At 71.1% G+C, this 57,671-nt stretch carries 40 protein-coding genes (2 of these 40 cut by a window edge); 21 read left to right on the forward strand and 19 right to left on the reverse strand.

Annotation, left to right across the window (positions count from 1 at the left end; all coding sequences use genetic code 11):
* Positions 1-407: the beginning of a zinc-dependent alcohol dehydrogenase gene (locus tag ACN20J_RS03315; protein WP_361918816.1), read on the reverse strand. It extends 622 nt beyond the left edge of the window; only the first 407 of its 1,029 coding nucleotides appear in the window; its start codon is at positions 405-407; its stop codon lies off the left edge, out of view.
* Entirely contained in the window at positions 400-840 is a 441-nt protein-coding gene (locus ACN20J_RS03320; RefSeq protein ID WP_190231183.1) for a tautomerase family protein, read from the reverse strand. Before ACN20J_RS03320 ends, ACN20J_RS03315 begins: the two co-directional genes overlap by 8 nt.
* Positions 841-955: 115 nt before the next feature.
* Between ACN20J_RS03320 and ACN20J_RS03325 the strand changes: the two genes are divergently transcribed.
* On the forward strand, positions 956-1,540 hold the full coding sequence (locus ACN20J_RS03325; RefSeq protein WP_190231184.1) for a TetR/AcrR family transcriptional regulator: 585 nt from the start codon (positions 956-958) through the stop codon (positions 1,538-1,540).
* 277 nt (positions 1,541-1,817) lie between these two features.
* Complete coding sequence (locus ACN20J_RS03330) at positions 1,818-4,931, forward strand: discoidin domain-containing protein (protein ID WP_419665155.1); 3,114 nt, start codon at positions 1,818-1,820, stop codon at positions 4,929-4,931.
* A gap of 31 nt (positions 4,932-4,962) precedes the next feature.
* Here ACN20J_RS03330 and ACN20J_RS03335 read toward each other — a convergent pair whose 3' ends face one another.
* The 3 genes from ACN20J_RS03335 to ACN20J_RS03345 form a co-directional block, all read right to left on the reverse strand.
* Positions 4,963-6,636 carry a hypothetical protein gene (locus ACN20J_RS03335; protein ID WP_419665156.1) on the reverse strand — a complete coding sequence of 558 codons (1,674 nt, stop codon included), beginning with the start codon at positions 6,634-6,636 and terminating at the stop codon, positions 4,963-4,965.
* 178 nt (positions 6,637-6,814) lie between these two features.
* Positions 6,815-9,016: a M4 family metallopeptidase gene (locus ACN20J_RS03340; protein ID WP_419668824.1), complete on the reverse strand. Its 2,202-nt coding sequence runs from the start codon at positions 9,014-9,016 to the stop codon at positions 6,815-6,817.
* A gap of 525 nt (positions 9,017-9,541) precedes the next feature.
* Positions 9,542-9,859, reverse strand: coding sequence for a hypothetical protein (locus tag ACN20J_RS03345; protein WP_190231187.1), 318 nt, complete (start codon positions 9,857-9,859; stop codon positions 9,542-9,544).
* Between the two features lie 331 nt (positions 9,860-10,190).
* Here ACN20J_RS03345 and ACN20J_RS03350 point away from each other — a divergent pair, with 331 nt between their 5' ends.
* The gene (locus ACN20J_RS03350; RefSeq protein WP_419665157.1) at positions 10,191-22,430 is read left to right on the forward strand and encodes an amino acid adenylation domain-containing protein; all 12,240 of its coding nucleotides are present in this window, start codon (positions 10,191-10,193) and stop codon (positions 22,428-22,430) included.
* Between the two features lie 159 nt (positions 22,431-22,589).
* On the opposite strand, the gene ACN20J_RS03355 is transcribed toward ACN20J_RS03350, so the two are convergent.
* Positions 22,590-23,030 (reverse strand): hypothetical protein, encoded by a 441-nt coding sequence (locus ACN20J_RS03355; protein ID WP_189841899.1) that lies wholly within the window; start codon positions 23,028-23,030, stop codon positions 22,590-22,592.
* Between the two features lie 182 nt (positions 23,031-23,212).
* Between ACN20J_RS03355 and ACN20J_RS03360 the strand changes: the two genes are divergently transcribed.
* Positions 23,213-24,823, forward strand: a complete 1,611-nt coding sequence (locus ACN20J_RS03360) for a CHAD domain-containing protein (RefSeq protein ID WP_419668825.1) — start codon at positions 23,213-23,215, stop codon at positions 24,821-24,823.
* Positions 24,824-24,843: 20 nt separating this feature from the next.
* Here ACN20J_RS03360 and ACN20J_RS03365 read toward each other — a convergent pair whose 3' ends face one another.
* Both ACN20J_RS03365 and ACN20J_RS03370 read right to left on the reverse strand, forming a co-directional pair.
* Complete coding sequence (locus tag ACN20J_RS03365; RefSeq protein WP_419665158.1) at positions 24,844-25,944, reverse strand: cytochrome P450; 1,101 nt, start codon at positions 25,942-25,944, stop codon at positions 24,844-24,846.
* 286 nt (positions 25,945-26,230) lie between these two features.
* Entirely contained in the window at positions 26,231-28,144 is a 1,914-nt protein-coding gene (locus tag ACN20J_RS03370; protein ID WP_190231190.1) for a CocE/NonD family hydrolase, read from the reverse strand.
* A 235-nt stretch (positions 28,145-28,379) separates the two neighbouring features.
* Between ACN20J_RS03370 and ACN20J_RS03375 the strand changes: the two genes are divergently transcribed.
* Positions 28,380-29,954 carry an AbgT family transporter gene (locus tag ACN20J_RS03375; RefSeq protein WP_419665159.1) on the forward strand — a complete coding sequence of 525 codons (1,575 nt, stop codon included), beginning with the start codon at positions 28,380-28,382 and terminating at the stop codon, positions 29,952-29,954.
* 21 nt (positions 29,955-29,975) lie between these two features.
* A complete protein-coding gene (locus ACN20J_RS03380; protein ID WP_419665160.1) occupies positions 29,976-31,067 on the forward strand; it encodes a DUF5937 family protein in 1,092 nt (363 codons plus the stop codon).
* A gap of 136 nt (positions 31,068-31,203) precedes the next feature.
* Here the strand turns inward: ACN20J_RS03380 and ACN20J_RS03385 are convergent, their stop codons facing one another.
* Together ACN20J_RS03385 and ACN20J_RS03390 are read right to left on the reverse strand one after the other, a co-directional pair.
* The gene (locus tag ACN20J_RS03385; RefSeq protein WP_419665161.1) at positions 31,204-31,956 is read right to left on the reverse strand and encodes a phosphotransferase family protein; all 753 of its coding nucleotides are present in this window, start codon (positions 31,954-31,956) and stop codon (positions 31,204-31,206) included.
* A gap of 156 nt (positions 31,957-32,112) precedes the next feature.
* Entirely contained in the window at positions 32,113-32,697 is a 585-nt protein-coding gene (locus ACN20J_RS03390; RefSeq protein WP_419665162.1) for a TetR/AcrR family transcriptional regulator, read from the reverse strand.
* Positions 32,698-32,773: 76 nt separating this feature from the next.
* Here ACN20J_RS03390 and ACN20J_RS03395 point away from each other — a divergent pair, with 76 nt between their 5' ends.
* The 3 genes from ACN20J_RS03395 (at position 32,774) to ACN20J_RS03405 (ending at position 35,724) form a co-directional block, all read left to right on the forward strand.
* Positions 32,774-33,736 carry an alpha/beta hydrolase gene (locus ACN20J_RS03395; RefSeq protein WP_419665163.1) on the forward strand — a complete coding sequence of 321 codons (963 nt, stop codon included), beginning with the start codon at positions 32,774-32,776 and terminating at the stop codon, positions 33,734-33,736.
* A gap of 453 nt (positions 33,737-34,189) precedes the next feature.
* Positions 34,190-34,723 carry a PadR family transcriptional regulator gene (locus ACN20J_RS03400; protein ID WP_419665164.1) on the forward strand — a complete coding sequence of 178 codons (534 nt, stop codon included), beginning with the start codon at positions 34,190-34,192 and terminating at the stop codon, positions 34,721-34,723.
* Between the two features lie 20 nt (positions 34,724-34,743).
* Complete coding sequence (locus tag ACN20J_RS03405) at positions 34,744-35,724, forward strand: NADPH:quinone reductase (RefSeq protein WP_419665165.1); 981 nt, start codon at positions 34,744-34,746, stop codon at positions 35,722-35,724.
* Positions 35,725-35,759: 35 nt separating this feature from the next.
* On the opposite strand, the gene ACN20J_RS03410 is transcribed toward ACN20J_RS03405, so the two are convergent.
* The 3 genes from ACN20J_RS03410 to ACN20J_RS03420 form a co-directional block, all read right to left on the reverse strand.
* The gene (locus ACN20J_RS03410; RefSeq protein WP_419665166.1) at positions 35,760-36,389 is read right to left on the reverse strand and encodes a TetR/AcrR family transcriptional regulator; all 630 of its coding nucleotides are present in this window, start codon (positions 36,387-36,389) and stop codon (positions 35,760-35,762) included.
* A complete protein-coding gene (locus tag ACN20J_RS03415; protein WP_189841890.1) occupies positions 36,386-36,718 on the reverse strand; it encodes a non-heme iron oxygenase ferredoxin subunit in 333 nt (110 codons plus the stop codon). The genes ACN20J_RS03410 and ACN20J_RS03415 overlap by 4 nt, the downstream gene beginning before the upstream one ends.
* A gap of 283 nt (positions 36,719-37,001) precedes the next feature.
* Complete coding sequence (locus tag ACN20J_RS03420; RefSeq protein WP_419665167.1) at positions 37,002-37,745, reverse strand: SDR family oxidoreductase; 744 nt, start codon at positions 37,743-37,745, stop codon at positions 37,002-37,004.
* A gap of 152 nt (positions 37,746-37,897) precedes the next feature.
* Here ACN20J_RS03420 and ACN20J_RS03425 point away from each other — a divergent pair, with 152 nt between their 5' ends.
* The gene (locus ACN20J_RS03425; protein WP_419665168.1) at positions 37,898-38,737 is read left to right on the forward strand and encodes a helix-turn-helix transcriptional regulator; all 840 of its coding nucleotides are present in this window, start codon (positions 37,898-37,900) and stop codon (positions 38,735-38,737) included.
* Between the two features lie 5 nt (positions 38,738-38,742).
* On the opposite strand, the gene ACN20J_RS03430 is transcribed toward ACN20J_RS03425, so the two are convergent.
* Together ACN20J_RS03430 and ACN20J_RS03435 are read right to left on the reverse strand one after the other, a co-directional pair.
* Complete coding sequence (locus ACN20J_RS03430; protein WP_189841887.1) at positions 38,743-39,417, reverse strand: response regulator transcription factor; 675 nt, start codon at positions 39,415-39,417, stop codon at positions 38,743-38,745.
* The gene (locus tag ACN20J_RS03435; protein WP_419665169.1) at positions 39,414-40,622 is read right to left on the reverse strand and encodes a sensor histidine kinase; all 1,209 of its coding nucleotides are present in this window, start codon (positions 40,620-40,622) and stop codon (positions 39,414-39,416) included. The genes ACN20J_RS03430 and ACN20J_RS03435 overlap by 4 nt, the downstream gene beginning before the upstream one ends.
* Positions 40,623-41,021: 399 nt before the next feature.
* Between ACN20J_RS03435 and ACN20J_RS03440 the strand changes: the two genes are divergently transcribed.
* From ACN20J_RS03440 to ACN20J_RS03450, 3 genes are all read left to right on the forward strand, one after another.
* The gene (locus ACN20J_RS03440) at positions 41,022-43,298 is read left to right on the forward strand and encodes an MMPL family transporter (RefSeq protein WP_419665170.1); all 2,277 of its coding nucleotides are present in this window, start codon (positions 41,022-41,024) and stop codon (positions 43,296-43,298) included.
* A 118-nt stretch (positions 43,299-43,416) separates the two neighbouring features.
* A complete protein-coding gene (locus ACN20J_RS03445) occupies positions 43,417-44,628 on the forward strand; it encodes an NAD(P)/FAD-dependent oxidoreductase (protein WP_419665171.1) in 1,212 nt (403 codons plus the stop codon).
* Positions 44,629-44,681: 53 nt separating this feature from the next.
* Positions 44,682-45,683: an NAD-dependent epimerase/dehydratase family protein gene (locus ACN20J_RS03450; protein WP_419665172.1), complete on the forward strand. Its 1,002-nt coding sequence runs from the start codon at positions 44,682-44,684 to the stop codon at positions 45,681-45,683.
* A 30-nt stretch (positions 45,684-45,713) separates the two neighbouring features.
* Here the strand turns inward: ACN20J_RS03450 and ACN20J_RS03455 are convergent, their stop codons facing one another.
* Positions 45,714-46,826: a sensor histidine kinase gene (locus ACN20J_RS03455; RefSeq protein WP_419665173.1), complete on the reverse strand. Its 1,113-nt coding sequence runs from the start codon at positions 46,824-46,826 to the stop codon at positions 45,714-45,716.
* 2 nt (positions 46,827-46,828) lie between these two features.
* Positions 46,829-47,620: a response regulator transcription factor gene (locus ACN20J_RS03460; protein ID WP_419665174.1), complete on the reverse strand. Its 792-nt coding sequence runs from the start codon at positions 47,618-47,620 to the stop codon at positions 46,829-46,831.
* Between the two features lie 126 nt (positions 47,621-47,746).
* Between ACN20J_RS03460 and ACN20J_RS03465 the strand changes: the two genes are divergently transcribed.
* Genes ACN20J_RS03465 through ACN20J_RS03475 form a run of 3 tightly spaced genes read left to right on the forward strand, consistent with a single transcriptional unit; the run spans position 47,747 to position 49,865 of the window.
* A complete protein-coding gene (locus ACN20J_RS03465) occupies positions 47,747-48,475 on the forward strand; it encodes a glycosyltransferase family 2 protein (protein WP_419665175.1) in 729 nt (242 codons plus the stop codon).
* Positions 48,472-49,089 (forward strand): TIGR04282 family arsenosugar biosynthesis glycosyltransferase, encoded by a 618-nt coding sequence (locus tag ACN20J_RS03470; RefSeq protein ID WP_419665176.1) that lies wholly within the window; start codon positions 48,472-48,474, stop codon positions 49,087-49,089. The genes ACN20J_RS03465 and ACN20J_RS03470 overlap by 4 nt, the downstream gene beginning before the upstream one ends.
* Positions 49,086-49,865, forward strand: a complete 780-nt coding sequence (locus ACN20J_RS03475) for a class I SAM-dependent methyltransferase (protein ID WP_266751626.1) — start codon at positions 49,086-49,088, stop codon at positions 49,863-49,865. Before ACN20J_RS03470 ends, ACN20J_RS03475 begins: the two co-directional genes overlap by 4 nt.
* 316 nt (positions 49,866-50,181) lie before the next feature.
* On the opposite strand, the gene ACN20J_RS03480 is transcribed toward ACN20J_RS03475, so the two are convergent.
* Positions 50,182-51,459 carry a molybdopterin-dependent oxidoreductase gene (locus ACN20J_RS03480; RefSeq protein WP_419665177.1) on the reverse strand — a complete coding sequence of 426 codons (1,278 nt, stop codon included), beginning with the start codon at positions 51,457-51,459 and terminating at the stop codon, positions 50,182-50,184.
* Between the two features lie 113 nt (positions 51,460-51,572).
* Here ACN20J_RS03480 and ACN20J_RS03485 point away from each other — a divergent pair, with 113 nt between their 5' ends.
* Positions 51,573-53,018 (forward strand): hypothetical protein, encoded by a 1,446-nt coding sequence (locus ACN20J_RS03485; protein ID WP_419665178.1) that lies wholly within the window; start codon positions 51,573-51,575, stop codon positions 53,016-53,018.
* A gap of 27 nt (positions 53,019-53,045) precedes the next feature.
* On the opposite strand, the gene ACN20J_RS03490 is transcribed toward ACN20J_RS03485, so the two are convergent.
* Entirely contained in the window at positions 53,046-53,696 is a 651-nt protein-coding gene (locus tag ACN20J_RS03490) for a hypothetical protein (protein ID WP_419665179.1), read from the reverse strand.
* 201 nt (positions 53,697-53,897) lie between these two features.
* On the opposite strand from ACN20J_RS03490, the gene ACN20J_RS03495 reads away from it, so the two are divergent.
* The 4 genes from ACN20J_RS03495 to ACN20J_RS03510 all read left to right on the forward strand — a co-directional run.
* Positions 53,898-55,148 carry a lactonase family protein gene (locus ACN20J_RS03495; protein WP_419668826.1) on the forward strand — a complete coding sequence of 417 codons (1,251 nt, stop codon included), beginning with the start codon at positions 53,898-53,900 and terminating at the stop codon, positions 55,146-55,148.
* 88 nt (positions 55,149-55,236) lie between these two features.
* Positions 55,237-55,539, forward strand: coding sequence for a hypothetical protein (locus tag ACN20J_RS03500; protein WP_419668827.1), 303 nt, complete (start codon positions 55,237-55,239; stop codon positions 55,537-55,539).
* Between the two features lie 281 nt (positions 55,540-55,820).
* Positions 55,821-57,293: a glycoside hydrolase family 76 protein gene (locus ACN20J_RS03505; protein ID WP_419665180.1), complete on the forward strand. Its 1,473-nt coding sequence runs from the start codon at positions 55,821-55,823 to the stop codon at positions 57,291-57,293.
* A gap of 166 nt (positions 57,294-57,459) precedes the next feature.
* Positions 57,460-57,671, forward strand: partial view of an AbfB domain-containing protein gene (locus ACN20J_RS03510; RefSeq protein ID WP_419665181.1) — the 5' end (the start) only. 2,131 nt of this gene lie beyond the right edge of the window; the window shows 212 of its 2,343 coding nt (coding positions 1-212); its start codon is at positions 57,460-57,462; the stop codon falls past the right edge of the window.

A 57,671-nucleotide genomic window follows, 5' to 3' on the forward strand; every position in this document is an offset into this window, starting at 1 on the left:
ATGGCGTCCGCGTAGGGCACGCGGACCAGGTCGGAGAAGAGCCCGCCCCAATTGCCCCCGAGCGGGGCGCCGTACATGGCCATGTGCGGTACGTCGGTGCAGTGGGCGGTGAGTCCGGCGCGGCAGTTGTCGCAGGCTCCGCAGTTGATGGACCAGGGCACGACGACCAGTTCGCCGGGGACCACTGACGTCACCGCGTCGCCGATGTCGACGACCCGGGCCACGCACTCGTGGCCGAGGGCGAAGGGCGGGTCGATGAAGCCGTGTCCGGCCAGGATCGCGGAGTCGACGTCGCAGGAGGTGGCGGCCACCGGCGCCACGATCGCTTCCCGGTCGGACCGGAGCTTGGGGTCGGGTGCCTCGCGCCACTCGACGGTGTGCCGCGCGATGTAGGTCAGTTCACGCATCGGTCTTCTCCCCCTTGACCGGCTGGGCGAGGGCGACCAGGTCGGCGTACCGGACGACGGAACCGCCCGCGCCCCACGTGCCGTCCGGCTGCTCGTGCACCAGCACCCAGACGCGCAACGCCTCGTCCGGGGACAGTCCGGCGGCCTTCAGGACGGTCTTGGTCGCGTCCTCGACCAGGCCTGCCTTTCGGCGCTCGGACACAGCGCCCGCGGGCACGGTGACGTCCACGAGGAAGCGCGGTGCGTCGTCCTCCGCGGTGGCCTGCGCCCCTTCGGGCAGCTCGATCAGATAGCTCCACGCCTGGGCACGGAAGAAGGCGGTGTCGGGTGCGCCTTCCCAGCGCAGCAGCACGGCGGCCAGGTCACGCTGGACCGTGGCACGGCCTTCCTCGGTGAGTGAGCCGGTGGGCACGGTCAGCCGGATCATCGGCATGGCAACTCCTGTGCGAGGTCGACGACGTCTCTTTATAACAGTCGTTATAGACGGAGGTAACGCTAGACTATGACGGTCGTTATAGCCAGGTGTTCGAGTCGGAGAGGAGCGCCACGTGCCCAAGAGCAGCCCGCAGGCGCGCGAGCGGATCGTGGCCGGTGCGGCCGACATGATCAGTCGGCGCGGCCTGAGCGCCACGAGCATTCGAGAGATGGCCAAGCACGCGAAGGCACCGCTCGGCTCGACGTACCACTACTTCCCCGAGGGCAAGCAGCAGTTGGCAACGGAGGCCGTCCAGTACGCAGGCGACACGGTCGCCCGGCTTCTGAGCAAGGAACTGGAGGCGGGCCCGGCCGCGGGACTCGGGGCGCTCCTGGCCCTGTGGCGCAAGATCGTCGTCGGGACCGGCTTCCGCGCCGGCTGCCCGGTGCTGGCCGTCTCCATCGAAGAGCCGCCGACCGACGAGATCCCGCCCGCCGTACTGGCCGCGGCCGAAGCCTTCGACTCGTGGGAGAAACTGCTGGCCACCTCACTGCGGGAGCACGGCGTGGAGGCCGAGCAGGCCGCTCAGCTCGCGACCCTCGTCGTCGCGGCCGTGGAGGGCACCGTGGCCATGTGCCGCGCCAAGCGCAGTACTCAGCCCCTCGACCGCACAGCCGAGCAGCTCCAGGCGCTCATCGCCGCCGCGGTCAAGGGGTGAGCGGGTCGCCGGGCAACGCCTCGGGCCCCATGGCCGTCGAGGCGACGACGGCACCACGTCCGCCGAAGCGCCCGGCCCACACGATGTGAGCGTGCCGGGGCCGACCTTCCCTCAAGCGTCGAGCGCCGAAATGCCCGATCGGGCCAAGGGTGCGTGTGCGTCGATCGTCACGCATGACCCGCCGGGCACCACAAGGGGCGCCGAGAGCCTTGACGTGCAGAGGGGGCGACCACAGAATGACCGCACACTCTGACAACGTTGTCGAAAGGTTGCGTCCATGTCGCAGCGCGCCGTGGGGTTCACACGCCGTCAAACCATGCAACTCCTCGGCGCTTCCGGCATCGTGACCGGCCTCCCGCTCGCCCTGGGTTCGGGCCGGGCCTCCGCCGCGACCACCGCGGCCGCCCCAGGAGGGGACCCCGTCTCCGACACGTACTACCGCGTCCTGCTCTCCCACACCCGATGGTCGGAACAGCAATGGGACGCGGCCCAGGGCCACTACACCGACAAGGACTTCGGCTTCGCCGTCGTGCTCGGCAACGCCGTCCTGCTGACCCGGGGCCCGTACGACGCCGAGCGTGCCGGAGTCGACAAGGACACCCTGCGCGCCAGGACCGTCGCCACCGTGAAGCACTTCGCGGCGTCCAACCGGCTGACGGGCGGCACCAAGTGGGGGCGGCGGCTGTTCTGGGACACCACGTTCCAGTCGTACTTCGTGCTCGCGGCCCGTCTGTTGTGGGACGACCTCGATGAGGCGACGCGCCGGAATGTCGACACCATCGCCCGCGAACAGGCGCAGTTCACCACGCAGTTGGGCACGGGCGACGATCCCGACTCCGGTGGCTGGACCCCGCACGGCCTGAGCGGAGGGTTCGTAGGCGACACCAAGTTGGAGGAGATGGGGGTCTACACCCAGTCCCTGGCCCCCGGGCTGGCCTGGGCGAGCGACGATCCGCGGTACGAGGCATGGCGCGCCGCGTTCGGCCGGTGGAGCCGCAACGAGGCGGGGCTGCCGGCCGCCGACCTCGCCAACCCGGCCCGCGTGGACGGGGTCGCCGTCAGCGCGAACACCGCTCAGAACCTCTATGACACGTTCATCGTCGAGAACCACGGTTCGTTCGGCCCGCACTATCAGGAAGAACTCTGGCGTACTTCGGGACGCAACAGCGCCCACTTCCTCGCCGCGGGCCGCGCCCTGCCCGAGGTGTTCACGGCACAGCCGAACGCCGGGCCGTTGTGGCGCACCCTGCTCGGGGTGATGAGCGACGCCGGCGAGCCCCTGATGCCGATGGTCGCCGATCGCGAACACCTCTACGGACGGGACGTCATTCCGCTCGCCTTCCTGGCCCAGGTCGTCGGCGACCGTGCGGCGGCCCGCTGCGAAGTGGCCCTGGCCGAGCGCCTGGAGGCGTATCAGGAGTACCCGCCGCAGTACCGCCTCGCGAAGTTCTCGGGCGAGTCCAAGTACGAGCCGGAGGCCCGGGCCGAACTGGCCATCAGCTATCTGCTGCACGAATGGCGGACCCGGTCGGGGCAGGCGCCCGTGCGTCCCCTGTCGCAGCGCGAGCTCTTCGAGCAGGCGAGCGGCGTCACCGACTACGGCCCGGGGCCCGGTCTCGTCTCCCATCAGTCACCGGGCGCGTGGTCCGGAGCGGTCAGCAAGTCCGGCTTCGTGAAGTTCGCCTGGCAACCGGCCCATGACGACTGGCTGTTCGCACTCAGCGGTCCGACACCGATGTTCCTGCCGAGCACCGGCGCCAAGGTCACCGGGCGTTCGGTCGTCACGTACTCGCGTACGCGGGACGGGTTCCACGGCAGCGCGAGCCTGCTCACGCTGGACCGCGGGTACGCGGGGTTCACCACGCTGCCCTCCGGCGCCGTCGTGTACGCGACCTCCGGAACGGCGTACGGCGAGGGCCACTTGGAGGTGCGCAACCTGACCATGCCCGGGATGCCGGGGCTGGACGGGAAGCGCACCTATCGGGCGGCCGAGGGAAGCACGACGGTCGTGGCCGGGAGCGGTGGCACGTCCGCCGGCCCACGCGTCGACGAACTCACCTTTCCGCGTGCCCGGTTCCGTCATCTGCGCATGCTCGGGGTGCGCCCCGACCCGTCGTACGGCTATTCGCTGTACGCCTTCGAGATACGTGACGGAGCCTCGGGCGGCGACCTGGCGCGCGAGGCCGGGGCGACAGCCTCCTCCTTCGACCCGGGCAAGGAACCAAGGCTCGCCGTCGACGGCAACGCCACCAGCCGCTGGGCGGTGTCGCGCGCGGACCGTCCACGGGCGGACAGCTGGATCGCGGTCGACCTGGGCGCGGCTCGGGACGTGGACCGGGTGACGCTTCGATGGGAGGCCGCGGCGGGCCGTGCGTACCGGATACAGGGATCGGCCGACGGGCAGCAGTGGACCGACCTTGGCGCCTGGCCGCGACCGGACCTCACCAGCCGCGGCGGATGGCTGGACATCGACGGCCGCGCGGGTCTCCTCGTGCGAGGCGGCACCAACCCGATCTCGGTGTACGGAGACACGGTCGTCCTCTCCGACGGACCGGCCGAGAGCGTGCTCATCGAGGCACTCCCCGGGGCAACGCCCGAGGAACTGCGTACGGCGGCCGCCCGTAAGACCCCCTCGACGCAGACCGCTCAGATGAAGGCAGCCGTCACCGACCACTACCTGAGCCTGTTCAACCTTTCGTCGGACGCCGTGACCACCACCGTGACGATCCCGGGTTCGCCTGCCACGGGAATCCGTCTCTACCAAGGCGTTCAGACCGTCACCGAATCGGGCACGGCCTTCCACGCCGAACTGGCCGCCGCCTCTGCCGTCCTGGCGCCTGCACGCATCGTCCTCTCCGGCGGCCGCATACCTGTCGGGCTCCGCGCCGAGGTGCGCGACGGCCGCACCGTCCGGCTCTCCGGCCCCTCCTGCCACGTGACCGTCTCGGCGCAGGGCAGGAGCGTCGATGCCACGGTCCGGGCAGGCCGGACGACCACCGTCACCGTGCCGCGCGCCACGGCGTACCCCTTGTCCGACCTGGCACTCGGCCGCACCACCTTCCCGACCGCGCCGTTGCCGCCCGGTATGACGGACCCCGGGGCCGCGGTCGACGGCGACGCGGGCACCGCATGGAAGCCCGGTCCCGACGGTCGCATGGTCGTCGACCTGGGTGCCGAACAGCACATCACCGAGATCCGGACCCAGTGGCGAGGAGGCCATGTCCCGTCGTCCCAGGTCGAGTTCAGCCTGGACGGCCGTACGTACAGTGGCGCGGCGCGGCTGTCGGCGCGTGGCTTCCTGCGCACCGACCGTACCGCCCGCTACGTGGCACTACGGGTCACCACATCAGCCGCACGCCCTGCCTCACTCATCGCTCTCACTGTTGCGTAGGAAGGATAGGAAGGAATCGCACCGGTGAACTTCAGCAACACCCCCCGTCGGCACCGCCGTTGACCGCATCAAGACGGCAGAAGCACGACGCCTCGACCGCTACGTCCGCCAATGCCGTGGCCATCTTCAGTTGCTGGGCCACGATCCGGGCCTCCCCCGTCCTGCCCAGGCGGACGAGGCATTCGTGGAAGCCGTGCAGGGCCCAGACGTTGCCGGGGTGTTGGAGGGCGCGCGGAAGACTGTCGTCCAGGCCCAGGTCGGCCCGGTAGACGGCTTCGGCCTCCTCGACTCGGCCCTGTTCTAGGAGCAGGGCGCCGTACGCGTGGCGGGTGGGCTGCATCCAGCCCCACGGTTCGTCGTAGGGGAGGTTGTCGTCCAGTTCGATGGACCGTTCCAGGGCGGCGAAGGCGGCCTCGTGGTTGCCCTTGCGGTACTCCAGTTCGCCGTCGAGCATCGCCGAGGCGATCGCGAGGATGTCGGCGCAGGTGTTGTTGAACAGCATCCGGGTCTCCGGGACCCGGGTGACCGCCTCGCGGAACAGTTCGCGTTCGGCCTCGGCGGCGGTGACCCGGCCGGTGGCCGAGAACGCGACACCGCGGGCGTAGTGGAGCATCGCGGTCGTCGCGCAGTACAGCTTCGGGTCGGCGGGCAGCGGCAGTTCCACGATGTCGGACCAGCGGCCGAACCGGATCAGTGCGTGGACCCGCATGGCGAGGAAGGCTTCCAGCCAGTCCGCCATGGGCGGGCTCTGCACCCTCAACAGGTCCTCGGGGATGGAGGCTTCCAGCTGGGCCGCGGTCTCCAGTGCGGTCTTCGACTGGCCGAGGAACATCGCGCCGTAGATCTTGAAGTGGTAGTTGTGCGACCGGTACAGCGTGTAGAAGTTCATCGCGCCGGCCCGCGCGCGGTACTTCTCGTCGGCGACGATCGCCGTGCTGTTGTCGGACACCACGCGCCGGTAGTCGCCGCAGAGCACGTCCAGGTGTGTGGGCATGTGCTGCAGGTGGCCGGCGTCGGGGACCAGTCCGCGCAGCCGGTCCGCGACGGGCAGCGCGGTTTCGGGGGTCGAGGACATCTCCATGAGGTGGATGTACATGTGGAGGATGCCGGGGTGCCGGTCCCCTGCCTCGGTGGCGATCGCCCGTTCCAGGACCGCCTTCGCGTCGAGCGTGCGCGCGCCCTCTGCCGGTTCGCCGGTGCGCAGGTCCCACAGCTGCCACGGCGTGAGGTTCATGAGCGCGTCGGCGTAGAGCGTGGCGACGTCGAGGTCGTCGGGGGCGAGTTCGTACACGGCGCGCATGCTGTCGGCGTAGGGCTCGTTCCACACCGAGCAGTCCTCGACCGCGTCCGCCTGCGGATAGCGGGCCCGCAGCGCGCCGATCAGCGCCTGCTCGACGGGGGTGGCGCCGGCCGCCTTCTGCTGCGCGAGTTCCACGGCGGCGTGGGTGCGGTCGACGGTACGGGCCAGGTCCTCGCCGTCGAAGAACTCCCAAGGCTTGTTGTAGTTGGGGCCCAGGGCGTAGGCGATGCCCCAGTGGGCCATGGCACAGTCGGGATCCGCCGCCACGGCCGCCTCGAAGCAGGAGACCGCTTCTTCGTGGTGGAAGGCGTACGACCAGACCAGGCCGCGGTCGAACCACTTCTGGGCCTCGGCGGACGATGTCGTCACGGTCCGGTTGTGGGTGCCGAGATCGTAGTAGTCCATCGGTCCGCCTCTCCTGTGCTGCCTGTACGCCGAGGGACATCTCTACCACCGAGATTAGAGGCGATACCGGACACATCGCGGCGACAGCGGGCGACCGGCACGTACGGCTGGAAGGTGCGACGCGAACGCCCGCCCGGACCATGGCTCGGTCCGGGCGGGCGTGAGAGCGGGCGGTGCGTCAGGGAGTGATCCTCCACTGCTGGATGTAGCCGACGTCGATCGACGCCACGTCACGGACCCGCAGCTTCCAGGTGCCGTCGACGGGCTGCGCCGAGGCGTCCACGACGAAGGTCTGGTTCACGTTGTCGGCCGAGCCGCCGCTGCGGTTCAGCAGCGAGTACACGGTCCCGTTGGGTCCGACGAGATCGACCGTCAGGTCACCCCGGTAGGTGTGCACGATGTTGACGTACACCTCCGTGGTCGCCGAGGCGTTGCCCGGGCGGCCCGTGATGGTGATGGGCGACTCGACCGCCGCGCCGACGTCGGGGATGTCGACCCGGGTGGAGTTGCCGTAGACGTACGCCACCCGCCACTCGAAGGTGTCGGACACGGACGCACCCGTGCTGTCGGTCACCGTCACGGTGACGTCACTGGTACCGGTCGTGGTCGGGGTCCCGGAGATCAGCCCGCTGTCGCTCGCGGTCAGGCCGTCGGGCAGGCCGGTGACCTCGTAGGTCAGCGTCGCGTCCGCGTTGGTCGTGTACGCGTCGATCTGCAGGGACACCTCCTGGCCGACGCCGGAGGTCTGGTCGTCGATCGGGGAGACGTTGACGCCCAGCGCTATGCGGTCACCGACGTTGATGCCCGCCCAGGCGGCGGCGACGGCGAGGTAGGTGTCGCTGTAGGCGCCGAAGAGGTCAGTCGCGGCCTGAAGGGTCGCGACCCTGGCGGCCGCGTAGTTGGTCGACGACGTCATGTACGTCGTCAGCGCGCGGTACCAGATCCGGGCCGCGTTCTCGATGCCGATGCCCGCGACCGGGACGCCGTCGGCGGTGGGGCTGTCGTAGTCGACCCCGTTGACGGTCTTCGCTCCGCTGCCCTCGGACAGCAGGTAGAAGAAGTGGTTCGCGGGACCGGAGGAGTAGTGGACGTCGATGCTGCCCAGCGAGGCGTCCCAGTTGTCGCGGGACTGGCCGTCCTTGGAGGGCTTGTCCATGTACCGCAGCGGGGTGCCGTTGCCGTTGATGTCGATCTTCTCGCCGACCAGGTAGTCGGGGACGTCGGCGTCCAGACCGGCGTTGAACTCCACCGCCGCGGCGAAGATGTCGGAGGTCGCCTCGTTCAGGCCGCCCGACTCCCCCGAGTACGTCAGGTTGGCGGTGGCGCTGGTGACGCCGTGGGTCATCTCGTGGGCCGCCACGTCCAGCGAGGTCAGCGGCTTGGCGTTGCCCGACCCGTCGCCGTACGTCATGCAGAAGCAGGAGTCCTGCCAGAAGGCGTTGACGTAGTTGTTGCCGTAGTGGGCGCGGCTGTAGGCGGCGACACCGTCGTTGCGGATGCCGTTGCGGCCGTAAACGTTCTTGTAGTAGTCCCAGGTCGCGGCCGCTCCGAAGGCGACGTCGACACCGGCGGTCTGCCGGTTGGCCGGGGTGCCGTCGCCCCAGACATCGTTGTCATCTGTGAACAATGTGCCGGTGCCTGAGGTTCCCTGGTTCAGGTCGTACGTGCGCTGGCCCGCGCGATCGCCGTCGACCATCTGGTACGACGATCCGGACGCCGTGGTGCCGACCGAGACCGAGCCGTTGTACTGGCCCGTGCCCGTGCCGGTGTGCACGCTCTCGTACTTCGAGGCGACCTTGCCGGAGGCCGCGTCGGTGACGACATGCAGCTCGCTGGGCGTGCCGTCCTCCTGGAACCCCTCGACGACGGATTCCCAGGCCAGGACCGGCTTGGACCCGGCGGCGGCCCAGACGACGAGCCGGGGCTTGCCCTCGACCTCGGACCGCTCCACGTCGGCCGCCTTGCCGATCGCGAGTGCCTTGGTGGCGGCGCGGGCCGCGGTGATCTTCGGCGTGGTGGTGGGCACCGTGATGGTGGCGCGGGTGGCCTTGGACGTGGTGGTCCGGCCGTTCTTCACGTGCAGCACCAGGTCACCGCCGAGGACCGGAAGCCCTGCGTAGGTGCGCTCGTACCGGGTATGGGTCGTGCCGTCGGCGTCCTTGATGACGTCCTTGACGACGAGCTTCTCCCGCGAGCCGAGGCCGAGTTGATCGGCCGTGTCGCCGGCGTTGGCGGTCGCGCTCTTGAGGAGCGCGGTGCGCTTGGCGGGCGACAGCTCGGTCTGGGCCGCACCGGCACGCGGCGTGGCGGTGATCTTCGAGGAACCGGGATCCGCGGGCGCGGCGGACACGGGTCCGGCCTGGACTCCGAGGACGAGCATCGAGCTCGCGGTCGTGAGGGCCAGGGCCGCGGCGCGTCTGCGCCGGTGGGTGGAACGGTGATACCCGGACAAGGTCTTCTCCTCCTGCGACAGCCGGCCCCTGGTGAGGGCCGACGGCGAGCGGACCGACTGGGTGCAGCCGGTCCGAAATGGGGGGTGGAGCGGGAAGGAGCTCCGCACCTGTCCGACACGCGCAGGCGCCCGAGGACGCGGCGACGCGTGCGACATGAGGGTGCGGGGATGTACGAGTGGGGGACATGGGAGGTGTGACAGGTGTGGCGATGTGAACGAACAGTGAATGTTCCACAGCAGAGTGACACCACTCGCACAGGGTTGTCATGGAAGTGACAAGACAACGGCTTGAATTCACCATTGCCTGCTGCGAGTTCATCACCGCCGACGAGCGGATTCAGCCGCTGCCGGGTGAGGGCTGATCCGCTCGACGCAGGGCGATCACCGGCTCGGTCCTCGGCACGAGCACGGACTTCGGCGCGGGTGCGTACCCGGCCGCGAGGCTGCGCCTTCTCAGAACTCGCTGTCGATTCCGGTCACGACCGGCTGCCCGAGCGGGGCGTCGTCCTCGGCGAATCCGCTGTCGCGCAGCGCCTTCGACACGAGCCCTACCGCCTCGCTCTCGGCACTGGCGCGGTCCGCCGCCTCGACCTCGATCCTGGCCGAGAACATGCCACCCTCCTCGACGGTCAGCAGGCTCAGTTCCTCGCTCTCGCCCAAGTCCGTGTTCTGCGGATCACGAGGCCGGAGCCTGTCCTCGATGTCTGAGCGCGCGGCGTCGGAGACACTGCGGACGAACGTGCCCGGAACGGTGATGACGTACGTGGTCACTGGAACTCCTTACGAGGCTGACCGGTCCGTCGGGGACTTCACGAGCAGGACGGGCAGACGGCATGACCCGTGCGCCCCACTCGCGTGCAGTGCTCCCGACTCCCATGTACCCCACGTTCCCCGCCTCCGGCCAGGAATGCGAACACGTCGTGCGCTCGGACAGTGGTTCGATACGGAACCCCGTTTGAGTATGCGTACTCATGAAACGGGACACAGCCTCCGGCAGGCTCCCGAATGAACGAAAGGACGAGGTCAAGGACCTTCGGCTCGCCACCCGGCCCGACCCACCGCTGTACCGGTTCAATTCACCCACGCTCGAACGAACGGACCCATGAAGACTGCATCGCTGTTTGACGTACTGCTGGACGCAGCCCGCCAGGCCCCTGATCAGGTCCTCGTACATGTCCGTGGGGACGGCAGCGAACTGGCGGTCACCTTCCGGGAGTTGCTCGACAAGTCCCTGCGCGTCGCGGGTGGCTATCGCGACGCGGGCATCGAGCCCGGCACCTGCGTGCCGCTGCTCGCGGACCGCAGCGAGGACTTCCAGCCCATGTTCTGGGGCGCTCTCGCCGCCGGCCTGGTGCCGGTGCCGCTCGCGCCCGACGCGCGGCGGGTCGCCCCGGTGTGGGAGCACCTGGGCCGTCCGCCCGTCGTGGTGGACGCGGCCTGTGCGAGCGTGGCGGCCGAACTGCCCGACGGCGTAAGGGTGTTGCGACTGGAGACGCTGCGCGAGTGCGCCGAACCGGTGTCGCCCGCCATGCCGGGCCCGGACGATCTGGCCTTCCTGCAGTTCTCCTCCGGAAGTACCGGGTCACCCAAGGGGGTTGAGCTGACGCATGCGGCGGTCCTGGCGAATCTGGGGCAGATGGCCACCGCTTCGGGGCTCAACGAGCAGGACGTCGTGGTCAGTTGGATGCCCTACTTCCACGACATGGGTCTCATCGGCACCCATCTGGCACCGCTGGCCGTGCGGGCCAAGCAGGTGAAGATCGGTCCCCTGTCGTTCGCGAAGTCGCCGCGCCTGTGGTTCGACGTGGCCGCCGCGCACCGGGCCACGGTGCTGTCGGCCGCCAACTTCGCGCTCGCCCTGACCGTCCGCCGGGTCCCCGACGAGGTGCTCGCCGCTGTGGACCTGAGCGCCGTACGGCTGATGCTGGTGGGTGCCGAGCCGATCTCGGCGACGGTGTGGCGGGACTTCGCGGCCAGAATGCGGCCGACCGGACTGGACCCTCGCGCGGCCACGCCCGTGTACGGTCTCGCCGAGTCGACGCTGGCCGTCACCTTCCCGCCGCTCGGTGAAGTGGCGGCACCCGTGGTGCTGGACCGGGCCGCCCTCAGCCGTGGCCGGGCGGTGGAACGGGAGCCCGGCGGCGACTCCGAGGAAGCAGCCGTGGAAGTGATGGACGTCGGCGTACCGGTGCCCGGCTGCTCAGTGCGGATCACCGACGACCTCGGCCGGCCGCTCGGTGACCGGCGGGTGGGTCACATCGAGGTCGGCGGCCCCCAGATCGCGCGCGGCTACCACCGCCTTCCCGAACCGACCGCGCAGACCTTCGCGGACGGCTGGCTGCGCACCGGGGACCTCGGCTTCCTGCGGGACGGCCGGCTGTGTGTCAGCGGCCGTCACAAGGACGTCCTCTTCCTCAACGGCCGTACCTTCCATGCCCCGGACATGGAAGAAGTGGCGGCCTCGACGCCCGGGCTGCCTGCCGGAATCACGGCTGTGGTCGGGTCGACCGACCCGGTGACCGGGAGCGAGCGCGTGGTGGTGTTCGTGTCCTGGAGCCGCCCGCCGCGCACCGCGACGGAGGTGCTGGACCAGGTCGCCCGGCGGGTCCGTGGAGCACTGGGCCACGACGACGTGCACGTCCTCGCTCTCCCGCCGTCCGCCTTTCCCCGCACCACGAGCGGCAAGCTGCAGCGGCAGCGGATGCGGGCCCGTTTCGAGGCGGGCTCGTACCGGCCCGCGGCCTCTTCCAGCCCGCTGCCCATGCCGACGGCTCCCTCGCCTCGCGTCCCGGTCACCCACTCGGCCGTTGTCCCGTCCGCCGCCTCGACTCCGGCCCCGACAGGCGCAGCGGCGCACGGGCCACGGCGACCTGACGACGTTCCCCCGTCATCGGCTCCACCCCGTTCGCGCGCCGACGTGCGGCAGCTGGTGCGCGACGTGTGGACGCGCGTACTGGCACGACCGGAGACGTCCTTCACGGACCGGGACCGGTTCACCGATCTGGGCGGCACCTCGCTCAAGGCCATGGAAGTGCTCGCCGAACTGGAGCACGCCCTCGACGTCACGCTCGCCCCGGCCGTGATGCGCAATGACACCGTCGACACGCTCACCGACCATCTGCTGGCGACAGGCGACACGGCCGTCCGGCGGTCGTACGCCGCCGACGGGCAGGTGTCGGTGCCCGCCCGAGCCGGCACACCCGGGACGGCGATCGTCGCGATGGCCTGCCGGTTCCCCGGCGCGAGCACGCCGGAGGAGTTCTGGGACCTGCTGGCCGCCGGGCGGGACGCTGTCACCACAGTGCCGCCGGGACGCTGGGCAGGCGCGCCCCCGGCGCAGGCGGGCGAGCAGGCATCGCCCGGCGGCTCCGGCGGACGCTGGGGGGCCTTCCTCGACGACCCGGCCGTCTTCGACGCCGGGCACTTCGGCATCGGCGACGAGGAGGCCCGCACACTCGACCCGCAGGCACGGATCTTCCTCGAACTCGCCCACGAAGCACTGGAACGGGCGGGCTACGCGGGAACCCGCCGCCGCGGCCTGCGCGTCGGCGTCTTCGCAGCCGTCGGGGACAGCGGCTACCGGCAGATCCTCGCCGACGCGGCCCCGCCCGGTACACCACCCGCGGCCACGGCCCTGACCGGGAACCTGCCCAACCTGGTCGCCGCCCGTGTCGCGCACTGCCTCGACCTCGACGGGCCGGCGCTCGCCGTGGACACCGCGTGCTCCTCGGGTCTGGTGGCGCTGCATCTGGCCCGGCGCAGCCTCGCGGACGGCGAGTGCGACATCGCCGTGGTCGGCGGCGTCAACCTCCACCTCACGCCCGACGGGTACCAGGCACTGGAGTCGGCCCAGGCACTGTCACCGACCGGGCGCAGCCGCGCCTTCAGCACCGCGGCCGACGGGTTCGTACCCGGCGAGGGCGGAGCTGCCCTCGTCCTGCGGCCACTTGAGGAAGCGCGCCGCACCAACGACGAGATCCTGGCCGTCGTACGCGGCACTGCCGTCAACAACGACGGCACCTCCCTGAGCCTGATGGCACCCAATCCGCTGCGACAGCACGAGGTGATCGGCCGGGCGTCCGAGGTCTGCGGCGTCGATGCCCAGTCGGTGACGTATGTCGAGGCCCACGGGACGGGTACGGCCGTCGGCGACCCGATCGAACTCCGGTCCCTGGCCCAGGCTTTCCCTGCCCTTCAGGACGGGCGCCCGCGGCTGCTCGGCTCGGTGAAGACGAACGTCGGGCACCTGCTCAACTCGGCCGCCCTGCCCTCGCTGGTCAAGGTGGTGCTGGCTCTCGGGCAGGGCCGACTGCCGGCCTCCCTGCACCACACTTCGCCCTCGCCCGCGGTCGAGCGGTCCGGGTTCGCGCTGGTCACCGAGCTGACCGACTGGGAGTCGCAAGGTCCGCGCAGGGCGGGCGTCAACGCCTTCGGCTTCGGCGGCACGAACGCGCACGCGGTCCTGGAGCAGGCACCGCCGACCCCGGATCCCGCCCCCGCACCGCGCGCGGCAAGCGGTCCCCACCTGCTGACCCTCTCCGCACGCAGTGCGGACGGTCTGGCCGCCTGGACATCCCGTCTGGCGGACCATCTGCTCGACCACCCGGAACTCGACGAGGGCGATGTCTGTCTGACGGCGGCCACGGCACGAGACGAGGGACCGCACCGGCTGGCCATGGTGGCCGACGGGGACCTCCGGGAGCGGCTCGCTGCGGCAAGCGCTGCGGGTCACGGCCGACCGACGGGAGTGGTCACCGCCGGGACGGTGGCGAACCGGCCGCGGACCGTCTTCGTCTTCCCCGGCCAGGGCGCACTGCGGCCGGGCCTGGGCAGTGCGTTGTACGAGACGGCACCGGTGTACCGCGACACGCTCGACGAGGCGTCCGCCTGCGTCGGCGCCGTACACGGGCGGCAGTTGACGTCCTGGTGCGTGGACGCGCAGGTGGATGCGCGGGCGCAGGCCGCCACCGAGGTGGCGCAGCCGCTGCTGGTCGCCCACGGAGTGGCCCTCGCCCGGCAGTTGATGGCCTGGGGCGTACGGCCCGACGCTCTCGTCGGACACAGCGTCGGCGAGCTGACGGCCGCCTGTGCCGGCGGGGCCCTGTCGCTTGCCGACGCGGTGGGGTTCGCGGCGGAACGCGGGCGGCTCATGGGCAAGTTGACCGCGCCGGGCGCGATGCTGGCCGTACGGGGAGCCGACGAACAGGACGTGGCGGCCCTGGTTGCCGCATCACCCGACGAGCTCGCGGTGGCCGCGTACAACGGTCCCGGCCGGCTGGTGATCTCCGGCACCCCCGACGCGGTCGAGCGGGCGGCGGAGAAGCTCGCCGGGCTGGGAGCAGTGGTGCGCCCGCTGCGGGTGTCGCACGCCTTTCACTCACCGCTGATGGAGCCGGTCGCGCAGGCTCTGGCCGACGCGGCACGTGGTCTGTACGTCACGGCTTCCGACCTGCCCGTGATGAGCACGCTCACCACCGAGTGGCAGCCGCGCATGGACCCGGACCATCTGCGCGAACACGCCCTGCGGCCGGTGCGGTTCGGCCGGGCCGTGGCACGGCTGCTCGACGAGGGCTACGACACGTTCGTCGAACTCGGGCCGGACGAGAACCTCGCGGGCCCGATCCGCGCGGCGGCGGCCCATCACCGGGCGGACGGCACGGACGGCAGTCGTGTGCTCGTCGTGTCCGCGCCCGGGGAGCCAGATCGTTCCGAGGGTGCCAAGGGCAGTGTCCCGGGCGGGGCGCGGGAGTTGCTGGCGACGGTGGGTCGCCTGTGGACGCGGGGCGTACCGCTGGACCGTACGACGCTCGACGCGGGCCGTCGGCGTGTGCCGCTGCCGCCCTACCCCTATCAGCGGCGCCGGTACTGGCCCGACACCGCGGCGCACGGGCTCCTGCATCGCGTCGCGTGGCAGGCGGCGCCCCTGGCCGACAACGCTCCCGTCGGACCCGTACTCGTGACGGGCGTGGACGCGACGGCGGTGCGCGAGCTCGCGGAACAGCTCGCGGGGCGTGGCGTGGCTGCGACCGCGGACGCCGGAGTCGCCGCGGCGCAGACGGTGATCCTGTTCGCCGGGCCAGCCGAACACGGCACGGTCGACGAGTTCGAGCGGACGCAGCGTGGGTGGGTGGCCGCGTTCCGGGAGGCGCTGGCGCTGTTCGACCGGACCGGGGCCCGCCGGCTGCTCGTCGTGACCGAGGACGTGCACGTCACGGGACACGGCTCCGAGCGACCGGACCCGACACAGGCCGTGTTGGGCGCCCTGGCTCTCGCCGTGCCCGAGGAGTTCCCCGGAGCGGTGGCGAACTGGGTCGACCTCGCGTCCCTCGACGACGCCGGGCAACGGCTCCGGGCCGTCCTCGCCGAAGCTGCGGCGCCGCAGGCGGCCGGGGTGGTCGCCTGGCGGGACGGGCGGCGGCTGGTACGGACCGTCGTCCCGCAACCGGCCGAGGCGCCTCACGGTGGGGAGCGGCTGCCCGCCGACGGCACCTTCCTGATCACGGGCGGCTGCGGGGGCATCGGTTCCGCTCTGGCCCGGGACCTCGCCGGCCGTGGGCGGCCGGTGGTCATCCTCACGGGCCGTTCTCCACAGCCGCCCGAGGGCCTGGTGGAGGAACTCGCGGCGCTCGGCGCCGATGCCCGCTACCACCCGGCCGATCTCGCGGACCGGGACGATGTCGACAAGCTCGTCGCCGAACTGCCCCCGCTGGACGGTGTCTTCCACGCGGCGGGAGTGGTGCGCCCCGGAGGCCTGCGCTCAACTGACGTACAGGAAGCGGTGGATGCGCTTCAGGCGAAGACGCTCGGCACGAGGCTGCTGGCGGAAGCACTGCAGCGGCACGGGCAGCGTCCCGGGGCGTGCGTCACGTTCTCCTCCGTGTCCTCGGTGCTGCCCGGGCTGGCCGGGGCGCTCGGGGTCTACGCGGCGGCGAACGCCTTCCTCGACTCCTTCGCCGCCGCCGAGCGGCAGGCCGGACGACCCTGGCTGTCGGTGAACCTCGGGCCGTTCGCCGAGACGGGACTCGCCTCGTCGCTCGCCTCCTCGCTCGGCGCCGGCGCCCCGGCGCGTGCCGGAAGCCGCCCGCTGGCGACCGCGCCCGCGCTCGCCGCGCTGCGTTCGGCGTGCGACACGGACGAGGCACAACTGGTGCTTGCCGACCTGACGTCCGTGCGAGGGCCGGTCCTTGCCGACTCGCCGCAGCTGAAGCGGTCTGCCGCAATACCGCCACAGCAGGCCACTTCAGCTCCCGGAGCACGGCAGCCCTCCGCCGCGGACGGGCCGGCGTCCGTGTCCGTCCCCGTCTCCGGCGCCGCTGCCGTGCTCCGGGAGCTACTCGCGCAGTCGCTGGGCGTACCGGCGTCGGCCGTCGACGACGACGCCCCGTTCCTGTCGCTCGGTCTGGACTCGCTGGGCGCCGTCGATCTCGTCAAGCGGCTGGAGCGCAGGACGGGCCGGCCGTGGCCCACCACGCTCTTCTTCGAGTACCGAACCGTGCGCGAGCTGGCCGCCCACCTCGACACGCAGACCGCGGCGGAAGCCGGAGCCGAGGCCGGTGCTGATGCCGCCGAGTCGGGGCGGGACACTCACCGCGCCCCGCTACCGACCACGGCGGACGACGGCACACCCTTCGCCCTCACCCCCGTCCAGCTGGCCCTGTACACCAGCAGCCGGCTGCACCCGGACGTCCCGGCCCGTGGCCATCTGCGTCTGACGATCCGCGGCCCGCTGGACACCCACGTCCTGGGCCGGGCGTTGACAGCTCTGGCCGAGCGGCACGGCATGCTGCGGCTGCGGATCGACGGCGCGGGTGCCACGCCGATGCAGCGGCTGGCGCCGACGATGCCCCTGTGGACGTGGTACGAGGTGCGCGAGGGGTCTGCCCAGAGCGTGGCGGATACCGAATCGGCCCTGTGCAACCGGCCCTTCGACCTGGCCGTCGAACCGCCGGTGCGGGCCGTCGTACTCCGCCAGGAACCGAGCCTCTCGCACCTGCTGCTGGTGGTCCATCACGCGGCGGCGGACGGGTACAGCCTCAACGTCCTGGCCGAGGACCTGTGGGACCTGTACACCTCACTCTGGCGAGGAGAACACCCCCAACTGACCCCGCCGTCACTGGACTTCGCGACGTTCGCGGCAGCGCGCGTCCACTCCCGCGGTTCCAACAGTTCGGAAGACACACGGAGTTACTGGGCCGAGCGTCTGGCCGGGCGGGGCGAACCGCTGCGGCTGCCGTACGACGGCGATCCCGACGCACCCCCGTCCGGCCCGCTCGTGCAGCACCACGGCGAACTCGACGCGACCCTGACCACCGGCCTGGAACAGCTGGCCGCCGCACATGACGTATCGCTGTTCCACCTGTTGCTCGCCGCTTACGTGCGCTGTCTGGTGCGGTGGACTGGCCGCCGGGACATCGCGGTGAATGTGGCCCGGGCCCGGCGCGAGGACCGGTTCGACGGGGTGGACCGGCTCGTCGGTCCGCTCGCCGACACGCTTCCGCTGCTGTGCGAGGCGGACCCGGAGGAGCCGCTCGTGGCGCTGGCGGCGCGACTGCGCGAGACATGGCTGGAGAGCGAGCGGCACGCCAATCTGAGCAGCCTTGACCTGGCCGGTCTGTTGTCCGGTGCCGACGGCGGCCCTCGCACGGCGAGCCCGGCGGGCTTCAGTTTCGCCCGCTTCCCGGCCCGCCTGGCGGCGGACTGCCCGGTGGACGTACGGGCGACCGCGGCCGGCACCGGCTCGGCCGCGACCCGGCTGAGCCTGCTGTGCTGGGCGGACGGCCCTGTGCTGCGTATGTCGTGGAACTTCCCGCTGCCGCTCTTCGAGCGGGAGACGGTGGCGCGTCTGGACCGGGAGTACCGCGAGGAACTGGCCGCGCTGTGTGCCGTTCCCGCACCGCCTGCGCCTGTTACGGGCCTCTCCCCCGTTTCCCTAGTGGCTTCCGTACCGCTCACTGGATCGGACGGCGGCCCGAGCCTGGTCGCCCGGCTGCTCGAACGGTTCCGTGCCACACCCAGGGCAACCGCGGTCGATGACGGAACGACGACACTCACCTACGCGGACCTCGACCGCGCGTCGGCTCTGCTCGCCGCGCGCCTGCGGGCCCTCGACGTACGTCCGGGCGACCTGGTCGGACTCCTCACCGAGCCGGGCCCGGAGACCGTGATCGGCGTGGTGGGCATCCTGCGGGCCGGTGCCGGCTGGGTTCCGCTGGATGCGGGCCACCCCACGGCACGGCTGGCGGATCAACTGGCCCGCACGGGCGCGACCGTCGTGGTGTGCCATGCGTCCACATCGTCAACTGCCAGCGCTCTGCGAGGAGTTCGAGCCCTGGCCGTCGACGACCTGCCGAACTCACTGGCCTCCATAGGTGAGGACTCGGCAGCGGAGGCCGAGGCGATCGCATACGTCATCTTCACCTCCGGATCCACCGGGCGCCCCAAGGCGGTACCCATCACCCACCGGGCGATGGAGAACTACCTCGACTGGGCAGTCGCCACGTTCGGCTACGGCCCCCAGGACCGCCTGGCCCAGACGGCGTCGCCCTGCTTCGACGCCTCCGTACGGCAGTTGCTCGCACCCCTCATGGTCGGCGCCACCGTGGTGACCGTACCGAGGGACCTGCGGCGCGACCCCGAACTGCTGCTCGCGTACGTGGAGCGGGCGCGGATCACCGTATGGAGCTCCGTGCCGACGCTCTGGGAGCAACTGCTGTCGGCCGCCGAGGAGCAGGTGCGACGCGGGGCGGCCCGACCGGACCTGTCGGCACTGCGATGGGTGCACGTCGGAGGCGAGGCGCTCCCCGCCCCGCACGTACGCCGGTGGTTCGACCTGTTCGGAACCGGCACGCGGATCGCCAACCTGTATGGACCCACGGAGGCGACCATCAACGCCACCTGCCATGTCATCGACGTCCGCCCCGACGACGACGTGCAGCTGCTGCCGATCGGACGGCCCGTCGCCGGTACCGAGTTGGAGGTGGTCGGCCCCGACGGCACGCCGTGCGGGCCGGGCGGGTTCGGTGAACTGCTCATCGCGGGCGTCGGGTTGACACCCGGTTACCTGGGCGAGCCGGACCTGACGGCCCGCGCGTTCGCCGTACGCGACGGTCGCCGGTGGTATCGCAGCGGGGACCGGGTACGCCGTGGTGAGGGCGGCACGCTGGAGTTCCTGGGCCGAGTCGACGACCAGGTGAAGATCCGTGGGAACCGGGTGGAACCGGGAGAGGTCGAGGCGGCCCTCCAGACGCATCCCGGCATCGCACGGGCCGCCGTGACCGCGTACGAAGGGCGGCTGCTGGCGTTCGTGACCGTCCGACCCGGTTCCGGCCGACCGGACACCCGTGACGTACGCGGGCACCTGTCGGACATCGTGCCGCCGTACATGATCCCGGCGCGCATCACGGTCGTCGACGCGCTGCCGCTGACCGGGACCGGCAAGGTCGACCGGCGCGCTCTGTCCGACCGGGCAACGGCCTCGGTGGACCGTGCGGGCAAGGCATCGACTGCGCTGCCGCTGACCGCCGGTCGTGGTACTCCCCCGGCGACACCGACCGAACGGCGGCTGGCGGCGATCTGGTCCGAACTGCTGGAGGCCGGCTCGGTCTGCCGGGAGGACGACTTCTTCGAACTTGGCGGCGACTCGATGCTCGTCCTCCAGGTGTTCGCCCGGCTCGGGGAGCAGGAGGGACCGTTGCCCCGGCCGACCGCGATCTACCGGCACCGCACGCTCGCCACGCTCGCCGCTGCTGTGGACGCGGCGGTGGACGCGGCGATAGACACGCCCGCCGGGCAACCATGCGGGACGCGAACGCCGACGGGGACGGTCACGGCCGCGGGCTCTCGCCCGACGGGAGAGGACCACACTTCCCCCTTCCCCCTCACGCCGGGTCAGCGCGGCTTCCTCCTCGCCGAGGAACTCTCACCGGGCGGCGGTTCCTGGCTGGCGCGGCTGAGGTTGTCCGGCCCACTGGACCAGGAGGTCTTCCAGGCCGCGGTGGACCTGCTGGTGGAACGCCACGCGATGCTGCGCACCGTCTTCCCCTCCGGCGCCCGGCCGCCCGTCCAACAGGAACTGCCGCGCTCACTGCGGCTGCCGGTCGTCTTCGAGACGCTCCGCGACCGCGGTGACGTGGACGAGCGAGCCGCCGCCGAGGCCGGCCGCCGCTTCGAACCGTGGACCTGGCCCCTGCTGCGACTCCGCGTGCTCACACTCGCCCCGCACGAGCACGTACTCCTCGTACACGCACACCACCTCATCGGCGACGGGTACAGCGCCGCCCTGCTCATGCAGGAACTGACGGACGCGTACGACTTGCTCACCGCCGACCGCACAGCGGAACTGTCCACACCTCGCGCGACCTTCCGCGACCACTGCCTGCTGCTGACCGAGACGGGCGTCGAATCCGAAACCGGATCCGGAGCGGGAGCGGCGGCGGCATGCGGCTCAGCGCCGGACGCCGCGGCACGCCGAGCCCGGCTGAGTGCCCCGTACCAGCCCCCGGTCCTGCGCGCCCCCGACGACGGCAGCGGAAGCGGAAGTACGACCACGGGTGGCGCAACCCCCGCGTTCCATTCGGCGGAGTTCGTGCTCGACGCGACCCGCACGGCAGCGCTGCGCGCGCTCGCGGCAGAAGCAGGCGCGACCCTGTACGCGCCCCTACTGACCGCGTACTACCAGCAGTTGGCGGAGGCGACCGGCCAAGCGGACCTGATCCTCGGGCTGGCGGTGAGCGGGCGGGACCGTCCGCTGCCGGACGTACACCGGATCTTCGGCCCGTTCGCCGAGGCCGTACCGGTGCGGCCAGCCTCCGCGAAGGGCCATGAGTCAGCCGAAGGACACTTCGGCGACGCCCTGCGCCGGATCGTCGCCGAGGCCGAGGAGGCACGGACCCACGACGACGTCCTGCCACGGCACGCCAACGGGCTGCCTGTGACGTCGCAGTTCTTCTTCACCTTCCTGGACTTCTCCGCGCTGGCCGCGCCGAACGGCGGCACGCTGATGGTGTCGTGGGAGGACGCGGACAGCGCGTTCGCTCCGCCGTCGACGGCGACGGACGTGTTCATGGCGGTGCGGCCGGACGAGGACGGGCTGCGTGTGACGCTCCGTGGGTCCGCGAGGGCTTTCTCGCCACTCTCGCTCGACGGCTTCGCGCACTCGATCCGCGCCCGGCTGACGCGGGCGGCTAGCCCTGAGCCCGCAGTTCGACGGCAGAGGCCTCGGGAGACGATGGACGCGGCGCTGGTCGGGTACCTGCCCGCCCCCGACCATCTGGCGCGGCTGGCAGGCCTGCCCGACGGGGCGCTGCCACGCGCCGAGTTGCGCACGATGCTGTTCCCCGACGGCGCGCCGCGCCTTCTGGAGACGGTTGACACGCCGCTGGGCCGATCGGGCTTCGTCTGCGTCCCGCTCTTCGCCGACGAACTCGGCCGGGATCCCGGCCTCGTCCGGCATGCCGGACGCGCGGTTTCGCTGGCTTCTTCGCTCGGCGCGCGCTGCGTCTCACTGGCGGGGATGATCCCGTCGCTGACCGGTTACGGCTTCGACGTGCTGTCCTCCGTCGAGGGACCGGCGGCCGTGACGACAGGCCACGCGGCAACCGTTGTGTCGGTGGTCAAGACGGTCCAGGCGGCCCTCGACGCCACCGGCCAGAAGCTCGCGGACCTCGATGTCGCGTTCGTGGGGCTGGGTTCGATCGGCTCCTCATCGCTGGAACTGCTCCTCTCAGGGGCCACCCGTCCACCACGGCGGCTCCTGCTGTGCGACGTACACGGCAGCGGACCGCGACTGACGGAACTTGCCCGGAATCTGCGTGAGCGAGGGCTGGCCGACGAGGTCGAGGTGGTGGAGTCCCGGCAGGCACTGCCGGACGCGGTGTACGGGGCGGATCTGCTGGTGACGGCGATCAGCGGCAGCGCCGCGGTCCTGGACGTGGACCGGCTGAGGCCCGGAACCACGGTGATCGACGACTCTTTCCCGCACTGCTTCGACACCGCCCGAGCACTCACCCGGATGCGGGATCGGCAGGACGTACTGGTCCTGGGCGGCGGCCTGCTCCACATCGGCCGCACCCACCGTGAACCCGCCGAGGCACTGCCCGCGGCAGCAGCGGCCGGCTACCTCGCCCAGCCCTGGATCGAGGACACCCTCGCCTCCTGTCGTACGGAGTCACTGCTCCGAGCCGCGTTGCCCGAACTGCCGCTGGTGCACGGCTTGGTGGACCAGGAGACGGCTCATGCCTATGCCCGGGCCGTGGACCGGGCCGGAGTGACGGCGGCGCCGCTCCACCTGCTCGGACACGTCGTCGGCGCCGACATGGCGGCCCGTGTGCCGGGGAAACGCTGACCGGCGGGGGCCGCGAACAACCCTCCGCGACTGCCCTCGGTTCCCCTGCGGGCCAGTCGAGTGGCCGGTCCCGTACCCGCTGGTCAAACGGGCGGGCCCGCCAGAGCGGAAAGCTCTCGCGGGCCCGTGCCGAGGAGCGCCTCGGTGGTGTTCTGCTGCTCAGAGACGGCCGCCGCTGAGGCGGGAGAGCGGTCCACGCCGACGCAGACCGGCACGGCGGCCCAGCGTGTAGGAGCAGAGGACCACGGTGGCCGTGCCCGCTCCGGCGGCGACAGCCAGGACCTTCCTGGCCTTCAGGAGGGTCCATGCCATGCCGGCCTTGCCGATCGTCTGCTGGGCGGCCGAGGAGACGGTTCCCTGCACTGTCCTGGCCGCTTCCCTGGCCTTCTCCGACGCGGCTCCGCCGAGACTCACCACGACTTCCTTGCTGCCGCGTCCTACGGCGGTCGCCGCCTCTCCGGCGCTCTCCGCCGCCTGGGCGGCAGCCTGCTGCGACTCCTTCGCCGGCGCCGCGGCGCCTTCGGTCACGGTCTTCTTCGCCGCTCGCGCGCTCGCGGTCGGCGACTGTCCGTTCGTCGTCTTGTTGCTTGCTCCAGCCATGCGCGTCGGGTATCCAGCCCCGCGGTCGGCAAACAGCGACCCTCGTCGCACGGACGGCGACCCGCGTACAGAGATCCGCGTACAGAGATCCGCGTACAGAACAGAGGGCGGCCCGCGGACCGAAATGCGAAATCATGTCCAAAGCCGTGTTTCACCCGGCGGATCGCGCCTACCGGTACTACATGGTCCAGTCGATGCGCGAGACAGAACGAAAGTACGCCGTCCCTTCGTCCGCCGACACGTCCTGGCTGTCCGATGCCTCCTGGCTGTCCCGGTTGGAGCGTGTGGAAGGTGTCACGGCGGTCGTCGACCGGGGACCCGAGGAGTTGGACGCGGTCTACTACGACACCGCCGACCTTCGTCTGTCCGGTTCTTCTGCCACGCTGCGCCGCAGGACCGGCGGCTCCGACGCCGGGTGGCATCTCAAGCTGCCGTTGCCGGGCGACAGTCGGGAGGAGATCCAGTCGGCTCTGACCGACGCCGACGCCAGTACCACTACCGCTACCGCTACCGCTGCAGACACGTACGCCGTCCCGGACGCCATGCTCGACCTGACCGTCTCCCGCACGCGCGGGGCAAAGCTGACCCCGGTGGTTCGTATCCGCTCGACCCGCGAGGTGCGGCATCTTGTCGACGCCGAGGGCACTCTCCGTGCCGCGCTGAACATCGACATGGTCCGCGCTGAATCCCTGCGTACGGAGGGCAGGCGTACCGCGTGGAACGAGGTGGAGGTGGAACTGGCCGAGGGCGCCGATCCCGCTCTGCTGGATGCCGTGGACAAGAAGCTGCGCAAGAGGGGCATCGCTCGCGCGCAGTCCCCGTCGAAGCTGGCGCGGGCCCTCGACGAGACGGAGCCCGCCGCCCGAGCCATCGGCAGTGACCAGTCCGGCGACCTGGGGCTGAACCCTGGCTCGGCCGGCGAGCAGGTCCTGGCGTACGTGCGCGAACAGATCCGTGTCCTCACCGCTCTCGACCCGGCTGTACGTCGCGACCGGCCCGACTCGGTTCACAAGATGCGTGTCGCCTGTCGCCGTCTGCGCAGTTGTCTGCGCTCCTACCGGTCAGTCCTCGACCGCGATGTCACAGACCCGATCCGGACCGAACTGAAGTGGCTGGCGGGCGAGTTGGGCGCCGAGCGCGATCAGGAAGTGCTGATGGAGCGCCTCACCCACCGGATCCATGTCCTGCCCGAGGAGCTAGTTCTCGGCCCCGTCGTGGCCCGGCTGCAGACGTGGAACGTCGCCCGTGGCGCCGAGACCCGTCAGCGCACTCTCGATGCCCTGAGCTCGCGCCGCTACCTGACCCTGCTCGACTCCCTCGCCACGCTGGTGGAACAGCCTCCGCTGCGTGCCAAGGCCCGCAAGAAGGCGGGCAAGGTCATGGCCAGGGCCGTCCTCAAGGAGTACGACCGCCTGGCCGGGCGCATGACCCCCGCTCTGGACCTGTCGCCCGGCCCGAAACGCGACGTGGCGCTGCACCAGGCCCGCAAGGCGGCGAAGAAGGTGCGCTATGCCACCGAGGTGGCCCGTCCTGCCCTCGGCAAACCGGCCACGCGTCTGGGCAAGCGGGTCAAGGCGGTTCAGAAGGTCCTCGGCGATCATCAGGACAGCGTGGTCGCCCGCGGCACGATCAGGGATCAGGCCGTGGCGGCCCACGCCGTCGGCGAAGCCGGTTTCACCTGGGGTCTGCTGTACGGCGCGGAGCAGGCCGTCGCCCACACCAGGGAACAGGAGGTGCCCGCGGTGTGGGAGAGCGCCTCGGCACCCGCGCTGCGCAAGCGGCTCCATCGGTGACGGACAGTTCGAGGGATTGCCTACCAGGTGACGGGTAGTTGCGAAACGCTGCAGACCCGGCTTCCGCTGCTCCAGGTGAGTTCCTGGGCGCTGCCTGCGAGTGCGAGGCCGGGCAGTTCCCGGATCAGCGAGCCGATGGCGACCTGCAGTTCGACTCGCGCGAGGTTGGCGCCCAGACAGAAGTGCGGACCGTGTCCGAAGGTGATGTGCTTGTTGTCGGCACGCCGGACGTCGAACGTGTCCGGGTCCGGGAAGTGCTGGGGATCGAAGTTCGCGGCCACGACCGGGGCGAGAACTCCCTGTCCCTGGCTGACAGTTCCCCCTGACGGGAGCGACACGGTTTCGGTGGCAACACGCAACAGCCCTCCGTGGCCCGGGACTTCCATGCGGAGGATCTCCTCGACGGCGATGTTCAGGAGCGCTGGATCGTCGCGGAACACGGCGAGTTGGTCCGGGTGCCGCAGGAGCGTGAGGATGCCGCGGCCGATGACGTTGCCGGTGGTCTCGTGTCCCGCGATGATCAGCCCCCGGACCATGCGGGCCAGCTCGACTTCGTTGAGCCGGTCGTCCGCGTCGTGGGCGCTGATGAGGTCGTCGAGCAGATCCTCGCCCGGGGCCCGGCGGCGCACGGCGATCAGGTCGTCGACGTACGCGGCGAACTCCGCGCCGGCTTTGGCACGTTCCGGTGCGTCGGCGGTGCTCGTGGACAGGAACAGGTCCGACCAGCCGCGGAAGTGCGGGCTGTCCTGGGCCGGGACGCCGAGCAGTGTGCAGATGATGTCGATCGGCAGCGGGAACGCGAAGGCCGTCATCAGGTCTGTCGGGCGTGCCCCGGCGCGCATCTCCGCGAGGAGCTCGTCCGCGACGGCCTGGATGCGGGGCCGCCAGGTCTCGGCCCGCCGAGGAGTGAAGGCGGCCTGAACGATGCGCCGCAGCCGCGTGTGCTCGGGCGGGTCCATATTGACCAGTGCGTTCGGATCGTCGGAGAAGTCGGCGGCGGCCAGCATGCGCGGCGCGCCCGCGTAGCGCAGATTGCGGCTGAAACGCAGGTCTCCGAGGACTGCCCGCACGTCGTCGTACGTGGTCGCCAGGAGAGCTTCGTCCCCGCTGGGCAGGACCACCGGGGCCAGCGGGCAGGCACTCCGCCTGCTGCTGTAGTCCCGGGGCGGGCTGCCGTGAGGACCCGGCGGGAAGGGGAATGACGTCCCATCGTGGGGTAACTCGTAATCCGGCACCCTTGAACCCCTCTCTCGAAATCACTCGATCCGTCCGACGTGACTGACGAACCGTGACTGACGGACCATGACTGACGGATCGTCAACTACCTTTGAGAGTCCTCAGGTTCACGGAGATCGTCAAGGCTGAGGCGACTGAGGGCGGCGGGGCCGGCCAGACCCGCTCCGGCCGCTAAGCGAACGCGTCCGCTCCCCCTTCCACCCACACACGCACATGGGAGGGGTGTTCGGCATCCATGTGCACGGTGTTCGCGGCCACGGCGGTGCGGCGGGCGGCGGCCTCCGGTTCGCCGGTGTTCGTGTTGACGTCGAAGCGGGGGAAGTTGCTGGAGGAGATGTCGAGCCGGATGCGGTGGCCGGCGGCGAAGCGGTTCGCCGTGTCGGGGGCGGTGACCTCGATCTCGTACACCTCGCCGGGAGTGAGCAGCTCCGGCTTCTCGTAGGAGCGGTGGAAGCGGCAGCGGACGATGCCGTCGGTGATGTTCATGGCGAAGCCGTGCGGATAGTCGGGGTTGGGCGGGTGGACGTCGATCAGCTTGATGGTGAAGTCGGTGTCCGGGGCCGTCGTGGAGATGTGGAGCCGTGCGGACACCGGGCCGGCCAGCACCACGTCCCGCTGAAGCGGCGGTGTGGTCAGGCTGATGACGTCCGGGCGGGAGTCCAGCGGCAGGTACGGCTCGCGCGCCCCGTACACCCGGGCGTCCGGGGCGTTCTGGTCGTACGCCCCGCCGGTCATCACCGGCTCGCCCGAGGTGACCTGGCCTCCCATGGTGGGTACCGGGTGGTGCGGGTCGAAGTCGTAGGTCACCGACGCGGCGGCCGTGGTGGGCGGGTCGAGTGTGAGGGCGCCGTCGGTGGTGAGGTACAGGGCGACGGGGGCCGTCGACGTCGGCGGCCACTGGGTGTCGGTGCGCCACACTCCGCCGTGCCGCATCCGCCCTGCCGCATCGCGTCTGCCGTCACCGCCGCCCATCAGGAAGTACTGGACGGCGGGAAGGTCTCCGCCCTCCGGACTCCCCTCGTCCTCCCGGCCCAGCGCGCGGTCGAACCAGCGGCGGCGGAATTCCAGGTAGGACGGGGCGAGGTTGCCGTCCAGTGTCGCTCGCGGTCCGAAGTCCACTTCTCCGGCGTGCGTCTCGCAGCGGTGCCCGTGCGTCCAGGGGCCCATGACCAGGTAGGAGGGCGCAGACTTCAGTTCCCGCAGGGCGGTGAAGTTCTCGATGGTGGAGCGGACGTAGGGGTCGTACCAGCTGCCCATGTGCAGGCTCGGCGCGTCCGGGAAACGCCCGTAGAAGCCTCGCCCGTAGAGCGCCGGGGTGCGGTAGAAGTCCCCGAAGGTGTCCTGCCGCCACTGCTCCAGGAGGAAGTCCTCGTACGCCGACAGGTGCCGCAGCGGCGTACAGCCCGGCCGCCATGGCATCGCACCGAACCAGCCCGGCACGTCCACTCGCAGGAGTGCCTCGCGCAGCACCGGATCAGCCGCCGCCTCCGGGCTCTGCAGCGCGTGCCGCAGTGCCCAGGTCACCTGCTTCAGCTCGAAGGCGCCGCCCATCCGCATCCCCGCGTCGTACGCACAGGAGAAGCCGCCCGAGTCCTGGAACATGGCGGCGAGCCCCTGCGTCCCCTCGGCGGCCGCGGCCGCCTGGACGTGGGCGGAGTAGGACACCCCTGTCATCACGACCCTGCCGTCGCACCACGGCTGGTTCCTGATCCAGGCGATCGTGTCCGCGCCGTCCGGGCCCTCGCCCAGGTACTTCACGAACGTTCCCTCGGAGTCGCCGCGGCCCCGGCAGTCCTGCCGTACGACGTGGTAGCGGGCCTCGGTGAAGTGCCGGGCGATGTCCTCGGGCTGCGGGACGGGCGCGTCGCTGCGGTCCTGGTCGGAACCGCGCTGCGTGCGCCGGCCGTACGGCGTGCGCTCCAGGAGCACGGGAAGCGCGGTCGCCTCCGGCTCGGGTGAGGCGGAGTACAGGTCGGCGGCGAGATGGACGCCGTCCCGCATGGGAACGCGCAGGCTGCGGCGCCACAGGGCCCCGTCCTGGAGGGGTTCGGGCGGGCAGGCGTGGGGGGTGTCGTACGAGATCACCTCCGTGACGCTAGGCAGTTGCACACGTCATGGCGATCACTTGACGTCATGAGGTCAACTGTTCCGCAGGACGGTGACGGGACCGGACGCGGGACCTACTGTGCAGCGCAACCCGGCAAACACCCCGCGTGCCGTCGCGACGGATCGTGCGCGGCCCTGGGTCCCCGTTTCCCACACAGCGCCCGCGACGCGGTCGCGTCGTGCCCTCGTTCCACCGTCCTCACAGGAGTCCGCCATGAGCACACCCGACAGCCGCACCCAGGAGGTGCAGGCCGACGAGCCCGACGAGGGGGGCCGTGGCTCCCGCCTCCTCGACCTGGTCGAGCGTGCCGGAAACGCACTGCCACATCCGTTCTGGCTGTTCTGGATCCTGGGCGGGGTGGTCGCCCTCGTCAGCTGGGCCCTCAACGTCTCGGGTCTGCAGGTCGAAGACCCCTCGTCGGGCGACCTGGTCGGCGTGCGCAGCGCCCTGTCGGCGGACGCCGTACGGGATCTGATCACCGGCGCCGAGGAATCCTTCGTCACCTTCGGCCCGCTCGGCACCGTGCTCATGGTGATGCTCGGCGTCGCGGTCGCCGAGCGGTCGGGGCTCTTCGAGGCGCTGGCCCGCCGCATGCTGTCGGGCCTGTCCCCGCGCGCCGTCGTCCTGGGCGTGGCCCTGGGCGGCGTACTGGGGAAGTTCCTGTCCGACTCCGCGTACGTCGTCCTCATCCCGCTCGGGGCGGTGGCCTTCCGCGCCGTGGGCCGCTCCCCCATGCTCGGCATGATCGTCGCGTTCGTCTCCATCAACGCCGCGGGTGACGCCAACCCGCTGATCGCCCCCGGTGACGCGCTGTTCGCCTCCGTGGCCACCGAGGCCGCGCAGCTCGTCGACAAGGACGTGGTGGTCCGCGCGACGGACAACATGTACTTCACCACCGTCTCGGCGTTCGTACTGGCCGGCACGATCGCCCTGGTCGTGGACAAGATCCTCGCCAAGCGCGAGCACCACCTGCTCCCCGACGCGGACCTGGAGGCCGCCGCGGCACAGCAGGTCGTCGCCGCCGAGGTCGACGACGCCACCGAGGTACGGGCCCTGCGGACAACCGGACTGGCCGTCCTCGGCTACGCCGCGCTGATCGTGCTCGCGATGCTGCCCGCCTCGTCGCCGCTCCGCGGAGAGGGCGGCGCGATCGTGGAGTCCACCTTCATGAACGCCATCGCCGTCTTCCTCACCGTCTTCTTCCTCCTCATCGGCGCGGTGTACGGGCGGCTCACCGGGCGGATCAGGGGAAGCCGCGCGATACCGGAGTTCATGGCGGAGGGAGTGCGGTCCATCGCTCCGCTGCTGGTGCTCTTCTTCGCCGTGTCGCAGTTCCTCGCCCTGTTCAAGTGGACCAACATCGCCACGGTCGTCGCGGTCGAAGGCGCGGACTTCCTGGAGCAGTTGGGCGCGCCCACTCTGGTGCTGTTCTCCCTGCTGATCCTCACGGTCGCGCTGATGAACCTCCTCATCACCTCCGGCTCCGCCCTGTGGGCCCTGGTGGCCCCGGCACTCGTACCGATGCTGATGCTGCTCGGCACCAGCCCGGCCACCACCATGGCCCTGTACCGCATCGCCGATTCCTGCACGAACTCCATCACCCCGATGAGCACCTCGTTCATGCTCTGTGTCGGCTATCTGCAGACCCTCCGCCGCAAGGCCGGCATCGGCACCCTGGTCTCCTTCACGCTGCCCATCGCCGTGATCATGCTGGTGGTGTGGGTGCTGCTGTTCTTCGTCTGGTATCTGCTGGGCATCCCGCTCGGTCCGGGCGCGCCGGTGCGGTGACCTCGGCCGTACGCTGACGGCGTGAGCATCGTTCTCGACCTCGGAGGGCTCGGCCCCGCGGACCTCGCGGCAGGGCCCTCCCCGCTGTCGGAGCTGATGGCGGGCCTGCATGTGCTCGCCGAACCCGAGCACCACCCGGAGGCCACCGGCTGGGCGTCCCGAGCCGTCGCCGCGAGCCCCGAACTGCGCGACGAGTTGTCCACGTTCGCTCCCCTGTGGGCCCGCTTCCGCTGCCGCCTGTTCTTCCCCCGTGCGTTGCCGCTCGCGACGAGCCTGGACGAGGAGCTGGCGGCGATCGCGGAACTGCGGACCGAGGACTTCCTCGAACTGGTGGCGCCCGGAGTCCTCGGCACCAACGCGCAGGCCATGCCGCCGGTTCGCGAGTTGCGCGCCGGCACCGCCGCCGCGGAGGACTACGCACGCAGCTGCCAGCGCCGCTCCTACGCCCGCGGTGAGCTGGCGCGACAGTTGGTGGCGGCACCGCTCGATCTGCGGGACCGGCTGCTGGCGGTGCTGCGGGCCGCCGACACCGCGTTCTTCGCCGAGGACTGGCGCATCCTGCGCCCGGCCCTGGAGGAGCACGCCCGGGAGGTACGTCGCCGACTGGCGTCCCGCTCCCCTGCGGATGTGCTCACCGAACTGCTGCCGACCGCGGCCCGGGTCGGACCGGGGGAACGAGTACGCCTGGACAAACTGCAGATCGACGAGGTGAAGGTGGCCCCGCGCCCCCTCGTCCTCGTGCCGTCCGCCCGGGTGTGGCCGCATCTGACCGTCAAGCACGAACACCCGTCGTGCGTGGTGGTGCAGTACGCGGCGCGCGGCACCACCCCGACCGCGGACCTGACCGTACGGGATCTGCATCAGCGGCTGATGGCGCTCACCTCGCCCGCGCGGATGGAGCTGTGCCGCCATCTGCTGGGCGAGCCCATCACCACCTCGGAGCTCGCCACCCGACTCGGCTCCACCGAACCGCAGGTCTCGCGCGCGCTTCGGACTCTGCGCGACGCGGGCCTGGTGCGCTCCACCCGGGACGGCAAGCTGGTGCGTCACCGGCTCGCCACGGACGTCATCCAGCGGCTGGGCCACGACGTCCTGGCGACCGTGGCGCGGTGAGCCCGGGTCATCGGCGAAGGCTGCGCGTCGCGTGTGGTCGGGTGCCGGGTGGTCGGGGCCGGGTGGCGGGTGCCGGGTGGTCGGGGCCGGGTGGCGGGTGCCGCGAACGCGCTCATGGCGGCGGGCCCGGGCAGCCTCACATCCGGGATCTCAGTACGTCGACCTCACAGCCCGGGGCGGACGGGTCGAAGCCGTGCTCGGCCAGCCAGCGGACCGCCAGCAGGCTTCGCAACGACCACCACGCGCGGATCACGTCGAGGTCTGGGTCGACGTCGGTGCCGTAGCCGGCGATGACGTCGCCGAGGTGCTCCTCGTGTCCGAGCGTGAGGGTGGCGAGGTCGTACAGGGCATCGCCCTGGCCCGCCTCGGACCAGTCGATGATGCCCGTGATCTCGTCGCCGTCGACGAACACGTGAGCGATCTGCAGGTCGCCGTGCGTGAACGCCGGAGTCCACGGCCGGAGAGCGGCCTCGGCGACGTGGCGGTTGCGACTGACCAGGTCGGCGGGCAGGACGCCGTCCGCCACGAGCCGCTCGCACTCGCCGTCGAGGTCCGCCGCCAGCTCGTCGAGATGCCGGCCCGCCCGGCCGGGCCGGGGCGGCAACGGAGCGTCGTGCAGCTTCCGGACGGCCGCACCCGCCGCGGCCCATGCCGCCGGGGACGCAGTCGACGGCTCGCCGAGGCGGCCGAGAGCCGTCCCCGGGACCGCGGCGATCGCGAGCACGGGCGGCCTCCGCCACAGGACCTCCGGAGTCGGGACCGGCGCCAGGGCCATCGCCTCGACCTCGACGTCGATGCGCGCCTGATCGGCGTCCACCTTCAGGAACACATCGCCGACGCGCAGGGTCGCGCGCTCGGAATGGGCGACGACGACTTTGACCTCATCCATGGGCCACCACTATCCCGGGGCTGATCGTCCGCGTCGCCGGGTTTATCGCGTGCGACTGCGCGGCTGACCGCGTCCTGCCGCCCGGTGGCCTCGGGCACGACACCGACCGCAGGCCGCCAACCGCCGACCGCCGACCAGGTCAAGCCCACCGCTTTGTCAGGAGGCCTGAGTCGGGCCGGGATCGTCGGCGAAGTGCGGCACAACCATCTCGACCAGTGCGTCGACGTCGGCATCGACCATCGGCTCGCCGGTCATCCCCATCCGGTGGAGCAGGGCACCAACCACGACGTCGATGAAGAACAGGACCCGGGTCTCCGGCTCGCCGAGCGCGTCCTGGAGGGCGAACCGGTACGGGTCCTGCAACCGCGTGGACAGGATCTCGCGCAGGGCCGGGTCGCTGACGGCGTCACTGAACACGCCCGCGAACGCGTCCCCCACGCCGGGTTCACCGATCTTCGCCGCGGCCCAGCGGATCGACGAGGACATGAGCTCGGCCCGGCCGGCGCCCTCCAGCGGCACCGGGCCGAACGCGTCCAGGAGGCAGTCGACGATCAGTTCGCCCTTCGACGGCCAGCGCCGATAGACCGTCGACTTCGCGACACCGGCCACCGCGGCGATGCGCTCGACGGTGGCGCGGGCATAGCCGAGCTCGCGGACCGTGCTCAGCGTCGCGGCGAACACCACGGTGTTGACGCCCGCACGCGGGCGCCCGGGGGGTCTGGCGGATGCGGTCGAAGCCATTCCCACACGGTACCTGTTTTCGCTACCTTAGGTTTCGATACCTGAAGTCGCGAAACCATCCGAGCGAGGAGAAAACATGAGTGAGGCAACTGCTGTGGAGCGACCGCCGGAGCCGGACTGGTCGGCGATGACGACCCAGGAGCTGATCGCCTATCGCGACGCGGAGAACCGCTTCCGGGCGTCGAGCGCGGCGCGGGCGTTCACCGGGGAGCCGGACCCCGGCACCGAGATTCAGTGGCAGAACGTAACGCTGCCGGGCCGCGAACTCCCGGTCCGGGTGTACCGGCCGTCCCCCGGACGGGAGGGCGACGACGCCGGCCGGACCGGCCTGCCACTCGTCCTCCACGTGCACGGAGGAGGGTTCGTGGGCACGGCGGTGCAGAGCGACTGGGTCAACAGCCACCTCGCCGCCCAACTGCCCGCACTCGTCGTCTCGGTCGAGCACCGCCCCATCGCCCCGGACAGCCCGATGACAGACGCCGTCGACGACGGCTGGGACGTACTCCGGCACGTGGTGGAGCATGCCTCGCAGTGGGGCATCGACCCGGAGCGGACGGCGGTGTTCGGCGAGAGCTGCGGCGCGTTGATCAGCGCGCTGGCCGCGATCCGGGCCAGGGAGACGGGTCTGCGCCTTTCGGCGCAGGTGCTGGTCAACCCCGCCGTCGACGTGACCGGGACCATGCTCGACCACGACTCGGTCACCGAGCACGCCCGCACCCCGACGCTCGCCGTACCGCAGCTGCGCCTGTTCCAGCGGCTCGCCGTTCCACCGGGAACCGACCCTCGCGCACTCTCGCCGCTCTACGCCGACAACCTCGACGGGCTGGCCCCGGCGCTCGTGGTGGTACCGACCCACGACCCGGTGGCCGACCACGGCCGCCGCTACGCCGAACGGCTCCAAGCGGCCGGAACACCCACGCGGCTCACCGAATATCCCGGAGCGGGGCACGCGTTCCTCAGCATCCCGGGCCTGGCACAGCAGGCCGAGCCCGCACGCACGGAGATCCTCGAGTTCCTCCGAGCCGCCCTCGCCAGGTGAGGCAGAAGCAAAGCACTACCGAGGTGCGGCCTCTGATCGACGGCGCCCTGTGCGTCACCATGCGCCGCCAGAGCGATCGCATGGTCTGGGACGCCTGGGAAACACCAGCAACATCACTGCCGTGCCGACGGACTTCCGCTGAGATGCCGCCCAGCACGAGGCTGAGCTCCGCGAGCCACGGCCGACCGTAGTTGGCCCGAGGTGTTCACCAGGTCCGAGGGTGTCGATGTCGCGTTCCGCCAGGCCCGGGGGTCGAACGATCCGCGGAAGACCGCTGAGAGTCTCCAACGCTGAGCACCGGCTGCGAGAAGTCACGACCGAGAGCGGCCCCGTCACCGACGGGGCCGCCTTCTGCCGCGGCACCTGCGCCTTGATCGTTTCCTTGCCCCGGAAAAGCCAGAACCTCGATTCGATGTAAATATCGATTCGATGCACCTGTGAGACGATGGCCCCATGCTGGAACTCGCCATCCTGGGCTTCCTGGCCGAAGGCCCCTTGCCGGGTCATGAACTGCGCAGCCGTGTCTCCCATCTGACCGGCTACACCCGCCCGGTCAGTGACGGCAGCCTCTACCCGGCCATCAACCGCCTCGCCAAGGTGGGCCTGCTGGAACGGCAACCCGACCCGCGCGCGGGTGCCGCCCGCTACCTGCTGAGCCTCACCGAGGCCGGCCACGCCGACATGCTCCAGCGCCTGCGCAATCCCGCCGACCACGAGATCACCGACCACACCCGCTTCTACACGGTGCTGTCCTTCCTCTCACTGCTCCCCGACGTGACCGAACAGCACGCGGTACTGCGCCGACGCCTGGCCTTCCTGGAGGAGCCCGCGAGCTTCTTCTACGACGGCGACCGGCCGATACGCGCCGAGGAGATCACCGACCCCTACCGGCGCGGCCTTCTCCTCACCGCCCGCGCGACCAGCCGCGCCGAACGCGCCTGGCTCCGCGAGGCGCTGGGCGAGGAACCCCTCGAGAAGAACTCCTGAACCACACCGGAGGTACGTCCATGCTCGCGTCCTGGTACGACCAACAAGGCCCCGCCGCCGACGTGTTGTGCGTCGGCGAACTGCCCGACCCCGAGCCCGGCCCCGGTGACGTGCGGATCCGCGTGAGCGTGTCGGGCGTCAACCCCGGCGACACCAAGAAGCGCCGCGGCTGGCTCGGCTCCTCGATGCCCTACCCGAGGGTGATCCCGCACAGCGACGCCGCGGGTGTCATCGACAAGGTGGGTGACGGGGTCGACGCCCGCCGCGTGGGAGAGCGGGTCTGGGTGTACGGCGCCCAGTCCTACCGGGCCTTCGGCACCGCAGCCCAGTACACCGTCGTACCCGACCAGCAGGCCGTCCCGCTCCCCGACCACCTCGGCGACGAACTCGGCGCGAGCCTCGGCATCCCCGGGATCACCGCCCACCGCGCAGTGTTCGCGGACGGCCCGGTCGACGGCCGGATCGTACTCGTGCACGGAGTGCTCGGCGGCGTCGGCTCCCTGGCCGCCCAGCTCGCCCGCTGGGGCGGCGCCACCGTCATCGGCACCGTCCGCCGCAGCGGCGACCTGGACAGTGTCGACGCGGCCGTCGTCTCCCACGCCGTCGCCCTGGACGCCCACGACCCCGCAGCGGAGATCCGCGCCTACGCGCCCGACGGCGTGCACCGCGTCGTCGAGGTGTCCCTGTCGGCCAACGCCGACCTGGACAACGCGGTCACCGCACTCGACGCCGTCATCGCCGCCTACGGAACCCACGCCGACCGCACCGAACTCCCCTTCTGGCCCCTGCTGTTCAACAACGTCACCCTGCGCCTGCTCGGCAGCGACGACTTCCCCGCCGCGGCCAAACGGCAGGCAGCCCGCGACCTCACCGCGGCAGCCGCAGTCGGCGCCCTGACCGTCGACATCGGTGACGCCTACCCGCTCCAAGACATCGCCAAGGCCCACGACCGGGTCGACGCGGGCGGGCGCGGCCGGGTGCTGGTCACGGTCACCGGCTGACGAGCAAGCCGACAGCCGGCGCGCTTGGAAGCGCATCACCTCTCCTCGGAAGCGCCCTGTGCTTCGTCGGCTCGAGACACCCGTCGTACCAGGTCGACCCAGGTGGACTGGAGCAGTGCGGCGGGGACTTGGTGTTCGTTGCGGAGGTGGTCGGCGGTTTCGAAGTTCACGAAGGCGAGCAGGGCGTGGGCGAGCATGTCGTGGTCACCATCAACTCCCGTTTCTCTAAGGAGCGTTGATACATGGCGGTGTAGGGCACTGGCGGTGTCCGACGCGTGGCGGCGTGCGTGCGGCAGGCGGCGTCCCAGGGCAGCGCCCGGGTCCGCGTCGGCGGTGTTGCGCTCGATGAGGGCGCAGCCGAACGCCTCCAGGCGATCTCTCGCGGGTGCTCCCGGCCCCAGCGGCGGCGGACCCGACGTGTACGCCTCCTGGAATTCGGCCTCCGCTTCGGCGAGGAGGGCGAGCAGGAGGCCGTCACGGTCGCCGAACCGGCGGAAGAGCGTGCCCTTTCCCACGCCGGCCGCCTCCGCGACCTCGTGCATCGTCACGTGCTCGACGCCCCGCTCGGCCACCAGCCGGGCAGCCACCTCCAGCAGCCGGGCACGGTTGCGGGCGGCGTCGGCCCGCTCGCCGCTGGGACCGGGACCGTCGGGTGCCCGTGTCACTGTTCGGTCCGCGGTGTGGCGCGTACGTACACGGATCCGTCGTCGATCCGAACCGGATAGACCGGGACGGGGCGGGTCGCCGGTGGGTCGAGGGGATGGCCGGTGCGCAGGTCGAAGCGTGAGGCGTGCAGCCAGCACTCGACCGTGCAGCCGTCGACTTCCCCTTCCGACAGTGAGACAGCGCTGTGCGAACACACGTCGTGGATCGCGAAGACCTGCTGCTCGGTCAGGACGAGGGCGACAGGGACGCCCTCCACCTCGAAGCGTCGCGGGACGCCCTCCTTCAGTACGTCGAGCTTGCAGACGAACGTGTAGCCGCTGCCGGGCATCGCTCTCCTCGGGTGCATCCATGACGCCGGTGGTACGTCATCCGGTTCACAGGGGTGCATCGGGCGTGCGGCGACGCTCGGCCCGGAGCGGCACGTGTGATCGTGTCTGATCACCGAGGTTAGCGACGCGGACCGGGCCCCGGACCCGACTCCGGTCCGAGTCGGCCTCGGCAGATGGGCCTAGGCCTCGCGCGAAGACCGTCCGCAGAACGTCCAGATCAGGTCCGGCGGACTCGGGCGTCGGGGCTGGGATGGACGCCCCTTGTGGTCAACCGGCGCGAGTTCAGACGCCGGCGAGCATCGTCAGAACGTCGTCGTACGTGCCGTTCGCCTCGGCGTGGCGCACGAACTTGGCGCGTTCCACGACGATTTCCTTGGCGTCGGGACGGTCGTGGAGCAGAGCGAGGGTCTCGTCGAGGAAGTCGTCCAGGGGCATGGCGTTCTCGTCGTCCTGCTGGCCCAGCAGGGTGGTCCGTACGCCAGGCGGGGCCACCTCGATCACCTGGACGTCTCTGGCGGTGAGCTGCACGCGCAGGCTCTCGGAGAAGGAGTGCAGCGCGGCCTTGGTCGCGTTGTAGGTCGGAGTGATCGGCAGCGGCACGAACGCCAGCGCGGAGGTGACGTTCATGACGACCGCGTCCTTCTTGTCCTCCAGCAGCGGCAGGAAGGCATACGTCATCCGGATCGTACCGAGCAGGTTGACCGTGACGTGGTCCTCGGCGATCGGGAGGGAGGCGGGGTCGAGGAGGTTCTCGGGCAGCATGATGCCCGCGTTGTTGACCAGGACGTTCAGCTGCGGATGGCTCGTCGCGACCGATTCGGCGGCGCGAGCGATCGAGGCGGGGTCGGCGACGTCGAGGGCGAGTGCCTCGATGCCCGGGTGCTCGCTCGTGATCCGGTCGAGCAGTTCCTTGCGCCGCCCCGCGACGATCACCTTGTTCCCGGCCTCGTGCAGGCGCAGCGCCAGGCCGAGCCCGATTCCCGAGGTGCCGCCGGTGATCAGGATCGTGTTGCCGGTCATCTTCATGTGGAGGTGTCCTCTTCCTTCGCCGACAGGGGGCCGGTGATCGCCCCCTCGCTCCGACCGTAGGAGCGCCTTCGATGAGGTGGGAGAGGACGGTTTACCCATGGATCGGCGATCCCTGGCTGGGAGAACGGAGGGTGGTCATGATGGTGGGCATGGACAAGAAGGAGCTGGCGGAGTTCCTGCGCCGACGGCGCGAGACGCTGCGCCCCCATGACGTCGGGCTGGTCGAGGGCCCACGCAGGCGTACCCGGGGGCTGCGCCGCGAGGAGGTCGCCTCGCTCGCCGGGATGTCCACCGACTACTACGCCCGCCTGGAGCAGCAGCGCGCCCCGCAGCCCTCCGTTCAGATGGCCACGGCCCTCGCCCGGGCGCTTCGACTGACGCTGGACGAGCGCGACCATCTCTTCGGTCTCATCGGTCACAACGCCCCGGCCCGCTTCCACCGCTCGGAGCATGTCAGCCCGACGCTGATGCGGGTCCTGGACCGCCTGGACGACTCCCCGGCCCTGGTGCTGACCGACATGGCGGACACCCTCGCGATGAACCCGCTGGCCATCGCACTGCTCGGCGACCAGACCCGCCACACCGGGCTCGCCCGCAGCGCCTACTACCGCTGGTTCATGGATCCCGCCGAGCGCCTGGTGTACCCGGAGGAGGACCACCCACACCACGGTCGCGCCCAGGCGGCCCGTCTGCGGGTCGCGCTGACAGCGGGCAGCGACACCCCCAGAGCCGCCCGGATCCTCGCCGAACTCCAGGAACACAGCCCCGAGTTCGTCCGTCTGTGGGAGTTGCAGGAGGTCGCCCAGCGCTACGACGAGAGCAAGACGATCGTCCATCCCGAACTCGGCCGCATCGATGTCGACGGCCAGGTCCTGTTCACCGAGAACCGCGCGCAGACCTTGGTCGTCCTGACCACACGCCCCGGCACGGAGAGCCACAGCAAGCTCGAACTGCTCTCCGTCATAGGGCACCAGCAGCTCACCACCTGAGGGCGTCAGTGGCCGACGTCGTGGTCGCCCGCTTCCACGAGGCCGCTCTCGTAGGCGAAGATCACGATCTGGATCCGGTCGCGCAGCCCCAGTTTGGTGAGGATGCTCGACACGTGTGATTTGACGGTGGCCGCGCCGATCGACAGTTGTTCGGCGATCTCCGCGTTGCTCGCGCCGCGGGCGACTGCGGTCATGATCTCGCCCTCGCGACCGGTGAGCCGTTCCAGGCGGGCCGCCGCGACGGTGTTGACGCGGCGTTGCGTGAACCGGTCGATGAAGCGGCGAGTGATCGAGGGGGCCAGCAGTGTCCCGCCCTCGGCCACGGTGCGTACTGCGGTGGCCAGTTGTTCGGGGGGAATGTCCTTGAGGACGAAGGCGCTGGCGCCGGAGCGCAGCGCCTCGTAGACGTACTCGTCCGGGTCGAAGGTGGTCAGGATCAGCACCCGGGTGTCCCAGTCGGCCTCCTGAAGGATCCGCGAGGTCGCTTCGAGGCCGTCCATCTCGGGCATGCGGATGTCCATGAGGATCACGTCCGGGCGGTGGCGGCGTACGGCCTCGATCGCCTCGACACCGGTCCCCGCCTCGGCCACGACCTCGATGTCGTGGTGGACCCGGAGAATCATGGCGAAGCCGCGGCGTACCAGCGCCTGGTCGTCGGCGACGACGACGCGGATGCTCATGTGGGCTCCCCCTTGGTGGGCAGCCGGGCGGTGAGCCGGAATCCGCCGCCGGGACGCGGCCGGGCGTCGAGGCTTCCGCCGAGCAGGAGGGCTCGTTCCCGCATGCCGACGATGCCGTGGCCGGGCAGGCCCTCGTGCGCGGCCGACACCGACCGGACGGCGGTGCCGCGGCCGTCGTCGAGGACCTCGATGGTGATGCCGTCGCCTTCGGCGCGCAGGCGCACCTCGGTGCGGGTCTGCGGTCCGCTGTGCTTGAGCACGTTGGTCAGGGCCTCCTGGACGATGCGGTACGCCGACAGATCCACGCGGGCCGGGAGTCGATCCTGGATGCCGCCGGTGACCGAGACGTCCAGACCCGCCTCCCGGACCTCCGCCACCAGACGGGGCAGGTCGGCCAGGCCCGGCTGAGGACCAAGGCCGTCGCGCTCGGCGTTCGGCCGCAACACTCCCAGCAGGTGGCGCAGTTCGTCCAGCGCCTGACGTCCCGCTTCCTCCACCGCCGCCATCGCCTCCAGGGCGCCCTGCGGATCCTCGGCGGCCACCATCCGGGCCGCACCGGCCTGCACCGTCATCATGCTCACCCGGTGGGCGACCACGTCGTGCAGTTCACGGGCTATGTGGGTGCGCTCCTCGGCCACGATCCGCCGTGCCTCGGCGGCCTGTTCCTGGTGGAGCCGGGCAGCGCGCCCGGCTCGGAGCCGGAGGCGTCGGCCGAGATACCAGGCCCCGAACATGCAGACATAGCCGAAGCCGATGTCCTCCCAGGGCGTGGAGAGGAGGAAGCCGTCGATCGTGAGCGCGACGACGGCCGCGCCGATACCGAGAGGGCCCCACCGGTTGTCGTCGTCGTGCCGCCCGACACTGTAGAGCGCGACTATCACCATCCCGCCCAGAACGGAGTAGTTGCTTCCCAGCGTCGGGAGCCACGCGACGAGTGCCACGCACAGAACCGCGACCGGCCTGCGCCGACGCAGGTAGAGCGCCGCGCCGGCCACGGTGACGAGGAGGAGGGCGGGCTGGAGGACTCGGGTCATCGGGCGGAGGAGGAGGGAGTCCCCCGGGCCCTCTTCCAGGAGTGCGGTCAGCAGGAACATGACGGTCGCGAGGACGGCGTCCGAGCCCTGCGGCCAGCGCGTGAACGGGCCGCGGAACCTGCCCGGCGCCGTGCGGCCCGGCGTCCCGGCATGCGGAGCCGTACGGATCATCGTTGCTCCATCGAGAGGCGGCCGGTGCCCTGGCCGGGAAGCGTCCCGTGGCCTGGCGCAGGCACCGCGACGCGCCGGGCAAGCCATCGTAAGTCCAGCTCCGAGGCACCGTCACCCGCCTGCGGGGGGATGCGGTCCTCCGTCGCCGGACGGAGATGTGGGCCCTTGCTCCCCGTCGCGCGTGGGGCCGTCCGACCCCTCTGACGGCGGGAGACGGCACCGGCGTCGGCACCCACGATGGGAACCGCTCGAAACTCCTGCCGCCGCTCACCGACCGGTGCCGCCGGACGGCAGCCGTCCCGCACGAACCCGGCCGACAGGTCCAACGGTCGGCAGCTCCCGCACGAGCCCATCCGACAACTGCCGCCGGTCGGCGGCCGTCTCCCAGGAGTTGCAGCCATGAATCGACTCACGCGCCGTATCGGCGACGCGAGCACCCGCCGACCATGGGTGACCATCGCCGCCTGGGTGGCCGCCCTGGTGCTCGTACTGCCTCTTGCGGGCCTGGTCGGCGGCTCGTTCGTCGACGACCTCGTCGCTCCCGGCAGCCAGAGCGAGAAGGCGATGGAACTGCTCGAGGAGCGCTTCCCCGAAGCGTCCGGCGGCAGCGCCGTCGCCGTCTTCGCCGTGCCGGAAGGGGAGCGGATCGATCGCCACCGGACGGCTGTCGAGGCGGCCGTCGGCCGCGTCGCCGAGGTGGAGCACGTCGCCACGGTCACCGATCCCTTCGCCGCGGGGACGGTCTCGCCCGACGGACGGATCGGCTACGTCCAAGTCGCCTTCGACGTACCGGAGATGGAGGTGAAGCCCGAGCAGGTCGATGCCCTGAACGACGCGATCGAGCCCGTACGCGGCGACGGTGTCGTCGCCGAAATCGGGGGCGACGCCGTGTTCATCAACGCCGAGACGCCCACATCGGGCGCGGAGGCGGCGGGCCTGCTGACCGCCCTGGTCATTCTGGTGGTGGCATTCGGCACGATCGTGGTCGCGCTGGTGCCGATCGCGCTCGCCCTGGTCGCAGTGGCCGCCGGTCTGGGCAGCATCGTGCTGCTGGCCCATGCGACGGACGTGTCCACCGCCGCGCCGACGATCGGCGCGATGATCGGCCTGGGCGTCGGGATCGACTACGCCCTGTTCATCGTGGCGCGCTGCCGCGAGAACCGCGCGGCCGGCCAGGATAATGCCACCGCGCTGTCGAACGCCATGAGTTCGTCCGGCGCGGCCGTTCTGTTCGCCGGCGGCACCGTGGTCGTGGCGATGAGCGCGCTCGCGCTGACCGGCCTGGGCTTTCTGACCTCGATCGGCCTGAGCACCTCGCTGGTCGTGCTGTTCGCCGTGGCGACCGCCCTGACGCTGCTGCCCGCCCTGCTGTCCCTGTTGGGCGACCGCATCCACAAGGGCCGACGGCACCGGGGGCTGCGTACCCGCCGTGCCAAGAAGTCGAAGGAGTCGAAGGAGTCGAAGGAGTCGAAGGAGTCCGAAAACACCGAGAACCACAAGAGCCCTGAGCAGACGGCATGGTGGCGGTTCGCGCACCACGTCTCCGGTCGGCCGTGGCCGTACCTGCTGGCCGGGTCCGCGGTGCTACTGGCCCTGGCGATACCGGCGTTGCGTATGGAGACGGGTTTCCCCGATGCGGGCAACGACGCGACCAGCACCACCCACCGCCGCGCCTACGACCTGCTGGCGGAGGGCTTCGGTCCCGGCTTCAACGCCCCACTGCTCATCGTCGCCGACCTGGACAGCCCCGGAGTGGACGCCGCGGGCATCCCGGAGTTGGCCCGGCGTGTCGCCGACGACGCCGGCGTCGCGTCGATCGGCGAGCCCCGGTTCTCCACGGCGGGTGACACGGTCGTACTGCCCGTGCTGCCCACCACCGCCCCCGCGGACGCCGCGACCTCCGACACCCTCGAACGCATCCGCGGCATCATCCCCGACAATGTCGCCGTGTCGGGCCTGACCGCCATGACCGACGATCTCACCCGTCAACTCTCCGACACCCTGCCGGTGTTCATCGCCGCGATCCTCGTGGTGTCGTTCCTGCTGCTGATGCTGGTGTTCCGCTCCGTCGCGGTACCGCTGAAGGCCGCCGTGATGAATCTTCTGTCCATCGGCGGCGCGTACGGCGTCGTGGTGGCCGTCTTCCAATGGGGCTGGCTGGGAGGGCTGTTCAACCTCCACGAGACGATACTGATCGCCTCGCCCCTGCCAACGATCTTCTTCGCGGTGCTCTTCGGCCTGTCCATGGACTACGAGGTGTTCCTGCTCTCACGTGTGCGCGAGGAGTACGACGCCACGGGTGACCCCACCGAGTCGGTGGCACGCGGTATGGCGGTCACGGGCCGTCTGATCACCTCCGCCGCGCTGATCATGACGTCGGTCTTCCTCAGCTTCGTCGCCAACCCCTCGCCACTCGTCAAGATGATGGGCCTGGGGCTGGCCACGGCCATCGTGCTCGACGCCACGATCGTCCGCATGGTGCTGGTGCCCGCGTCCATGGCGTTGCTGGGGCGCGCCGCCTGGTGGCTGCCCCGGCCGCTCGACCGGCGGCTGCCCCGCATCACTGTGGAGACCATGGAGAGCGAGGAGAGCGAGGACACCGTGGAGAGCAACGAGAGCGACGACCTCCCGCCTCCGCCCGAGCCCACACCGGCCCCCACTGCCCGGATCAGCTGAAGCCACGGCGCATACGCGCCCCGCTCCACGCCCGCGAAGTGGTCTGCCTTACAGCCTGTCACAGGGTCCGGTCGGGCGGCGTCTTGAGGCCGAACCCACCGCGAACGAGGGAGACACCATGGCTCAGAACACCGAAGTGGTCGTACTCGGCGGCGGATACGCCGGCGTCATGGCGGCCAATCGCCTGACGCAGCGCGACGACGTGAGCGTGACTCTGATCAACCCGCGCCCGGTCTTCGTTCACCGGATCCGCCTGCACCAAGTGGTGGGCGGATCCCACGACGTGGTCGTCGACTACCGAGAGGTCCTGGCCAAGAGCGTCCGGCTGGTGGTCGACACGGCCGCATGGATCGACACGGCCGAGCACGGCGTGGCGTTGGCGGCGGGCGGCACCGTTGGCTACGACTACCTGATCTACGCGGTGGGCAGCGGCAGCGCCGACCCGCGGGTGCCCGGAGCCGCCGAGTTCGCCCATCCGATCGCCTCCCTGGAGGAGGCGCAGCGGCTGTTGTCGGTCCTCGACGCCGCGCCTGCGACGGCCGCGGTGACGGTCGTCGGAGCCGGTGCGCTCGGCATCGAGACCGCCGCCGAACTGGCGGAGGCGGGCCGCACCGTGACCCTGGTGTGCGGTGAGGTGCTCGGGCCGTATCTGCATCCCCGCGTTCGGCGCTCGATCGCCAAGCGACTGGCCAAGCTCGGTGTGACCGTGCTCGAAGGCCCCGAGACGAAGGTGACGGCCGTGACGCGCGACACCGTGCGGCTCGGTGGCGACCGTGAGCTGCCGAGCGCGGTGACCGTCTGGACCGCCGGGTTCGGCGTGCCGGACCTGGCCGCGCGCAGCGGGCTGAGCACCGACGCCCTGGGCCGTCTGCTCACGGACGAGACGCTGACGAGCGTGGACGACGTACGCATCGTCGCGGCCGGGGACTCGGCGGCGCCGTCGGATCTGCCGCTGCGGATGAGCTGCCAGGCCGCGGGCCCACTGGGCGCCCACGCCGCCGACACCGTGCTCAGCCGGATCGCGGGTGGGCAACCCGCGTCCATCGACGTGGGGTTCTTCGGCCTGTGCGTCAGCCTTGGGCGTCGCGCCGCCACCGTTCAGCTCGCCTCCAAGGACGACACCGCGAACAGGTTCTCCATCCGTGGCCGCGTTGCCGTGAAGATCAAGGAAAGCAGTTACAAGGGCTTGCTCAAGCATCTGGCGGACGAGGCGCGCAAGCCCGGTTCGCACACATGGCCCTTCAAGGACGCCAAGCGCCGCCGACTGCTGGAGGCCAAGCGCGACAAGGCACCGGCCATACGGACAGCGCATCGCCTTACGGACTCGTGACGTGATGCGCGCGGCCCGGGGGCGCGACCGGTGTGCCGCCCTAACGTGGGCGCATGCGAGTACTGGTCACCGGCGGTGCCGGGTTCATCGGGTCCCATGTCGTCGAGGCACTTCAGGCGCGCGGGCACGAGCCCGTCGTGTTCGACGTACGTGATGATCCGGAAGCGGACGTCCGCGACCCGGAGGCGGTGGGCCGCGCCCTGGCCGGTGTGGACGCCGTGTGTCACCAGGCGGCGATGGTCGGCCTGGGTACCGGATTCGCCGACGCGGCGGAGTACGTGTCCCGTAACGACCTCGGCACGGCCGTACTGCTCACGGCCATGGCCGAGAGGGGCGTACGACGGCTGGTGCTGGCCGGCTCGATGGTGGTCTATGGGGAGGGCAGGTACACGTGCGCGCGGCACGGGGTGGTGCGGCCCGGGCCCCGGGACGTCACCGACCTGGCGGCCGGGCGGTTCGAGCCGCGGTGCCCGGTGTGCGGGGAGGAGTTGTCGCCGGGGCTGGTCGGGGAGGACGCGCCGGTGGACCCGCGCAACGTGTACGCCACCACCAAGCTCGCCCAGGAGCATCTGGCCGCCGCGTGGGCGCGCTCGACGGGTGGGGCGGCGGTGTCGTTGCGCTACCACAACGTGTACGGGCCCCGGATGCCCCAGGACACGCCGTACGCCGGGGTCGCCTCCTTCTTCCGATCGGCGCTCGCCCGGGGTGAGGCCCCGCGTGTGTACGAGGACGGTCGGCAGCGGCGCGACTTCGTGCACGTACGGGACGTGGCGGCTGCCAACGCGACGGCGTTGGAGGCGGATTCGGCCGCCGGAGCGCTCACCGCGTACAACACCGGCAGCGGTGAGCCGCACACGGTGGGAGAGATGGCGACGGCACTGGCGGCGGCAGACGGTGGGCCCGAGCCGGTCGTGACCGGCGAGTACCGGCTGGGCGACGTGCGGCACATCACGGCGGACTCGTCCCGGCTGCGGGCCGAGCTGGGGTGGAAGCCGGAGGTCGGTTTCGCGGACGGCATGCGGGAGTTCGCACGGGCCGGGATGCGTGGCGCGTAGGACCGCCTTGGACCGGTGGTGCTGCCCGCTTCAGGAAGCGGCCGCGGGCAGCACCACCTCGAAGCGGCAGCCACCGGGGATGTTGCGTACGGTGGCCCGGCCCTGGTGGGCCTCCACGATGCCGCGGACGATGGCCAGGCCGAGGCCGGCACCAGCGGGTGGGGTACGGGCGTGGGTGCCGCGCCAGCCGGTGTCGAAGACGCGGGGCAGGTCCTCCTCGGGGATGCCGCCGCAGCCGTCGGTCACGGACAACACCACGCCGTCGGGCAGGAGTTCGGCGGCCACCATGACGGTGCCGTCCGCAGGGGTACGCCGGATCGCGTTGACCAGGAGGTTGCCCAGCACACGGCTCATCTCCTTGCCGTCCACCTCCACCGGCAGGGGCTCGACGCCGTCGCCGACGAGTCGCACGCCGTGCTCGCGGGCCAGGGGATACACCCCGGCGAGAGCATCGCCGACGAGGTCGTAGACGGACATCCGGGAGGGCGACAGAGCCAGGCTGCCGGCGTGGATGCGGGAGAGTTCGAAGAGGTCGCCGACCATCTCGTTGAGGCGCTCGACCTCGGTGCGGATCTGCTTCAGATAGCGGTCCGGATCGGTGGCGACACCGTCCTCCAGCGCCTCGGCCATCGCGCGCAGGCCCGCGAGCGGGGTGCGCAGGTCGTGCGAGATCCAGGCCACGAGTTCACGGCGCGAGGTTTCCAGGGCGCGCTCGCGCTGCCTGGATTCGGCGAGCTTCGCGCTGGTGGCCTGCAACTCGCGGCTGAGCGCGGCCAGTTCGGCGGTGGCCGCACCGTGGGGTGCCGTGAAGTCGCCGTCGTCTCCGAAGGAGCGGGCGGCGAGGGCGAGTTCATGACTGCGGGCGACCACCCAGCGGCCCAGCAGCAGGGCGGCGGCCAGGGAGACGACGGCCGCCATCGCGACCACCGTCGTCACAACGGACAGGTCGTGTGCGGACAGAAACATCGCCTGCGCCACGGCCAGAGTGCCCGCGAGCATCGCGGTCACCGCGACGGCGGCCACCACGGTGAGGGAGGTGGTCAGTGAGCGGCGGCGCAGCATCCACAGTGTTCCCGCCCCGAGCAGCCCGGCCGCGCCGGCGCCCAGGAAGGCGTACAGAGCGATGAGGAGGGTGGCGTGCATGATCACTCCTCGCCCTGGCCGGAAGGGCCAGCAAGATCAGAAGAACCGGAGGGGCCGGAAGGACCTGCGGCTTCGAATCGGTAGCCGACGCCCCACACCGTCTGGATCAGGCGCGGCCTGGCGGGGTCGTCCTCGACCTTGTTGCGCAGTCGTCGGACGTGGACCGTGACGGTCGAGAGGTCGCCGAAGTCCCAGCCCCACACCTCACGCATCAGGTCCTCGCGGCTGAACGCCCGGCCCGGATGACGCAGGAAGAACGCGAGCAGGTCGAACTCGCGCAGGGTGAGGGCGAGTTCGCCGCCGTTTTTGGTGGCGCGGCGGGCGGCCGGGTCGACGGTGAGTCCGGCCGCGCTGTGGGTACGCGTGCCCGCGCGGGGCCGCGTGCGGCGCAGGACCGACTCCACCCGCAGCACCAGCTCCCGAGGGCTGAACGGCTTGGTCACGTAGTCGTCCGCCCCCACCTCCAGGCCGAGGATGCGGTCGTCCTCGTCCCCGCGGGCGGTGAGCATGATGACCGGCACGGGGCCACGGCCGCGCAGTCGGCGGCACACCTCCAGGCCGTCCATGCCGGGCAGCATCAGGTCGAGTACCACCAGGTCCGGCCAGTGCGCGGCGGCGCCGGCGAGGGCGGTCGGCCCGTCCTCGGCCCGGTCCACCAGGTACCCGGCGCGATCCAGGTAGCCCGAGACGACCTCGGCGACCGTGGGGTCGTCGTCGACGACGAGGACGCGTGCCGTCCCGGTCCGTCCGTCGGCGGAGGCGCCGGCCACCGACTCGTGCGGTTGCTGTTCCATGCGGCCAGCCTCGCACCACGCGCCTTCGAGCGTCACTCCGCGAGTGGCTCGTCGCCCTGACGTCCGTGTTTCGTAAGGAGCCGAAGCCCGATATGTACGTTTCGCGTTCGTAGGGTGAGAGCCGTGATGACCTCTTCCACACCCGAGGACGTTGATGTCGTCCTCCCCTGCCTGAACGAAGCCGAGGCACTGCCCTGGGTTCTCGCCCGCATTCCGTCCGGCTGGCGTGCCCTTGTGGTGGACAACGGCTCCACCGACGGCTCGGCGGACATCGCCCGGGACCTGGGCGCCACCGTCGTCCACGAACCGCGCCGCGGCTTCGGCGCCGCGTGCCATGCGGGACTGACCGCGGCCACGGCCGGCATCGTGTGCTTCTGCGACTGCGACGCCTCGCTGGACCCGGCCCTGCTCATGCCGTTCGTGGACGAAGTCCGGGGCGGCGAGGCCGACCTGGTGCTCGGTCGGCGCCGTCCGCAGGGCCGGGGAGCCTGGCCCGTGCACGCCCGGGCGGGCAATCTCGCCCTCGCGCTGATGCTGCGCCGCCGCACCGGTCTGCGCCTGCACGACCTCGGCCCGCTGCGCGCCGCCCGCCGCGAGGCGCTGCTCGCCCTGGACCTCACCGACCGGCGCAGCGGCTACCCGCTGGAGATGGTCGTGCGGGCCGCCGACGCGGGCTGGCACGTCACCGAACACGACGTCCCGTATCTGCCGCGGTCCGGTGCCTCGAAGGTGACCGGGACCTGGCGCGGCACCTGGCAGGCGGTGCGCGACATGAGCCGTGTCCTGGCCGAGCGACCCGCCGTACCCACGGCCGCCATGGCACAGGCCCAGGCACAAGGAGGATCCCGCCGGTGACCACCCTGCTCGTCATCGCCAAGGAACCGCGGCCGGGACGGGTGAAGACCCGGCTCACGCCGCCGTTCACACCCGAGGAGGCGGCGGCGCTCGCCGAGGCCGCCCTCACCGACACCCTGAGGGCGGTTGCCGCGGCACCTGCCCGACGCCGGGTCCTGGTCCTCGACGGGAAGCCCGGACCCTGGCTGCCGCCCGGCTTCGACGTCGTACCGCAGTGCGCGGGCGGCCTCGACGAGCGACTGGCCGCGGCCTTCGCCGGCTGCGACGGACCGGCCCTGCTGATCGGGATGGACACACCGCAGGTCACCCCCGGCCTGCTCACTGTGGACCTCGACGGGTACGACGCCTGCTTCGGCCCGGCCGAGGACGGCGGCTTCTGGGCGCTCGGGCTGGCGGAGCCGGACCCGGAGCTGCTGCGTGGGGTTCCGATGTCGACGCCCGTCACCGGCGCCGTACAGCGCGCCCGGCTCGTCGCCGCCGGATTGCGGGTGCGGGACCTGCCGTGCCTGCGGGACGTGGACACGTCCGCCGACGCCGAAGCGGTCGCCGCCCTGGCACCGTACGGCTGCTTCGCCACGGAGTTGTCCCGGCTGCGGACGGCCGGCCGCCGATGAGCACAGCGCATGAGGTGATCGCGCGGGATCCAGGCGGGCACAGCTGGTCGGCCGACCCCTACGCCGACGCCCTCCGGGCCGGCCGGGGACCGCTTTTCCTCCGCCGTGGCGACGGCTGGCTGCTGCCGCTGGACGTCGAGCGGTGGTGTGCGCGGGCCGACGCCGTGGACCGGCAGGTCCTGGACCGGTGCGAGGGTACTGTCCTCGACGTCGGATGCGGGCCGGGACGGCTGGTCACGGAACTCGCCGCCCGGGGCCGGACCGCGCTCGGTGTCGACGTCAGCGAGGCCGCCGTCGCCCACACCCTGGGCCTCGGCGGGCCTGCCCTGTGGCGCTCGGTCTTCGAACCGCTGCCGGGCGAGGGCCGTTGGAACACCGCCCTGCTTCTGGACGACAACCTCGGCATCGGCGGCGACCCACGCGCCCTGCTCCGCAGAGTGGCCCAACTACTGCTGCCCGGGGGCCTGTTGATCGCCGAGACCGCCCCCGTGGACGTGGACGAGCGCGCCGACGTCCGTATCGTGCGCGGCACCGACACCCAGGGGGCCACCGGCGCCGCGTTCCCCTGGGCCCGGCTCGGCACCCGGGCGCTGCTGCGGTACGCCCGCCCGCTGGGCTGGCGCACCGCGGATCAGTGGTCGGCCGGTGACCGCTGCTTCGTCTCCCTGCGCAGCCGCAGCACCAGCAACAGGGCGGAACCGCCGAACAGTACGGCGGTGATCAGCAGCCAGCGGGCGAGGAAGCCGTCCGCGGAGAGGCCGGTGGCGGACTCGTAGCTGTCCGCCACCCGGCCGCTGATCAGCGGGAACCACACCAGCAGCAGCAGCCCGGAGAAGGCCGCCGGCACCCGGACGTACACGGTCCAGGCCCGGCGGCCGACGGCACCGAGCGCTCCGGTGACGGCCCGGTCCACGGCGGCGTACAGCGGCAGGAACACGAGGTCGTGCAGCACGGCCGCCCCCACGAACCACAGCGTCACCCCGAGCCAGTCATCGGACAGCAGACGCACACCCGCGTATCCGGCGAGCGCGAACGAGCAGGCCAGGAGCAGCAGTTGCAGCGGGCTGCCCAGCGGAGGAATCGCTCTGCGCATCACAGGTCTCCGAACGTCATCCGGGCCACCCACTTGGTGTTGAGCACACCGGGCGCCGCGGGCACGATCATCCGGGCCGGGTAGCCGTGATCGGGGGTCAGTGGCTCGCCGTTGACGTCCAGGGCGAGCAGGGAGCGCTGGTCGCGCACCTGGTTGGACCGCAGTGCTGCCCTGCGGAAGGCGCCGTGTCGCTGGAGGGACTCCACCATGACGTCGGGGGCCGAGTCCGCGTCGTACCCGACGAGGTGGGCGAGTTCCCGCAGCCGTACGCCTCGCCACCACTGGTCGCCGGTGGACCAGCCCTCCACACAGGCGATGGGCAACGCCGAACTGTGCAGCGGCAGTTCGAGCAGTTCGGCACGGCTGAGCCGGACGGTTCCGGAGGGTCCGGTGAGGACCAGCCGCCACACGTCCTCGCGCGTCTCCCGCGCGCTGATTCCCCGGGACGCGGCTGTCTTGTTGATCTGGAAGCCGCCGGGACCGCTGCCGGGATCGGCGGCGCCGTGCGGTGCGAGGAGGGCGGTGCGCCGCAGCGGACCGTCGAAGTTCTGTCCGGCCGTGGTCCCGAACAACAGCAGGGAACCGCCACCGACGAACCACAGCGCGCCACGCCGGGACACGGTGGGCTCGGCCGGCCGCGGGGAGACCAGCGGGAAGTCCTGCTCCCCGCCCGCCTCCTCCTCAGGGCCCTCCCCCGCCCGCATGCGACGCAGGTTGCGTACGGCGGCGGGGGCCCGGAGCACCACGTGCACCACAAACCCGGCGATGAACACCCAGGCGCCGTAGAAGTGCAGCGGATAGAAGGAGCCGGGGAAGAGGTAGTCCAGCTGGACGTTGAGCACTCCCGTCACGAACTCGAACAGCACGCCGCCGACGAGGAGCAGCAGGGAGATCCGTTCCAGGGCGTGCGTGAGCGACCGGGCCGGCGGCAGCGCGAACAGCTTCGGAACGACCGACCACAGCTTGGCCAGCAGAACGGGGACGAGCGTGATGCCGAGCGTGACATGGATGCCCTGGGTGAGCCGGTACAGCCAGTGCGGATGTGTCGGCCAGGCAAAGAGGTAGAAGCCGAGCAGTCCCTTGTCGGGGGTCTTGTCGTTGACCGGCGCGAGGTCCGGGTTGTACGCGGCGTACGACAGCAGCCCCGTCACGAACAGCGCGGTGATACCGCCGAGCAGGACGATTCCGAGCACGGAGGTGAACCACGGACCGCGTACGGAACTGCGCCAGAAACCGGGGGACGTGGGCAAGGGAGGCGGGGTGTGCAACCGTGACATGCGCCGACCGTAGGCCGCCGCACCTGCGAAAAGGGGCCTTGAACACATGACGAAACGCTGACATCCGCACGCGCATCCGCCTCGGCGCCGTCCCCGCGGCCTAGCGTTCCCCCGTGACCCGTGATCTTCTCCGAGACCTGTACGCGACCGCGACCGCCGCGCTGCTCGTCGTGGCCGCCGCGCTGGTCGGCACCGCGATCGAGCGGGACCACGGCACCCTGCACGTGGGGTGGCCTCCCTTGTACTCCAACTGGGGTCCCCACGTCGGCCCCGGCACCCCCGCAGCACTCGTCGTCGCGATCGGCGTCGTGGCGTACGGGCCGCGAGTTGCCGCCCGGCTGCCGTGGCGCGCGCTGCTGGGCGCCGCCTGGGGTACGGCCATGGCGTGGACGTGGTCACTGGCGCTGATCGACGGCTGGCGGCGCGGTATCGCGGACCGGCTCACGACCAAGTACGAGTACCTCCAGGTCATCGACCGCTTCCAGGACATCCCCACGACGCTGCGCGACTTCACCGGCCACATCCTGCTCCACTCCCCCGACCACTGGCCCCCGCATGTGGCGGGTCACCCTCCGGCGGCGACGGTCACGTTCGTCCTGCTCGACCGGGTCGGACTCGGCGGCGGGGGCTGGGCCGGAGCCTTCTGCATCACCGTCGGTGCGTCGGCGTGCGTGGCGGTGCTGGTCGCCGTGCGGGCGCTCGCGGACGAGGCGCTCGCGCGCCGGGCGGCGCCGTTCCTGGTGATGGCGCCGGCCGCGGTGTGGATGGGGACGTCCGCGGACGGCTACTTCGCGGCGGTCGCCGCCTGGACGATCGCCTTCCTCGCCCTCGCGGTCACCGGACACCGGCCACGGCTCACCGGTTTCGCCTCCGGCCTCCTCTTCGGCCTCACCTGCTACCTCTCCTACGGGCTCACCCTCTTCGCGCTCATCGCGGGCGCGGTCCTGCTGCTCGGCCCTCGACGAACCCGACCCCTGCCCTACGCACTCGCCGGAGTCGCCGTCGTCCCGGTCGTGTTCACCCTGGCGGGCTTCAACTGGTGGGAGGCGTACCGACTGCTCGTCGAGCGCTACTACCAGGGAGCCGGCGGCATCCGGCCTTACGGCTACTGGGTGTGGGCCAACCTCGCCTGCACGGTCCTGATCGTGGGGCCGGCGACGGTGGCGGGCCTGCGCCGCACAGGCGCCGCGCTCCTGGAGACCCCGAGACGACTCACGGCCCGTTCTTCCCCCGACGCTCCGCTGCGCGGGCACACCCCCGACCGCCACGGCGGATCCGTACGGGTCGGTCCGGCCCTGCGCCGACGGCTCCTGCCCTGGGCGGACATGCCCGGCGCCTCCGCCGAACTCCGCCTCGCCGTGCTGGTCGCCGCCGCATTCGCCGCTCTGCTCATCGCCGACCTGTCCGGGATGAGCAAAGCGGAGACGGAGCGCATCTGGCTGCCGTTCGCCATGTGGCTACTGGCCTCATGCGCGTACCTGACCCGCCCCCGCACCTGGCTCGCGGCGCAGGCCGTGCTCGCCCTGCTTCTCAACCACTTGCTGCTGACCGGTTGGTGACGGACGGCGCCGGGCCCGGCAGGCAGGTCACCCTCCAGTCCCAAGATCGCCCGCCGCGTGGCGAGGAAGCATGCCGGTCTCGCCGAAGCGCTCGCGCCCCGCTGTTCCCCAGGCGAGCAGCGCGAAGCCCAGGGCGAAGCCGAGCATCGTCCAAACGCCGCGTGGCCAGAAGATGTGGCTGTCGACGAAGGACCAGCCCGCCGCCAGGAGCACCACCGTGCCAGGAAGTACTCGGACGCCGTGCTTCGGGAGCAGCACGACCGCCGTGGCCGCGATGGCTCCGATGAGGGCGTAGGCGCCTGCCTGCCCCAGCGCCTCACCCGTGTCGTAGAGCGGGCGCTTGATTGGTCCGAGGCTCGCTGTCGCGTCGGCGTGCTCGACCGCGGTTCCGGCCGCGATGCCGGCGACCGCGTCGAGGCCGGTGTAGAAGGCCGCGTAGACGAAAGCGCCCGCCCAGGCCACCACGGTGGCGAAGCCCGCGAGGCAGAGCCGGGGCCGATGCCACAGAGGGACCAGGAGACCAATCGTGAGCAGCGGAAAGACCGGCAACAGAGCGATGTGGAGGTGCGCCCAGTCGGAGGCTGTCGATCTGGACAGCCCATGCGGATGCGCGATGCCCGCCGCACTCAGCACGAGTGGGGCGGCGGTGACTAGGGCAATACGTCGGATGGTCAACACGCCTGCGAGCGTAGGCGCGTGGTGTCGTCCAGAACGGCTGCGTAAGGGTTCCGTAAGATGCTTGCCGTCCTCGGGCCCGGACTCTCTTACGAGAGTCTGACGCGGCCACCGTTCCGCATCGGCACACCGTTCCCACTGTCCACTCTGGTGCCGTCCACAGCCGTGGACCGCACCGCAGAAACAGAGGAACGGGACGTGACCATGCACACCAGCCGCAAGACCCACCGTCGCGCGAACCGGCCCGCCGACATACATGGCGGTCACCGGGTGAAGTCCAGGACACGGCGCATCGTGGTCGGCGGCGGGGCCCTGGCCATCGCCGGGGCGGCCACGGTGGCTGTGTCCCTGGCCTCGGCCGGCCAGTACTCCGGGAGCGCCGCCGGGGCCGACCACGCAGTCTTCGTCCAGGGCAACGAGCTGGACGGCAACACCATCCATGTGTTCGCGCGGGGCGACGACGGCAGCCTGCGCCCCTCGGGGACCTACGGGACCGGCGGCCAGGGCGGTGACCAGGTCGACGCGCCCACCGACTCGCTCGCCTCCCAGGGCTCGCTCGTCTACGACGACGCCTCAGGCATGCTGCTGGCCGTCAACGCGGGCAGTGGCACGGTGACCTCCTTCCGCGTCGAAGGGCAACAGCTCAAGGACCGGCGCGTTGTGGACTCCGGCGGCGAGTTCCCGGCCGGCCTCGCGGTGCACGGCAGGATCGCGTACGTGATGAACGCGGGCGGCGAGGGCAGCGTCCAGGGGTTCAGGATCACCGGAAAGGGACTGGAGCCGCTGAAAGGGTCCTATCGTTCCCTTGGCCTGAGCAACAAGGACATACCGCGCTTCGACACCTCGCCGGGCGAGGTCGAATTCGCCCCGGACGGCCGCAGTCTGCTGGTCACCACCAAGGGCAACAACACCGTCGAGGTCTTCCCCATGAAGCGCAACGGCCTGCCGGCCGTCGCCGAACCGGTCGTCAACAAGTCGGCCGGCGGCGTGCCTTTCGCGATCAGCTTCGACAGGACCGGGAAGCGGATGCTGGTCGCCGAGGCCGAGAAGTCCACCGTCTCCACGTACGCGGTGCGGCGCGACGGCAAACTGAAGGTCCTTCAGCAGCCCCTGGCCAACGGCCAGGAGACCCTGTGCTGGCTGGAGCGCGCGGGCAACTTCTTCTACGGCGGCAACACCGGAAACTCCACCGTCACCGGGTACCGCATGGACAAGCGAGGCAAGCTTGCCCTGACCAACGACGTGGGCATCGCCACCCCGCCCTCCGCCGACTCGCAGGGCGTGATCGATCTCGCCGTGACCGAGGACGAGAAGTTCGTCTACGTCCAGAACGCCGTCTCCGGCACCGTCGACGGCTTCCGCGTCGAGTCCAACGGCGCCCTCACCAAAGTCACGACGGCCGAAGGTCTGCCCGCCTTCGGCGAGTCCGGCATGGAGGGCATCGCGGCCGTCTGACACCGGGACACGACGGCCAGGGAGAGCCATCCCGAGAGGCCTGGCCGACCTGCACCGTCTCGTCGAGCTGCTCGACGAGACGGACCCCCTGAAGGCGGTCAGCCGCTGGCTGGAGGCCTTCATCGATCAGTGCAGCGTGTACGAGGGCCTGGCCCAGGCCCTCGCTCGCACACCGGTTCACGAGAGCGACACCTGTCGGCTCTCCCTTGATGCCGGCACGGCGCTCATCCGCCGCGCCGCCGAGGCCGGCACGCTCCGTGCGGACATAGACGCCGACGACGTACGGCATCTGGCCGCCGCCATAGCCTGGGTCGGCGGGCAGCTGCCGCCCGACCCGGACCGGCGGACCCGGCTGTTGCGGATGATGCTCGACGGGCTTCGCCCCCGCTGACGGAAGAACCTGGGCGCCGAGACGCGGCCACCGGGGCACGAGGCCGTCAGGGCCCGGCCGACGGTTCCCGTCCGCCGCGGCGAATGCCCCCTCCTTGCCCCATGTTCAACTCCCTTGTGCGTCCGTACCGTTGACGCTCCCTCTCCCCCTCACTACCTTCCGAGAGCGCTCTCATGTTCATTTCCCGAGCCCCAGACCTCGCTCGCACCGGTGTCCTCCGCGAAGGAACGAGACCGGTCCCACGGCAAGGACCAGGGGCGTTGCCCTGACAGAGAGGCCCCATGACTCTCCTTCCAAGACTCCGAATCCCCAGACGGACGGCGACAGCCCTCACCTTGGCCCTGCTCGCGGGCCTCGCCCCGCAGTCGGCGTCCGCCACCGAGTCCACCGCCGCGGCGACCATCTGCAACAAGTACTGCGACGCCCGCGACCCCGCCCTCTCCCCCGGTGACCGGACTCCGGTCACGGCGGCCGTCCACGGGCGGTCGATCGCCCTCCACTTCGACGACACCGACGCGATGGGCTGGGCGTCCATCGGCAACGGCAATCCGGGCGACGAGGTCTGGCTCGACCGCTCCTTCGACGGCGGGCGCACCTGGAGTTCGGGCAGCAAGCTCGGCGACACGACCGTCCCGGCAGGTCAACGCGGCTGGCGCACGCTCATGTACAACGTGGACGACTGGAACAACCGCGGCGTCGGCGCCCTGCGCGCCTGTGGCAAGGCCGGGGACCGCACCGAGATCGCGTGCACCCCGTGGGCCCGCACGACATGGAACGCCGGCAACCGGCGCACCGCGGCGGCCACCGGGCTGATGACCTTCTACAACTACGGAACCGGCCTGTTCGACACCACAGGCTGGTGGAACTCGGCCAACGCCCTCAACGCCCTCGTCGACAACATCCGGGTGACGGGCATGAACAGCTACTCGTACGCGATCTCCCGCACGTACGACCTGAACCTGAACGCGAAGGACGGGCAGTTCCGCAACGAGTACATCGACGACACCGGCTGGTGGGGGCTCGCCTGGGTCGCCGCATACGACCTGACGGGTGATCGCCGCTATCTGGACACCGCCCGTGCCGACGCCGACCACATGGCCGCGTACTGGGACGGCACGTGCGGCGGCGGAGTGTGGTGGAGCACGGCGAAGACGTACAAGAACGCCATCGCCAACTCCCTCTACATCCAGCTCAGTGCCGCCCTGCACAACCGCATCCCGGGCGACACGACGTACGTGAACCGGGCCCGGGCCGGGTGGTCCTGGTTCCAGGGCACCGGCATGATCAACGGCTCGAACCTGGTCAACGACGGGGTCGACCTGTCCACCTGCCGCAACAACGGCCAGGCCGTCTGGTCGTACAACCAGGGCGTCCTGCTCGGCGCCCTCACCGAGCTCAACAGGGCGACCGGCGACGGCCAACTCCTCACCCGCGCACGGCAGATCGCCGACGCGGCGACCACGACCTCCTCGCTCCACACCGCCGACGGCATCCTGCGCGACCCGTGCGAGGGCGGCGACTGCGGCGGCGACGGGCCGTCCTTCAAGGGCGCGCACGTGCGCGGTCTGGGCAAGCTCAACTCCGCGCTGCCGGACCATCCGTACACCGGCTACCTCCAACGCCAGGCGGACCGTGCCCATACGAGCAACCGCAACGCCCTCGACCAGTACGGACTGCGCTGGTCCGGCCCGGTCGACAAGCTGGACGCGGCGCGGCAGCAGAGCGCCCTCGATCTGTTCAACGCGGCGCCATGAGGCGGGAGTTCATCGATCGTCCGACAACGTTGTCTGCCTTTGGTCTGGACAATTGGCCGGGTGAATGCTGTGGTATTCGTGCCACAAGTTCTCCCGTGTTGAACAAGTTCCACCGTCCTGCGGGCGGCGTTCCTCCGTGCGCCACCGAGACACTGGAGCGATCACCGTGCTGAGACCCATACCGACCTGGCGGCGCGTCACGACCGCCGCCACGGTGCTGGCACTCGCCGTCACCGGCCTCCTCGCCTCCGGCACGGCCCCCGCCGGCGCCGCCGCGGCGGCCTGGACCCCCAAGCCCGCGCCCATGACGACGCCGTGGACCGACCAGGTCCCGGTCGACAACCCGCTGCCGGAGTATCCGCGACCGCAGCTCACCCG

This window comes from Streptomyces sp. 2-1 (genome assembly GCF_048564895.1).
Classification (GTDB): domain Bacteria; phylum Actinomycetota; class Actinomycetes; order Streptomycetales; family Streptomycetaceae; genus Streptomyces; species Streptomyces phaeochromogenes.

Bases quoted from the DNA above. Each gene is read 5' to 3' on its own strand.
- ACN20J_RS03320 (WP_190231183.1), bottom strand. From the start codon at position 840: ATGCCGATGATCCGGCTGACCGTGCCCACCGGCTCACTCACCGAGGAA.
- ACN20J_RS03330 (WP_419665155.1), top strand. From the start codon at position 1,818: ATGTCGCAGCGCGCCGTGGGGTTCACACGCCGTCAAACCATGCAACTC.
- ACN20J_RS03335 (WP_419665156.1), bottom strand. From the start codon at position 6,636: ATGGACTACTACGATCTCGGCACCCACAACCGGACCGTGACGACATCG.
- ACN20J_RS03340 (WP_419668824.1), bottom strand. From the start codon at position 9,016: ATGCTCGTCCTCGGAGTCCAGGCCGGACCCGTGTCCGCCGCGCCCGCG.
- ACN20J_RS03350 (WP_419665157.1), top strand. From the start codon at position 10,191: ATGAAGACTGCATCGCTGTTTGACGTACTGCTGGACGCAGCCCGCCAG.
- ACN20J_RS03355 (WP_189841899.1), bottom strand. From the start codon at position 23,030: ATGGCTGGAGCAAGCAACAAGACGACGAACGGACAGTCGCCGACCGCG.
- ACN20J_RS03360 (WP_419668825.1), top strand. From the start codon at position 23,213: ATGGTCCAGTCGATGCGCGAGACAGAACGAAAGTACGCCGTCCCTTCG.
- ACN20J_RS03375 (WP_419665159.1), top strand. From the start codon at position 28,380: ATGAGCACACCCGACAGCCGCACCCAGGAGGTGCAGGCCGACGAGCCC.
- ACN20J_RS03385 (WP_419665161.1), bottom strand. From the start codon at position 31,956: ATGGATGAGGTCAAAGTCGTCGTCGCCCATTCCGAGCGCGCGACCCTG.
- ACN20J_RS03390 (WP_419665162.1), bottom strand. From the start codon at position 32,697: ATGGCTTCGACCGCATCCGCCAGACCCCCCGGGCGCCCGCGTGCGGGC.
- ACN20J_RS03395 (WP_419665163.1), top strand. From the start codon at position 32,774: ATGAGTGAGGCAACTGCTGTGGAGCGACCGCCGGAGCCGGACTGGTCG.
- ACN20J_RS03400 (WP_419665164.1), top strand. From the start codon at position 34,190: ATGCTGGAACTCGCCATCCTGGGCTTCCTGGCCGAAGGCCCCTTGCCG.
- ACN20J_RS03405 (WP_419665165.1), top strand. From the start codon at position 34,744: ATGCTCGCGTCCTGGTACGACCAACAAGGCCCCGCCGCCGACGTGTTG.
- ACN20J_RS03415 (WP_189841890.1), bottom strand. From the start codon at position 36,718: ATGCCCGGCAGCGGCTACACGTTCGTCTGCAAGCTCGACGTACTGAAG.
- ACN20J_RS03420 (WP_419665167.1), bottom strand. From the start codon at position 37,745: ATGAAGATGACCGGCAACACGATCCTGATCACCGGCGGCACCTCGGGA.
- ACN20J_RS03425 (WP_419665168.1), top strand. From the start codon at position 37,898: ATGGACAAGAAGGAGCTGGCGGAGTTCCTGCGCCGACGGCGCGAGACG.
- ACN20J_RS03430 (WP_189841887.1), bottom strand. From the start codon at position 39,417: ATGAGCATCCGCGTCGTCGTCGCCGACGACCAGGCGCTGGTACGCCGC.
- ACN20J_RS03435 (WP_419665169.1), bottom strand. From the start codon at position 40,622: ATGATCCGTACGGCTCCGCATGCCGGGACGCCGGGCCGCACGGCGCCG.
- ACN20J_RS03440 (WP_419665170.1), top strand. From the start codon at position 41,022: ATGAATCGACTCACGCGCCGTATCGGCGACGCGAGCACCCGCCGACCA.
- ACN20J_RS03445 (WP_419665171.1), top strand. From the start codon at position 43,417: ATGGCTCAGAACACCGAAGTGGTCGTACTCGGCGGCGGATACGCCGGC.
- ACN20J_RS03450 (WP_419665172.1), top strand. From the start codon at position 44,682: ATGCGAGTACTGGTCACCGGCGGTGCCGGGTTCATCGGGTCCCATGTC.
- ACN20J_RS03455 (WP_419665173.1), bottom strand. From the start codon at position 46,826: ATGCACGCCACCCTCCTCATCGCTCTGTACGCCTTCCTGGGCGCCGGC.
- ACN20J_RS03460 (WP_419665174.1), bottom strand. From the start codon at position 47,620: ATGGAACAGCAACCGCACGAGTCGGTGGCCGGCGCCTCCGCCGACGGA.
- ACN20J_RS03465 (WP_419665175.1), top strand. From the start codon at position 47,747: ATGACCTCTTCCACACCCGAGGACGTTGATGTCGTCCTCCCCTGCCTG.
- ACN20J_RS03475 (WP_266751626.1), top strand. From the start codon at position 49,086: ATGAGCACAGCGCATGAGGTGATCGCGCGGGATCCAGGCGGGCACAGC.
- ACN20J_RS03480 (WP_419665177.1), bottom strand. From the start codon at position 51,459: ATGTCACGGTTGCACACCCCGCCTCCCTTGCCCACGTCCCCCGGTTTC.
- ACN20J_RS03495 (WP_419668826.1), top strand. From the start codon at position 53,898: ATGCACACCAGCCGCAAGACCCACCGTCGCGCGAACCGGCCCGCCGAC.
- ACN20J_RS03505 (WP_419665180.1), top strand. From the start codon at position 55,821: ATGACTCTCCTTCCAAGACTCCGAATCCCCAGACGGACGGCGACAGCC.